Annotated in this window: 43 protein-coding genes and 3 pseudogenes; 16 read left to right on the top strand and 30 right to left on the bottom strand. The window is 30.5% G+C overall.

Features of this window, described 5'->3' with window-relative positions:
• From ELQ11_RS10340 to ELQ11_RS07945, 3 genes and pseudogenes are all read right to left on the bottom strand, one after another.
• A pseudogene (locus tag ELQ11_RS10340) lies at nucleotides 1–115 on the bottom strand (flagellar biosynthesis protein FlgG); the annotation flags it as partial.
• Nucleotides 116–213: 98 nt separating this feature from the next.
• On the bottom strand, nucleotides 214–1,233 hold the full coding sequence (flgS, locus tag ELQ11_RS07940) for a fla regulon two-component system sensor histidine kinase FlgS (RefSeq protein ID WP_134225235.1): 1,020 nt from the start codon (nucleotides 1,231–1,233) through the stop codon (nucleotides 214–216).
• A 3-nt stretch (nucleotides 1,234–1,236) separates the two neighbouring features.
• Nucleotides 1,237–2,115 (bottom strand): DUF234 domain-containing protein, encoded by an 879-nt coding sequence (locus tag ELQ11_RS07945; protein ID WP_079860914.1) that lies wholly within the window; start codon nucleotides 2,113–2,115, stop codon nucleotides 1,237–1,239.
• Nucleotides 2,116–2,150: 35 nt separating this feature from the next.
• On the opposite strand from ELQ11_RS07945, the gene ELQ11_RS07950 reads away from it, so the two are divergent.
• Entirely contained in the window at nucleotides 2,151–3,425 is a 1,275-nt protein-coding gene (locus ELQ11_RS07950) for an aminotransferase class V-fold PLP-dependent enzyme (protein ID WP_079745973.1), read from the top strand.
• Here the strand turns inward: ELQ11_RS07950 and purU are convergent.
• The 14 genes from purU to ELQ11_RS08020 all read right to left on the bottom strand — a co-directional run bounded on the left by purU (nucleotide 3,422) and on the right by ELQ11_RS08020 (nucleotide 16,102).
• Entirely contained in the window at nucleotides 3,422–4,246 is an 825-nt protein-coding gene (gene purU / locus ELQ11_RS07955; protein WP_002866915.1) for a formyltetrahydrofolate deformylase, read from the bottom strand. The genes ELQ11_RS07950 and purU overlap by 4 nt on opposite strands.
• A complete protein-coding gene (locus ELQ11_RS07960) occupies nucleotides 4,243–5,361 on the bottom strand; it encodes a CCA tRNA nucleotidyltransferase (RefSeq protein ID WP_134225236.1) in 1,119 nt (372 codons plus the stop codon). Before ELQ11_RS07960 ends, purU begins: the two co-directional genes overlap by 4 nt.
• Nucleotides 5,330–5,821, bottom strand: a complete 492-nt coding sequence (locus ELQ11_RS07965; RefSeq protein ID WP_134225237.1) for a 2-oxoglutarate:acceptor oxidoreductase — start codon at nucleotides 5,819–5,821, stop codon at nucleotides 5,330–5,332. Before ELQ11_RS07965 ends, ELQ11_RS07960 begins: the two co-directional genes overlap by 32 nt.
• Nucleotides 5,818–6,066: a tetratricopeptide repeat protein gene (locus tag ELQ11_RS07970; protein WP_002859818.1), complete on the bottom strand. Its 249-nt coding sequence runs from the start codon at nucleotides 6,064–6,066 to the stop codon at nucleotides 5,818–5,820. The genes ELQ11_RS07965 and ELQ11_RS07970 overlap by 4 nt, the downstream gene beginning before the upstream one ends.
• Nucleotides 6,067–6,144: 78 nt before the next feature.
• Nucleotides 6,145–6,318, bottom strand: coding sequence for a Sec-independent protein translocase subunit TatA2 (tatA2, locus tag ELQ11_RS07975; protein WP_002876097.1), 174 nt, complete (start codon nucleotides 6,316–6,318; stop codon nucleotides 6,145–6,147).
• A 12-nt stretch (nucleotides 6,319–6,330) separates the two neighbouring features.
• Nucleotides 6,331–6,669, bottom strand: a complete 339-nt coding sequence (locus ELQ11_RS07980; RefSeq protein WP_002867967.1) for a chaperone NapD — start codon at nucleotides 6,667–6,669, stop codon at nucleotides 6,331–6,333.
• Nucleotides 6,662–7,576, bottom strand: coding sequence for a WD40 repeat domain-containing protein (locus ELQ11_RS07985; RefSeq protein ID WP_052859197.1), 915 nt, complete (start codon nucleotides 7,574–7,576; stop codon nucleotides 6,662–6,664). The genes ELQ11_RS07980 and ELQ11_RS07985 overlap by 8 nt, the downstream gene beginning before the upstream one ends.
• A gap of 4 nt (nucleotides 7,577–7,580) precedes the next feature.
• Complete coding sequence (locus tag ELQ11_RS07990; RefSeq protein WP_010891887.1) at nucleotides 7,581–8,105, bottom strand: nitrate reductase cytochrome c-type subunit; 525 nt, start codon at nucleotides 8,103–8,105, stop codon at nucleotides 7,581–7,583.
• The gene (gene napH / locus ELQ11_RS07995) at nucleotides 8,102–8,884 is read right to left on the bottom strand and encodes a quinol dehydrogenase ferredoxin subunit NapH (protein WP_072223483.1); all 783 of its coding nucleotides are present in this window, start codon (nucleotides 8,882–8,884) and stop codon (nucleotides 8,102–8,104) included. Before napH ends, ELQ11_RS07990 begins: the two co-directional genes overlap by 4 nt.
• Nucleotides 8,881–9,621, bottom strand: coding sequence for a ferredoxin-type protein NapG (gene napG, locus ELQ11_RS08000; RefSeq protein WP_126219647.1), 741 nt, complete (start codon nucleotides 9,619–9,621; stop codon nucleotides 8,881–8,883). The genes napH and napG overlap by 4 nt, the downstream gene beginning before the upstream one ends.
• 17 nt (nucleotides 9,622–9,638) lie before the next feature.
• The gene (gene napA, locus ELQ11_RS08005) at nucleotides 9,639–12,413 is read right to left on the bottom strand and encodes a periplasmic nitrate reductase subunit alpha (RefSeq protein WP_002881717.1); all 2,775 of its coding nucleotides are present in this window, start codon (nucleotides 12,411–12,413) and stop codon (nucleotides 9,639–9,641) included.
• A gap of 245 nt (nucleotides 12,414–12,658) precedes the next feature.
• Nucleotides 12,659–13,186 carry a thiol peroxidase gene (tpx, locus tag ELQ11_RS08010; protein ID WP_052950164.1) on the bottom strand — a complete coding sequence of 176 codons (528 nt, stop codon included), beginning with the start codon at nucleotides 13,184–13,186 and terminating at the stop codon, nucleotides 12,659–12,661.
• A 97-nt stretch (nucleotides 13,187–13,283) separates the two neighbouring features.
• Complete coding sequence (gene peb2 / locus ELQ11_RS08015; protein ID WP_134225238.1) at nucleotides 13,284–14,024, bottom strand: AcfC family adhesin PEB2; 741 nt, start codon at nucleotides 14,022–14,024, stop codon at nucleotides 13,284–13,286.
• Nucleotides 14,025–14,071: 47 nt separating this feature from the next.
• Nucleotides 14,072–16,102 carry an ATP-dependent helicase gene (locus ELQ11_RS08020; RefSeq protein WP_070243381.1) on the bottom strand — a complete coding sequence of 677 codons (2,031 nt, stop codon included), beginning with the start codon at nucleotides 16,100–16,102 and terminating at the stop codon, nucleotides 14,072–14,074.
• Nucleotides 16,103–16,230: 128 nt separating this feature from the next.
• On the opposite strand from ELQ11_RS08020, the gene ELQ11_RS08025 reads away from it, so the two are divergent.
• The 15 genes from ELQ11_RS08025 to ELQ11_RS08095 all read left to right on the top strand — a co-directional run bounded on the left by ELQ11_RS08025 (nucleotide 16,231) and on the right by ELQ11_RS08095 (nucleotide 31,804).
• Nucleotides 16,231–17,250 carry a hypothetical protein gene (locus tag ELQ11_RS08025; RefSeq protein WP_052859186.1) on the top strand — a complete coding sequence of 340 codons (1,020 nt, stop codon included), beginning with the start codon at nucleotides 16,231–16,233 and terminating at the stop codon, nucleotides 17,248–17,250.
• Between the two features lie 22 nt (nucleotides 17,251–17,272).
• Complete coding sequence (locus ELQ11_RS08030) at nucleotides 17,273–19,885, top strand: valine--tRNA ligase (protein ID WP_126222643.1); 2,613 nt, start codon at nucleotides 17,273–17,275, stop codon at nucleotides 19,883–19,885.
• A gap of 4 nt (nucleotides 19,886–19,889) precedes the next feature.
• Entirely contained in the window at nucleotides 19,890–20,900 is a 1,011-nt protein-coding gene (locus ELQ11_RS08035; RefSeq protein ID WP_002872109.1) for a methionine ABC transporter ATP-binding protein, read from the top strand.
• The gene (locus tag ELQ11_RS08040; RefSeq protein WP_052834600.1) at nucleotides 20,897–21,808 is read left to right on the top strand and encodes a methionine ABC transporter permease; all 912 of its coding nucleotides are present in this window, start codon (nucleotides 20,897–20,899) and stop codon (nucleotides 21,806–21,808) included. Before ELQ11_RS08035 ends, ELQ11_RS08040 begins: the two co-directional genes overlap by 4 nt.
• A gap of 191 nt (nucleotides 21,809–21,999) precedes the next feature.
• A complete protein-coding gene (locus ELQ11_RS08045) occupies nucleotides 22,000–22,773 on the top strand; it encodes a MetQ/NlpA family ABC transporter substrate-binding protein (protein ID WP_002872575.1) in 774 nt (257 codons plus the stop codon).
• Between the two features lie 47 nt (nucleotides 22,774–22,820).
• Entirely contained in the window at nucleotides 22,821–23,591 is a 771-nt protein-coding gene (locus tag ELQ11_RS08050; protein ID WP_002857015.1) for a MetQ/NlpA family ABC transporter substrate-binding protein, read from the top strand.
• A 9-nt stretch (nucleotides 23,592–23,600) separates the two neighbouring features.
• Nucleotides 23,601–24,377, top strand: coding sequence for a MetQ/NlpA family ABC transporter substrate-binding protein (locus ELQ11_RS08055; RefSeq protein ID WP_052950160.1), 777 nt, complete (start codon nucleotides 23,601–23,603; stop codon nucleotides 24,375–24,377).
• An 83-nt stretch (nucleotides 24,378–24,460) separates the two neighbouring features.
• Nucleotides 24,461–25,123 (top strand): flagellar basal body P-ring formation chaperone FlgA, encoded by a 663-nt coding sequence (gene flgA, locus ELQ11_RS08060; protein ID WP_002852578.1) that lies wholly within the window; start codon nucleotides 24,461–24,463, stop codon nucleotides 25,121–25,123.
• A complete protein-coding gene (locus ELQ11_RS08065; protein ID WP_002871446.1) occupies nucleotides 25,120–25,683 on the top strand; it encodes a UbiX family flavin prenyltransferase in 564 nt (187 codons plus the stop codon). The genes flgA and ELQ11_RS08065 overlap by 4 nt, the downstream gene beginning before the upstream one ends.
• Nucleotides 25,684–25,722: 39 nt before the next feature.
• Entirely contained in the window at nucleotides 25,723–26,199 is a 477-nt protein-coding gene (gene coaD, locus ELQ11_RS08070; RefSeq protein WP_002852633.1) for a pantetheine-phosphate adenylyltransferase, read from the top strand.
• Nucleotides 26,190–26,768, top strand: coding sequence for a dTMP kinase (gene tmk, locus ELQ11_RS08075; RefSeq protein ID WP_044779439.1), 579 nt, complete (start codon nucleotides 26,190–26,192; stop codon nucleotides 26,766–26,768). The genes coaD and tmk overlap by 10 nt, the downstream gene beginning before the upstream one ends.
• Nucleotides 26,765–27,991, top strand: a complete 1,227-nt coding sequence (hisS, locus tag ELQ11_RS08080; RefSeq protein ID WP_002871444.1) for a histidine--tRNA ligase — start codon at nucleotides 26,765–26,767, stop codon at nucleotides 27,989–27,991. Before tmk ends, hisS begins: the two co-directional genes overlap by 4 nt.
• Entirely contained in the window at nucleotides 27,988–29,823 is a 1,836-nt protein-coding gene (gene speA / locus ELQ11_RS08085; protein WP_074487182.1) for a biosynthetic arginine decarboxylase, read from the top strand. The genes hisS and speA overlap by 4 nt, the downstream gene beginning before the upstream one ends.
• Nucleotides 29,824–30,462: a serine O-acetyltransferase gene (gene cysE, locus ELQ11_RS08090; protein ID WP_002871442.1), complete on the top strand. Its 639-nt coding sequence runs from the start codon at nucleotides 29,824–29,826 to the stop codon at nucleotides 30,460–30,462.
• A 172-nt stretch (nucleotides 30,463–30,634) separates the two neighbouring features.
• Nucleotides 30,635–31,804 carry a pyridoxal phosphate-dependent aminotransferase gene (locus ELQ11_RS08095; RefSeq protein ID WP_126230349.1) on the top strand — a complete coding sequence of 390 codons (1,170 nt, stop codon included), beginning with the start codon at nucleotides 30,635–30,637 and terminating at the stop codon, nucleotides 31,802–31,804.
• Nucleotides 31,805–31,863: 59 nt separating this feature from the next.
• On the opposite strand, the gene ELQ11_RS08100 is transcribed toward ELQ11_RS08095, so the two are convergent.
• The 13 genes and pseudogenes from ELQ11_RS08100 to ELQ11_RS08150 all read right to left on the bottom strand — a co-directional run bounded on the left by ELQ11_RS08100 (nucleotide 31,864) and on the right by ELQ11_RS08150 (nucleotide 45,909).
• Nucleotides 31,864–32,205, bottom strand: a complete 342-nt coding sequence (locus ELQ11_RS08100; RefSeq protein ID WP_002871440.1) for a cupin domain-containing protein — start codon at nucleotides 32,203–32,205, stop codon at nucleotides 31,864–31,866.
• A gap of 69 nt (nucleotides 32,206–32,274) precedes the next feature.
• Nucleotides 32,275–33,300, bottom strand: coding sequence for an MBL fold metallo-hydrolase (locus ELQ11_RS08105; RefSeq protein ID WP_126230347.1), 1,026 nt, complete (start codon nucleotides 33,298–33,300; stop codon nucleotides 32,275–32,277).
• A gap of 34 nt (nucleotides 33,301–33,334) precedes the next feature.
• Nucleotides 33,335–35,976: pseudogene (locus ELQ11_RS08110) on the bottom strand (DEAD/DEAH box helicase family protein).
• Nucleotides 35,977–36,243: a hypothetical protein gene (locus ELQ11_RS10345; RefSeq protein WP_243833542.1), complete on the bottom strand. Its 267-nt coding sequence runs from the start codon at nucleotides 36,241–36,243 to the stop codon at nucleotides 35,977–35,979.
• Nucleotides 36,244–36,257: 14 nt separating this feature from the next.
• Nucleotides 36,258–37,280 (bottom strand): DUF4917 family protein, encoded by a 1,023-nt coding sequence (locus tag ELQ11_RS08115; RefSeq protein WP_002880636.1) that lies wholly within the window; start codon nucleotides 37,278–37,280, stop codon nucleotides 36,258–36,260.
• 15 nt (nucleotides 37,281–37,295) lie between these two features.
• Complete coding sequence (locus tag ELQ11_RS08120) at nucleotides 37,296–37,961, bottom strand: DUF4145 domain-containing protein (protein ID WP_070261313.1); 666 nt, start codon at nucleotides 37,959–37,961, stop codon at nucleotides 37,296–37,298.
• A gap of 27 nt (nucleotides 37,962–37,988) precedes the next feature.
• Nucleotides 37,989–38,855: a restriction endonuclease subunit S gene (locus tag ELQ11_RS08125; protein ID WP_243833543.1), complete on the bottom strand. Its 867-nt coding sequence runs from the start codon at nucleotides 38,853–38,855 to the stop codon at nucleotides 37,989–37,991.
• Entirely contained in the window at nucleotides 38,852–39,271 is a 420-nt protein-coding gene (locus ELQ11_RS10350; RefSeq protein WP_243833544.1) for a hypothetical protein, read from the bottom strand. Before ELQ11_RS10350 ends, ELQ11_RS08125 begins: the two co-directional genes overlap by 4 nt.
• Nucleotides 39,268–41,176: pseudogene (locus ELQ11_RS08130) on the bottom strand (class I SAM-dependent DNA methyltransferase). Before ELQ11_RS08130 ends, ELQ11_RS10350 begins: the two are co-directional and overlap by 4 nt.
• Before the next feature lie 130 nt (nucleotides 41,177–41,306).
• Nucleotides 41,307–43,178, bottom strand: a complete 1,872-nt coding sequence (gene dnaK / locus ELQ11_RS08135; RefSeq protein WP_002871433.1) for a molecular chaperone DnaK — start codon at nucleotides 43,176–43,178, stop codon at nucleotides 41,307–41,309.
• 22 nt (nucleotides 43,179–43,200) lie between these two features.
• The gene (gene grpE, locus ELQ11_RS08140) at nucleotides 43,201–43,731 is read right to left on the bottom strand and encodes a nucleotide exchange factor GrpE (protein ID WP_002790452.1); all 531 of its coding nucleotides are present in this window, start codon (nucleotides 43,729–43,731) and stop codon (nucleotides 43,201–43,203) included.
• Nucleotides 43,728–44,519 carry an HrcA family transcriptional regulator gene (locus ELQ11_RS08145; protein ID WP_002880628.1) on the bottom strand — a complete coding sequence of 264 codons (792 nt, stop codon included), beginning with the start codon at nucleotides 44,517–44,519 and terminating at the stop codon, nucleotides 43,728–43,730. The genes grpE and ELQ11_RS08145 overlap by 4 nt, the downstream gene beginning before the upstream one ends.
• Nucleotides 44,520–44,727: 208 nt before the next feature.
• On the bottom strand, nucleotides 44,728–45,909 hold the full coding sequence (locus tag ELQ11_RS08150) for a hypothetical protein (protein WP_002871431.1): 1,182 nt from the start codon (nucleotides 45,907–45,909) through the stop codon (nucleotides 44,728–44,730).
• Nucleotides 45,910–46,082 lie beyond the last annotated feature (173 nt).

Genomic DNA, 46,082 nt, shown 5'->3' on the forward strand with positions numbered 1-46,082 from the left:
TTAAAAAAGCATTAGCAAAACTTATTTTAGAATTTTCTTTACTTTCTTTATTAGCTTTTGCTTGTGAAAGTATAGAACCATAGTTTGAGTTATCATTGATGCTAAAGATACTCATATTAATTCCTTAATTTAGATTTTTCTGCCTTCAACCTAAATATATTAAAATAATATAAGCAAGATCTGTTCCGTTTTGGGGTGAAAAGAAAATATTTATCACACCAAAGGTAAGGTAAAATAAAAATTCTTAGGATCGCTTTGAAAACTTAACTCTCCCTTATGAGCGTTTATAATTTCTTTAGAAAGAGACAAGCCAAGCCCATTGCCTTTAAGTTTTGTTGTTTTAAAAGCTTCAAAAACCAATTTCTCATCTTTTATTTCACAACCATTATCATACACTCTGATGCATATTTTTTCATTATCACAACTTGCTAAAATTTTAATCATAGGCTTTTCACATTCGCTTTCTTCTATCGCATCAATAGCATTATAAATCAAATTTTGCAAAACCAAACCAAGAAGAGCTTTATCAGCACAAATCTGCTTATCCAAAAAAGATATTTCAAAGTCTATTTGAGAAGTGAAATTATAAGAATTAATGGCGCTTTCACACTCTTCTTTTAACTCTAAAAGATTAAAATTTAAAGCATTGATGTGCACACCCTTAGTAAAAAGTAAAGTTGAATTTACGATACGCTCTACTCTGGCAATAGCCTTTTGGATTTCAAGAACTATATGCTTATTTTTAAGCTCACTACGAGCAAAAAGGGTTGAAGCAAGTAAAGATATAGATCCAATAGGATTTCTTATCTCATGTGCCAAATGAGCCGCTACACTACCCATGCTTGCAAGCCTTTCATTGCGTTTTTCATCGCTAATATCTGTAGCTGAAACTATAGTTTTTTCATTATGTGCTATGATTTTTACCGCATAAAACCTACCTTCAAATTCAAGCTCATCGCGAATTTTTTCAAGACTAATGATACTAAGTAATTTTGGATTTTTCAAGGCTTCTTGATTTTGTAAAATAATATTTTTTTCTTTATCTAAAATCCAAAGCGCACTAGGCAATACCTCTATAATCTCATCAACCATTGCACGTAAGGAATTATAGTTTTCATTTAAAGTTTTGTATTCATTTTCTATTACATAAGTTTGTTCTATAAGACTTTCTAAGCCTTTTTGTAGGGTTTCTTTTTCATTTGAGTCTAAACTTTTTAAAATACTTTCATTCATTTATCATTCCTCTAATAAAATCTTAAAATCATTCAAATCAAATAAAAGCAAATTCTGTTCGCATATTTTATCAAATTCCTTGCTAAAACCATTTTTTGAGATTATAATGTAATAATTTGGAGCCAAATTTAAAGACTTTGCTTTTGATTTTAAAAGATTTAAAATATTTTTACAAATTTTTTTATTTTTAAATTTAACCTCTCCGACAAAACACAAATTTTCATCTTGATAATAAAGATCAAGTTCTAAATTCTTATCCCAGTAACTTTGCACTCCATTGATATTGAATTTTTTCTCAAGCAATTCTCTAGAAAGTTGTTCAAAACAAAAACTTTGATAAAGTTCAAATTTTTCTTTAATGCATTCTAAAACTTCTTTATAACGATTTTGCAAAATAAGCTTTTCATTGGGCTTTAAAAAATAAAAAAAGAAACGAGTAAAATGGTTGCTAAATATAATCTTATCTTGGACAACATAAGATCTTAGTTCTTTTTTGATTTTTTGTCTTTTATCTTTTATTTTTTTAGCTTCCTTACTATACTCAAGTTTTATTATACCTGTTTCTAAAAGATATTTAAGTGTAGATAAAGCTTTAAAATGCTGAATTTTTCTATTGATAGAAAAACGCTTGCGATTGTTTTTAGCTAGTAAAGTAAGAGCGTAAGAACTTGTTTCATCCAAGGCAAAATAACTTTTAATTTTTAGATAATCATCAAGCAAAATTCGCTCTATATTTGCAAATACATCATCTTCAAAATTTAAAATGTTTAATTTTTCAAAACCTTCAAACACACTATAAAAATCAAAAAGCTTGCTTAAAGACAAATTCTTATGCAAATCTACAAAGTTCTTAAATTTTATATTTTTCCTTTTATAAAGCATTTTTATAGTATAATTTTAGCAAATTTTTATAAGGATTGTATTTGCAAATTTCAGATTTAAAAAAAGAATTGATCTTAAAAAAAGGTATTTTGCATTTTGACTTCACAGCAAGTGCTTTAGCTCTAAAATGTGTAGAAAAAGAAATTTCAAAAATTCTCCCAACCTATGCAAATACACATTCTGATAGCTCTTTGAATTCTTTTAAAACTCAACAAACTTACGAACAAGCAAGAAAAGATATAAAAAAAAGTTTATCATTAGATGAAAATTTTGCCCTTATAGCTTGCGGAACAGGATCAAGCAGTGCTATTAAAAAATTTCAAGAATTGATCGGCATTTACATTCCCCCTCTTGTAAAAGAAAGATATTTTACGCAAATTGATAAAAATACTTTACCTTTAGTTATCGTAGGGCCTTATGAGCATCATTCTAATGAACTTTCATTTCGAGAAGGCTTGTGCGAATGTATTAGAATTCCCTTGGATAAAAATGGGGAAATTGATTTTGATTTTCTAGAAAAAACTTTACAAAAAAACAAAAAAAGAAAAATAATCGCTAGCTTTTCTTTAGCTTCAAATGTTACTGGGATACTAAGTGATTACAAACGCATTTCTGAAATGGTTCGTAAATTTAAAGGGATAGTTGCTTTTGATGCATCTAGTTTCATTCCCTATAAAAACATATCTTGTCAATACTATGATGCGTTGTTTATAAGTTCTCATAAATTAATCGGTGGTATTGGTGGTTCTGGACTTTTAGCCATCAAAAAAGATCTTTGCGGAAACAAGCCTAGCTTTGCAGCAGGTGGAACTGTGGGCTATGTTTCTCGCACTTCACAATGCTACCTTTGTAATGAAGAAGCTTTAGAAGAAGGAGGAACACCTGGAATTTTACAACTCATTCGTGCTAGCTTAGCTTTTAAAATCAAAGATTCTATAGGGGTTAAAAATATAGAAAAAAAAGAAGAAATTTTAAAAGATTATTTTTTTGAAAAACTAAAAACTATACCTAATTTAATTTTATACGCAAAGAATTTAAAAACCCGATTACCTATTTTTGCTTTCAATATCAAAGGAATTTCTCCTTTTGATATCGCTTACGAACTTAGTAAAAAATACCACATAGAAACACGCGCTGGATGTGCTTGTGCTGGGCCTTATGGTCATGATTTGCTAGGCTTAAAAGACAATCAAAAACTTAAAACAAAACCAGGTTGGTTAAGAATAAGCTTGCATTATACGCATGAAAAAGAGGATATTGATTATTTTTTTAATGCTTTAAATAAAACTATAGTAAAATTATCGCATTAAAATATTATAGTTTTATTATTATGTATAAAAATTCTATCTTCAAAAGCCAAATCAAGTGCTTTTGAAAGAACATCTTTTTCTATATTTCTACCTGCTTGCTGCATATCTTGCCAAGTAAATTCATGGTTTACAGGTAAAACAGCTTGAGTGATAATAGGACCTTCATCAAGATTATTATTTACAAAATGTGCCGTAGCTCCAATTATTTTAACCCCTCTTTCAAAGGCTTGTTTATAAGGATTTGCTCCTATAAATGCAGGTAAGAAAGAATGGTGAATATTTATAATCTTACCTTCAAAATGCCTAACAAAATCAGGAGATAAAATTCTCATATATTTTGCCAAAACCAAATAATCAAATTTATATTGTTCAAGACATTTTAAAATCTGATTTTCTTGCTCTTTTCGATCTAAATTTTCAGCACTGATAAAATGATAAGGAATTTCAAATTTCTCAACTAAATCCTTTAAAGAGTTGTGATTTGAAATCACAGCTTTGATATTTGCTTCAAGTTCGTTACTATAATGCTTTATTAGCAAATCTCCCAAACAATGACTTTCTTTAGTAGCAAAAACAACAATATCTTTTTTTCTCTTCTCGCAAAGCTCTATCAAGGCTTCTTGTCCAAGCATAGCCTCAAGCGTTCCTATAAAAGCTTCTTTATCAAATTCACCTTCTAAAAGAGCACGAAAAAAAAACATTCCTTCGCCTACAAATTCATCGTTTTTTACTATATTGATATGATATTTAAAAATAACATCAGAAATTCTATAGATTAAACCTTTTTGATCTTTGGTACAAATTTTTAATACAGAAATCATTTAGCTAAACCTTTTATATATTCTTTTAATTCATTCTCTCTTGCTTCTTGAAGCTTTAAACCAAGAATTTTACCACAAAATCCAGCATTTATGAAATCTTTTGCTAAAATTTTACTTTCAAACTTATTCTCATAAAGCCCTAATCTTTTAGCTTGTTCAATACGCTTTTTACTCCAAAGTCCAAGCCATTCCTTCAAAGGCATTTCAAAAGCAATTTTTGCTAGTTCAAAATCACTTATATCATCAAGATAAAAAGCTTGATTTGCGTATTTTAGGTATTCTTTTTTAAGTTTAGTTCTTTTAAAAAATATATCTTTTTCTAAATTAAAAAAATTCAAATACAAATACAAGAATAAAGCATCACTTTTTACAAATTCTCTACTTTGTCTGAGTAAATTTTGAAATTCCAAACTCTTAAAAACACTCTCAAAGCCAAAAATCTGTTTCTCTAAGCCAAGTTCTTGTAAATATCTATAGCCGACATCAAGTCTAGGGCTTTTAAAGAATTTATAAAGCTCTGCATTGATCCTATCTTTGCTAAGATCAGTTATATCCATACTTTGCATCAATTTCAAGCTTTCGCTAGTTATCTTAAAGTTAAACCTTGAAGCAAATACTACCGCTCTTAATACTCTTAAACTATCCTCTTGAAAGCTTTGTTTATCAATATGCCTTAAAAAGCCTACTCCTAGATCTTTTAATCCTCCGTAAAAATCTAAAAACTCATCGTTAAAAAGATTAATCATCATAGAATTTATGGTAAAATCGCGTCTTTTGGCGCCAAGTTTTTCATCATTGCAAATTTGAACTTTAAAACCTTTATGTCCATAGCTTATTTTGTTTTCGGTTCTAGCAAGAGCTAAATCATAATTTTTAAACTTATACACAAAAAAACTTTTCCCAAAGCCTTGTGCGCCCAATTTTTGCATAATCTTTTCAAAATCTTTAGGTTTTATATCATAAAGCTCTATATCATAGTCACAAATTTTTAAGCCTAAAAACAAATCCCTAACGCTGCCTCCAACCAAATACGCTCGTTTAGTATAAGGCTTTAAAAACTCAGCAATAAACTGTAAATCGGGATTATTTTTTAAGCTTATCTTCGATATTTGCAAGCAAAAACTCTAAAAAATTTATGGTCAAGTTTAATCTATTTTCAAGATCATCTTTTTTTATACTATTTAAACCTTCAAAAAGAACTAAAATTCTCTCTCTAAGATGTTTTAAAAAAATATCCTCATTAAGCGTTTGAACCTCTGTCATAACACTGGGATTTAAAATTTCACTTTGTAAAAAAGGCTCTTCTTTTTTAAACTCTTTATTTTCCTGAGTAGAAATTTCAATATTATTTTGTATTTTTTGCTCTTCTTCAAATTTTGCCATAGAAATTTTATCTTCTAAGTCTTGCGGAGTATCAAGTTCTTCGCATACAAACTCCATAGGTGGTAATTCATCTTTTATTTCAGTTTTTCTGCTTAATTCTTGTTCTTTTAAAATTTCATTTTGTCTTCTTTGCTCTTCCATCATAGAGCTAACTTCGCTAATGGTTTTTTTAGCTAAATCTTCCAAATTCATATTTTTATCAACCACCTTTTAAATTCATTAATTTCTTCATCGCTTTTCATATTAATAAAAAAATCCAACATTTGAGTGTTTAAATCTTTATGCTTGGATCTAAAACCACTAAGACGACGAACCGCATCGATAGCGTTTTGGTTATCTGGATCTTCTTTTAAGATATTTTTATAAATTTCTAAAGCTTCGTCTTTTAACCCTTGAGCCTCATAGATAGAAGCTTCAGTGACTGTATTTTTCATCACTGTTTCCTAAAATTTTTCTTTAATTCTAGCAAAAAGCTTTTTAATTTATCTTTAAGAAAATAATATGATTTTTAATGTCTATTTTGTTTTAAACAATTTTTCTATATATTCTTTTTTTTCTTTCTCTAAGCTAGAATTTAATTCTTTTTGTTCTTTTTTAACTTGCACTTTTAAATCTTGATTTTTAAAATACACATAATCAATTCCAAAAATAACACCAATTACAATAAGCAATGGGATTAAAAATACCATATACTTTACACTTTAAGAAAATTGATTAAATACACTACCATAGTAGCGAATATTCTCAGCATTTTCATTTTTTTCTATTGTTTCTATTGCACCACTATTGATTGCTTTTTGGATATCATCATTTAAATCTTGATAAGAAAAAACCATATTAATACTGATAATATTTGGCAATTTCTCAAGCATTTTATAAGAGTTTAATTCATCTTCTAAATTTTCACTTTCAATCACAACTATAATCTTTTCATTTTCACAAAGTTCTACAGAACAAAAAGGAATTTCAGATATAGCCTTTTTTAAATCATTTATATATTCTTCTTTTGCTAAAATCAAAACACTAGAAAGATTATTCATCAATACTCCTAAACATTATACTATCACCAAAGCCTGAAACGATAAAATCTTTATTGTTTAAAAAAATAATAAACTCACTCATCAAATTTTCATTATTAAAAGTTTTAACAGGCTTAAAATCACTTGTGCTAAAAACTTCACTAACTCCAGCTTCATTATCGCTATAAACAGCCAATTCTCCATTAGGACTTAAAGCGCAAGTATATATCAAAAAATCTTTTTGCAAAAAATTTTGCTCTTCATTTTTTACAACTCCTATACGCCTATCCGTTCCACAACTTAAAATAACATTATTTTTAAAATCTACTTGATAGATATTATCTTTATGCATTTTATCATAGTTTTTTAACATCTTCCAATTTTTCAAATCAAAAAGCTCCACTTCACCACTCTCAAAACCTGCAACCAGCATACTCTTATCTTCATTTAAAACTGCATCATTAAGACTAGAATGAGAAAAATTAAATTTTTTTATATTTTTTAAACTTTTATCAATCAATTCTATTTCAGAACCAATAGAAATCAAAAGATAAGTGTTTTCATTGATAAAAAATGCTTTTATTATGCTATTTTCTTCGAGCTTTTTGATTTGTAAATTTTCCTTATAAAAACTTAAATTTTTAGCACCAAAATCACCCTCGCTAAGTATTAAAAGTGTATGTTTAAAAATATCAATGTTGTAAATTTTAGCAAAATCATCACCATAATAATTTTTAATCTTTGGCAAAGATAAAAGTTCTTTTAAACTTTTATCTTTAATGTTATATTGTAAAATTTCACCTTTATCAGTGCCTATATATAAGTTTTGCTTATCTAGTTTTAAAGCTGTTATATTGGCATTTAATTTCAGCTCATAAGCATAAGATAAAACACAAAAAAGACTCAAAATAAAAAGAAATTTTTTCATTTATTTACTTTACACCCTCATTAATCACATCAATTAAATTTGAACGACTTTTTAATTGTTCATTTTTAAATTCAGGTTTAAAGCTATTTCCCACTAAAGGTTTTGCATCGCTTTGTGGAACATGACACTGAGTACAATTAAAACGACTATCGCTAATCATATCTCCTGTGGTTTTGTTGTGTCTAAAATCATAATAATGACTAGCAGGAAGTGGAGTTGCACCAGCATCTGCTGCTATAGCCTTATCATGGCAGCTTAAGCACATATTGTTATCTTTAGTTATAGGTAACAAATCTTCAATAGCATGCGGAATTAATGGTGGTGCATTTTCATAAGAACGCTCAAAACGAGTAGATTCCCCAGGCTGTAAAGTTGTGAAATTTGCCTCCACTAAATTTACTTTATTTTCATTTTCTAAACTTGCTTTTCTAAGTCCAATTTGTTCTGAACTTACCCCACTATTCATTGCGCAAGCGGCAAAAAATACCACTGCAGCACTTCCTAATAAAACCAATTTCTTCTTCATTATTTATTCCTTAAATCAAAAATATTAAAATTCAAAGCATCATCATTGCAAACTTCTATACATCTTGCACACCTTATACACTCTCCTGATTTCACGCTAGCACTTTCTTTTCCAACCATCCACAAAACCTGTTTTTCAGGACAAATACGGATACATTCATAACATTTAGTGCATTTATCACTATCATGCTTTATTTTAAGCAAAGCAAAACGAGAAATAAAAGCATAAAAAGCTCCTAGTGGACAAAAATGTGAACAAATTGCTCTAGGGCTTAAAAAAGTATCGATACAAAAAAGTATAAAGGCTACAAAAATCCAAGAACTTGTAGCAAAAATAATCCCTCTATGTATCATTCCTATATAAGAAAAACTTTCAAACACAGGCAATGAAAATACAAAAGAAAGGATTAAAATCAAGACTAATACAAAATAGCGTAAATTTTTAGGCAAAATTAAAAATTTATTATTAAGGGTTAATTTATTTCGCACAAAAGCAGCAAAATCTGTGATTAAATTAACAGGACAAACCCAAGAGCAAAAAACCCTTCCTAAAAGCAAACCATAGATAAAAAATATAATCAAAGCTCCTATTAAAGCCATTAAATCTATACTCCAGCTTGCTAAAATAATTTGCAAAACCGCAAAAGGATCGCTTAAAGGTATGGTATTAAAAAGTCTAGAAGAACTTAAATTTCCCTGTAAGATAAAATCTGTAGCTTTAAAACTAAAAAGTGCTAAAATTCCAAGCTGAACGATGCGTCTAGCAATTAAATACTTCATCACAGTTCTCCATCATTTAAATAATTGGTTGCTTTTTTAGCATTAAAATGTTTTGAAGTATCTGCATTTTTTATACGACCTTCATCTTTTTCATCCCAGCCTTTTACATAATGAGATCCTGCTTTTCCCAATACATACTCCCTTGGTAAAACACGAATGGCCGGTTTTTCAGTAATACAAGCAAGTTCACAAAGCCCACAACCTACACACACTTCATGATCCACACTAGGTAGTAAAAAAGCATGTTTGGCGGTGCGTTCATTGCGTTTAAGCTCAAGTTTTAAAGCCCTATCTATCAAAGGACAAGCTCTATAACAAGCATCGCATTGAATTCCCCAGTGTGCCACACAAGAAGCACTATCAACAATAGCAATACCCATTTTCAAGGATTCTATACCCTGCTCTAAATGCTTTTTATCTAAAGCATCAGTTGGACATTCTCTAATGCAAGGAATATCCTTGCAAAGATAACAAGGAATTTCTCTTGCCTTAAAAAAAGGCGTACCATTTTTTGGACTATCTAACAAGCTAGCAAGCTTTAAAGTATCATAAGGACAGGCTTTTACACAAAGCCCGCAACGAATACATTTGCATAAAAATCTAGCTTCATTTTCAGCCCCAGGAGGACGCAAGGCATAATTATCATCAGCTTTTAAAGCCAAATTAGCCAAAAATCCACCCCCTGTACATAAACATGCAGCCTTAAAGGCACTAACGAAAAATTCTCTTCTACCTTTCATTTAATCAAAACCCTAAATTAAGCCTTATAAATTTTTACAGCACATTTTTTAAAGTCAGTTTGTTTTGAAAGCGGACAAGTCGCATCCAAAGTAACTTTATTGATATATACATTCTCATCAAACCATGGCACATACACAAGTCCTACAGGCGGTTTGTTTCTTCCACGCATATCTACTCTTGCTTTTACTTTACCACGACGAGATTCCACCCAAACTAAATCACCTTGATTTAAGCCCAATTTCTCTCCATCTTTCTCACTCATATAGCAAAGCGCTTCAGGGACAGCACGGTAAAGCTCAGGCACACGCATAGTCATAGTTCCACTATGCCAATGCTCTAAAACCCTTCCTGTTGCAAGCCAGAATGGATACTCTTTACTTGGTCTTTCAGGTGCTTTCATAAATGGCCTAAAGAAAATTTTAGCCTTATTTTTAATACTGTGCTCTTTTTCATCTTTAGGAGCTATTAAATCCCCATTTGTAAGCATTTTGTTAAAATCACCATAAAAAGCAAAATCTGAATTTGGAGCCGCTTTTTTAGCATAATAATCAAATTTAGTATTAAATCTCCATTGTGTTTCCTTGCCATTAACCACAGGCCATCTTAAACCCCTTACTTTATGATAGGTATCAAAATCCGCTAAATCATGGCCGTGTCCTAAGCCAAATTTACGATATTCTTCCCAAAGGTATTTTTGAACGAAAAAGCCATAGCCTGTAAATTCTTTTCCATCACTGCCTTGAATTTTTCTCTCATCGCCTTTAACATCAGTATTATCAAAGCCTTTTGCGATAGCATCGTTTGGATTAAAGCTTTTTGCTTCTTTATTGGCAAATAGCACATCAAAAAGTGTATCATCTTCACTATAACCCATAGCTTTTGCCTCTTCTAAAACACTTGGTAAGGTAAGTTTATTATCCACTTTTTGCTCTTTCCAAACTTCTTTAAGCTTAAAGCGTTTTGCAAATTCTAAAATTTGCCAAGTATCACTCATGGCAGCACCTACAGGTAAGACTTGTTGTTTCCAATGTTGAGTTCTTCTTTCAGCATTACCATAAGCACCCCATTTTTCATAAATCATAGCACTTGGTAAAATAAGATCAGCTACTTTTGCTGAAATTCCAGGATAACAATCACTTACAACAATAAAATTATCCATTTCTCTTGCTGCTGCGATCCAGTGATTTGCATTTGCAGTGTTTTGCCATGGATTATTCACTTGCACCCATGCAAATTTAATTTTTCCATCTTCTAAATCTCTCATGATATTAAGATAAGGAGAACCTGGTTTTGGGTTGATAGTCTTTGCAGGAACTTTCCAAATTTTTTCAGAAATTTCTCTGTGTTTTGGATTTGCCACAACCATATCCGCAGGTAAACGATGTGAGAAAGTCCCTACTTCCCTAGCCGTTCCGCAAGCACTTGGCTGTCCTGTTAAAGAAAAGGCTCCACTACCTGGTTTAGCTTGCTTTCCTAGTAAAAAATGCACCATATAAGCTTGTTCATTTACCCAAGAACCTCTTGTATGTTGATTAAAGCCCATAGTCCAAAAACTTACGACTTTGCGATTTTTCTCTATGTAAAGATTAGCTAATTCTTGAAGTTTTTTCTTAAAATCTTCCAAAGACTCATTATCATCACCTTTGGCTACCTTTGCAGTGTATTCTAAAGTATAAGGGGCTAAACCTTTTTTAAATTCTTCAAAAGAAATTTCCCAGTTTTTATCAGCCACACCTTGATGTTTCATTTCAAATTTATCACCCGCTTTAACGCCAAGATAAGATAAAGAAGTAGCCTCTTCATCGTCTAAAGTGATTACATTTTCTTTTTCAACTGTATCTTTTTCACTTTCTTTAAATTTTGGATGATTTGGATTATTTCTCATACCATAACCAATATCAGCATAACCAGTTGCAAATACGCAGTGATCTTTGATAAATTTCGTATCCATAGCCTCTGGATGATTATAAACAATCTCTCTTGCTATGTAGTTCCAAATAGCCAAATCTGTATTTGGTTTAAAAATAATTTCAATATCAGCAATATTTGAAGTACGGTTAGAAAAAGTGCTTAGATTAACAACTTTGACCTTATCAAGATTACTTAGTTTTCTATCACTTACTCTTGACCAAAGGATTGGGTGCATTTCAGCCATATTAGCTCCCCAAGTGATGATAGTATCTGTAAGTTCTATATCATCATAACAGCCTGATGGCTCATCTACACCAAAAGTTTGCATAAAACCAACCACTGCAGAGGCCATACAATGTCTTGCATTTGGATCAATATTATTTGTTCTAAAACCCGCTTTTGCAAGTTTTAAAGCAGCATAACCTTCTTGGATAGTGTATTGCCCACTACCAAAAATCCCTATACCTGTAACGCCGAGTTCATTGTAGGCTTTTTTAAATTGTTTTTCCATTTCATCAAAGGCTCTTTGCCAAGAAACTTGTTGAAATTTGCCTTTTTTATCAAATTCGCCTTTTTCATTCATGCGAAGTAAAGGCATAACAAGACGATCTTCACCATACATGATCTTAGCATTAAAATAACCTTTGATACAATTAAGTCCGCGATTTACAGGTGCTGCAGGATCACCTTTTGTTGCTACGATTTTGCCATCTTTTCTGGCTATCATAATTCCACAGCCAGTTCCACAAAATCTACAAACAGCCTTATCCCATTTCCAATCTTCTTCTTGCGCGCCAAGCATAGAGCTTGGAACACTAAGTCCTGCAACACTAGCAGCACTTGCAATAGCGGTATTTTTAATAAAATCCCTTCTATTCATCCTTATTCCTCCAAAATAAAAAAATCATCTTATTATAAAAAATGGAGTATAAAAATCTCTTGAAATTTTAATAAAAATAATAATTTTAAAGCTCTATTTTATAGGAGTTTTATTGTCCTTTTTTATTATTCTTACACAAAATAAATATTAAAAATAATCAACTTAACAATTAAAATATAATCAACTTAAAATAATAAAAAAATGAAGATGTAAAAATTAAGCCCTAAGAATGGGCTTAATCAAAATTAATGGCAACCACAACCACCGCAGCAGTTAGAACCACCAAAAAATGCATCAAGTTTTGCAATATCTGGCATTTCTGTGATTTCATTTACAAGTTCTTTATATGCCACTTTACCCTCTTTAATCACAAATACGGCACGAGCTAAAAGCCCTTCTAAAGCACCTTCATTTATCAAAACACCATATTTTTCACCAAATTCTTTTGCCACAAAATCACTTGCAACACTTAAATTTTCAATACCTTCTGTACTGCAAAATCTTCCCATAGCAAAAGGTAAATCCATACTTACTACAATCACTTCAGCACCATTGTAACTGGCTACTTTTTTATTAAATTCTCTAGCCTCTGTAGCACAAACTGGTGTATCTAAGCTTGGAACACTTAAAATGATTTGAGTTTTACCCGCTGCACCGATTTCAATCACGCTTAAATCTTTAGCTTTAAGATTTACCTTAGGAGCATCTGCTCCAACTTCTACTGAATTTCCTTTAAGTTTTACAGGATTTCCTTTAAAATTTACTGTACTCATTTAATTTCCTTTTTTGATATTTTAAACATTATTACAATTAATGTTTTAGGAGTGATTATATCCTATAAACATTAATTATTTTTAATTTCACTGAAAATTATTTTACTTCTTTCCAAGTATATTTTTTCCACACTTTTTGAGCTTCCTTACTCTTAATAAAATCTACAAATTCTAAAGCTTTTTTATTTTCTAAACCTTTTTTTGTAGGAGCTATTTCAGCTGCACGATAAATCACTGCATTTTTATCTTTGATAAATAAAGCTTTATCATCGCCTAAAGCCTTTGCCCAATGAGACCAAATGATTAAAGCATCAATATTTGGATTGTTATTCCACTCATCTACAGCAACTTTGGAATTTTTAGCATAAATTTTTATATTTTTACGTAATTTTACCAAATTTTCTCTTTTTGCACTTTTTAAAGCCATATCTTCATAAAGTCCAACTTGTCCTGCACCATCAACCACCATAACATTTACGCCATCTTTTAAAATGTCTTCAAAATTTTTAATATTTTTTGGATTATTTGGACGCACGATAATACCTGATGAACGCACATTTAAAACGCTTAAATTTTCCAAACTTAAACTTGGAATTTTTTTAGCAAAATCATCCATCATTGAAGTATTGCCTGAAAAAATCAAATCTGCATTTTCTTTTGCTTTATCTATCCAAGCTGGAGTTGGACCTGCGGTTACAATCACCTTTTCTTTTGTTTTTTCCTCAAATTTTAAAGCAAGCTCTTTTAGCACAGAAGCAGGACCACCTGGACCATAAACTAAAATTTCAGCATTTAAAAAACTTGCTGCTACTAAACTTAAAATTAATATTTTTTTCATAAAATAAATCTTTCTTTATAATATAACTTACTTGAAAGAAAAATCTATCAATCTATAGTTAACTCTCCCTTGCAAAGCCCTGCTTCTATAAGAAAACGAGAAGGAGTAAAAGAAGTTTTTTTGTTTTTATCATATTTAGCATAGCTTAAATAAAGTATATTTTTTGCCCTAGTTACCGCAACATAAAAAAGTCTTCTTTCTTCTTCTAAGCTTCCACCCATTCCCATAAGCTTTTGATTAGGAAAGCGACCTTGCGCAAGATCAATCACAAAAACAAGATCAAATTCCAAGCCCTTACTTGCATGCACGCTAAGCAAATTAACTCCTTTGCCACTACTCATTTCGCTTGCACCTAAAGTTAGAAAATTATAATACTTGTAAATATCGCTATAATTTTTTGTAAGCTCTTTTAAAACATTGAATTTTGTTTCTATTTTTTCTAAATTTTCACTCTTTCTTAATAAATCCACCTGCCCTGCTTTATTTGTCGCTCTTTTGGTTGCAAGTTCTTCGCAAATTTCTCTATAAAAAGAATTTTCACAAATTAAATTGACTAAAGTCAAAGAATGTTTTATTTCCATAGCTTTTTTTAAAAAAAGATAGATTTTTTCCAAATTTCTAGCGCACAAATCATTGATTTTTGAAAGTCTTAAAATAGGATGTGCATCAAATTCACTCTCAAATTTAAAACGAGTTTCGCTGGCTAATTCTTCCAAATCTGCAAAAAGCCCAAGTTGATAATTTCTTTTTTGATGATTTTGCAAATTTACATTTTTATCAGGATCTAAAAAACCTTTTATTAAATTTCCATGCCCTAATTTTAAAAGTGCGTCAAAAATTTCTTTTGCTAAAACTCCACCCACACCTTTGGTATATTGAACCAAATGAATAAAAGCCATGATATCTTTAGGATTTACCACAAGCGCAAGCATGGAGCTAAAAGCTTTAACTTCCAAACTTTCAAAAAAACTTCCACTTCCCTTTCTCACACTTGCAATGCCCTGCTCCCTTAATGCTACTTCAACCCCATCAGCACTTGAGTTGTTGCGAAAAATCACGGCAATTTCTTCCAAACTTACTCCGCTTGTAAGTATCATTTTGGCTATATTTTGATACTGATCAAATAATTCTTCAAAAGTAAGCAAAGATGGGGCTTTAAACTCATCATTTCTTGTAACAATAAGTTCTTTTGGATATAATCTTTCGTTATTTAAAATCACTTTATTAGCCAAAGCTAAAATACTTCTTGATGAACGGTAGTTTTTATTTAAAGAAAAAATTTTTGCATCTTTAAAACGATCTTTAAACCCACCTATGATATTAATATCCGCTCCATTAAAAGCATAAATACTTTGATCATAATCCCCTACGCAAAACAAACTTTTACTATGAAAAGCCTCTATTAAGGAACTTTGCAAAGTGTTTGTGTCTTGATATTCATCTACTAAAATTTCATCAAATTCATATTTTTCTTCTTTTAAAAGCTCTTTTAGATTGATAAGTAAGTCATTAAAATCTACATAATTAAAACGCTTTTTTTCATTATCATATTCTTTTAAAATATCTTCATAAATTTCAGCATAAATACTTTGATCTTCGTAGTTTTGGCAAAACCAAGTATAAAAATCTTGATTGTGTGCTTTGTTTTGAAACAAAGAATAAAGATCATATAAATAACTTGATTGATAAGGTTTTATATCACTTAAATGCCTAAAAGTTCTTTTTTCATAGACACTTTTAAGTAGAGTTTTTAACTCGCTTGCTTGCTTTAAAATTATATTTTTATCCGCATTTCTAAGTAAGGTATAAGCCGTACTATGAAAAGTTCCTGCAAGTATTTTACTGGTAATATTTTTATCAAAAAATTTCCCTAAACGCCCTATCATTTCTTTACTGGCTTTATTTGTGAAAGTCAAAAGCATAATTTTTTGAGGTGTCACTCCCTTGCTTAAAAGATAAGAAATTCTTGCAACAATAGTAGAAGTTTTTCCCGTCCCTGCACTTGCAATAACAAGATTGTGTCCAAAATCAGCAGTAGCAGCAAGATATTGTTCATTATTTAATTTTGAAAGTGGCATTATTTTCCTTATAAAAGTTAAAATTATAAAAAAAAATTACTTAAAAATATAAAAATTTAAAATTACTTTATATTAGATTATAGTACAATGCTAAAATTATTTAACTTTCTGTTTTTAAGGGATAGCAAATGAATTTGAAAATTTTTTCTATTATTGTTGGCATATTAATTGCTGTTATTGTGATATTAGGTGGAACCTATTATTATCTTTTCGAATATTCAAAACCAAAGAATTACACCTTAAACACCAACACTTACACCGAGCAAAAATCGTATACCAATAACTACGATAATTCCTATTCGCCCTCGATCCAAACCAACAATAGTTCATCAGATATAAATATTAATAACAATACCATCCAAAAGCAAGAAACAAACCCATTAGATGAAAATCAAAGCTTAAGTAACAATACATTTAATACACCAATAAGTGAAAACAATCAAAGCTTAAATAATGACACCAACATAAGCAATAATATCAATACAAATGAAAATAAACAAATTTTAGATACAGATAAAGAAAAATTAAAACAAGAAAATAAACAAGCCAAAATAGAAGCTCTTAAAAAAGAAATCAGCAAACAACAAAAGATCTTAGAAAGAGAGAGAGCCGTAAAAAAAGAACTTCAATCAAACAAGTCAAACAAAAATAAATATCTAAATACCGCTAGAGAGTATCTAAGCATAGGAAAAAACAGTCGTTTAGAACCTGAACTTAGTACAGAAAATATGAAAGTTTATATTTTAGATGGAAAATTTTTAAGCCAATATAGAATCAATCTGTTAAAAGATATGCTAAGCGTTATACAAGATAATGCAAAAGATTATTATCTAAGTATTTTTGTTAAAATGCTACCAAAAGGGGAAATGAAATTAACTATCTATAACAAAGAAATTATCTTTTCAGATATGAAAAAAGCTTATAAATATATTAGCTTAGATAGATTAAGCCCATATTTAAACAATCCAAAAGAATTAAATGAACATGTAGCACGTGAAGAAATTTTAGAAAGACTTAAACTTCAAATTAAAAAAGATGGCAAAGGAAGTGATTTTTCTAAACATATCAAAAGTTTGAAAACTGGACTTAATACAGCACAATATTTCTTCCCGTTTTGTGAAATTATAGAAATTAGCTCTATTAAATAAGCTAAAACAATAAAGGCAAATAATGTATGATAAAAATTTAGAAAAAGAGTATTATCAAATTTGCGAAGAACGCGGATATTTTGAGATCGATGGCAATAAAACCATACAAGAAAAAGATAAAAATTTCTGCATTATGATGCCTCCTCCTAATGTCACTGGAGTTTTACACATAGGACATGCTTTAACCTTTACTCTACAAGACATTATGACGCGTTACAAAAGAATGGATGGCTATAAGGTTCTTTATCAACCAGGGCTTGATCACGCAGGTATTGCTACTCAAAATGTTGTAGAAAAACAACTCCTTGCTCAAGGCATTAAAAAAGAAGAACTAGGTAGAGAAAAATTTATAGAAAAAGTCTGGGAGTGGAAAGAGCAAAGCGGTGGAAAAATTTTAGACCAAATGAGAACACTAGGCATCACTCCTGCATGGAGTCGCTTGCGTTTTACTATGGATGAAGGTTTGGTTAATGCCGTAAAAAAAGCCTTTGTAGAACTTTATGATAAAAGACTTATTGTACGTGGAAACTATATGATCAATTGGTGTACTCACGATGGCGCTTTAAGTGATATAGAAGTTGAATACAAAGAAAATAAAGGAAAACTTTATCATATTAAATACTTTTTAAAAGATAGCGATGAATTTTTAGTAGTAGCCACAACGCGTCCTGAAACTTTTTTTGGCGATACTGCAGTTATGGTGCATCCTGATGATGAACGCTATACTAAATTTGTGGGCAAAGAAGTGATTTTGCCTATAAGCAAAAAAGCCATTAAAATTATAGCTGATGAACATGTAGAAAAAGAATTTGGAACAGGAGTTGTAAAAGTTACTCCCGCTCATGACATGAATGATTATGAAGTAGGACTTAGACATAATTTAGATTTTATAAGTGTTTTTGATGAAAAAGGAATTTTAAACGAGCATTGTTTAGAGTTTCAAGGTTTAGAACGCTTAGAAGCAAGAGAAAGAATCGTAGCTAAACTTGAAAGTCTTGGTTTTATAGAAAAAATAGAAGAGCATAACAATCAAATAGGATATTGTTATCGTTGTAACAATATAGTTGAACCTTATATCTCCAAACAATGGTTTGTAAAAAAAGAAATCGCCCAAGAAAGTATAGAAAAAGTTGCGCTTGGAGAAAGTAAATTTTACCCAAATCACTGGATAAATAGCTTTAATGCCTGGATGAAAGATTTAAGAGATTGGTGTATTTCAAGACAACTTTGGTGGGGACATCAAATTCCTGTGTATTATTGCGAATGCTCTCATGAATGGGCAAGCCAACATACGCCTAAAACTTGTCCGAAATGCCAAAGTCAAAATTTCAAACAAGATGAAGATGTGCTTGATACTTGGTTTTCTTCGGGGCTTTGGGCTATGAGTACTCTAGGCTGGGGAAATGAAAACTGGGGTAAAGATAAAATTTGGTCTGAAAAGGATTTAAAAGATTTTTATCCCAATTCTTTACTCATTACAGGTTTTGATATTTTATTTTTCTGGGTAGCTAGAATGATGTTTCAAAGCACTAATGCCTTACATAAACTTCCTTTTAAAGATATTTATTTACACGCTCTTGTGAAAGACGAGCAAGGTAGAAAAATGAGCAAAAGCCTTGGAAATGTTATCGACCCAAATGAAAGCATTAAAGAATATAGTGCTGATATTTTACGCTTTACTTTAGCGCTTCTTGCTATACAAGGACGCGATATTAAACTTAGTAATGATAAACTTTTACAAGTTAGAAATTTTACAAATAAAATTTATAATGCTACAAATTATCTGCTTTTAAATGAAAGTAAATTTGAAGATTTGGAAAATATCACACTTCATTCAGAATTAGCAAAATATATCTATGCCAAATTTCAAACTTGTGTTAAAGATGTAAGAGAAAATTTAGACAATTATCGCTTTAATGATGCAGCCAATACTCTATATAAATTCTTTTGGGATGATTTTTGCGATTGGGGTATAGAGCTTAGCAAAGCAGAAAAATCGAGTGTTAAAGAACTTGGTAGTATTTTCAAAGAAGCTTTAAAGCTCTTAAATCCTTTTATGCCTTTTATCAGTGAATATTTATATCATAAACTAAGCGATACAGAACTTAAAACAAGCCCTTCTATTATGATAAGCAAATATCCAAAATTTAAAGAACAAGATAAAAATATAGAAAAAATCTTTTCTTTACTTATAGAAAGCATAGTTGGTATCCGCCGTGCTAAAAGTTTAATCGATCTTGGAAATTCTAAAATAGAAAAAGCTTATATCAAATTTAACGATAGAAAAATCAAAAATGAAATCAAAGCTTATATGAATTTTATCATGATGCTCGCAAAGTGCGAGCAAATAGAATTTAGTGAAGAAAAATTACCAAAGGCAATATGTGATGTTAGCGAGAATTTAGAAATTTTCATTACGCTTGAAAATGTTGATTTAAGTGGTATTTTAACAAGACTTGAAAATCAAAAAAATAGGCTTGAAAAAGAAAGCTTCAAGCTTAACTCCATGCTTTCAAATGAAAAATTCATCGCTAACGCACCTAAAGAGGTGGTTGAGCAAAATAAAGAAGCTCTAGAAAATTTAAAAATTCAACTTGAAAAAATATCAGTTGAACTTCAAAATCTAAGAGGTTGAAAATTTGATAAAAATAAAAAATTTAAAAAAATATTATGGCAAAGAACTCGTGATAAACGATGTTTCTTTGGAGATTAAAAAGGGTGAAATTTACGCCATAGTAGGTCATAGTGGAGCTGGAAAATCCACTCTTTTAAGATGTATTAATGGACTTGAGAATTATCAAGAAGGAAGCTTAAAAGTCTTTGATCAAGAAATTAAAGATTTAAGTCAAAAAAAATCAAAAGAGCTGAGAGTGCTTAGAAAAGATATAGGGATGATTTTTCAAAATTTTGCCCTAATGGAGCGCAAAAATGTATTTGAAAATGTTGCTATGCCTTTAAGAACACACTATACTCAGTGTAAATTTCATGCCAAGCTTTTTAATAAAGAATACATGAGCGAAAAAGAAATTGCCCAAAAAGTCAATTCTTTGCTTGAAATCGTAGGACTTGATCATAAAAACAAATCCTACCCAAGAGAACTAAGTGGGGGGCAAAAACAACGCGTTGCTATTGCTAGAGCCTTAGCTTTAAACCCAAAAATTTTACTTAGCGATGAAGCTACTTCGGCTCTTGATCCAAACACTACAAAAAATATTTTAGAGCTTATATCTAAAATCAATACTGAATTTGGGATTACTGTTGTTTTAGTAACTCATGAAATGGATGTGGTAAAAGACATAGCTCAAAAAGCTTTATTGCTTGAACATGGACAAATCATAGGAAGCGGAGCAATTGATGAGCTTTTTTTAAGACCTAATGACAAAATGAAAGAATTTTTAGGAGAAAGTGATTTCTTACCTGAACACGGACTTAATATCAAACTTTACTTTCCAAAAGAAGTTGCCCAAAATAGCGTCATCACTCATATGGCAAGAACTCTAAATATAGACTTTAACATAGTTTGGGGCAAAATAGAAAAACTGAATGGAAAAGCCTTAGGAAATTTAGTTATAAATATAAATGAAAAGGATAAAGACAAGGTTCTTGATTACATAGAAAAAAGTGGAGTATTATGGGAGGTGGCATCATGAATGAAGAAAACATCTCTATCATCAGTGCTTTTTTTAGTAGAATTTCTCAATTTTTTAATGAATTTTCTTGGCAGGATATTAAAGAAGTGAGTTTAAGTTCTATTACAAGTTTCAGTGAAAATTATGAAAACATTTTAAAACCTGCGCTTAATGAAACAATTTATATGAGTTTAATGGCTGTACTATTCGGATTTTTACTGGCTATCATTCCTGGAATTTTACTTGCTATTTGGGATAAAAACGGAATTAAAGAAAATAAAATCGCTTATAGTATTTTAGATTTTATTACAAATATACTGCGTGCCTTTCCATTTTTAATTCTTATAGTTGTTCTTTTACCGCTTTCTAAAATCATAGTAGGCACAAGCATAGGCACAAATGCTGCCATAGTTCCTTTAGCTATCGGAATAGCTCCTTATTTGGCAAAGATGCTTGAAAGCGCTTTTAAAGAAATAGACAAAGGAATCATAGAAGCAGCAAAAAGTTATGGTGCTAGCAATATTCAAATTATATTCAAGGTTATCTTTAGTGAAGCTCTTCCTGCTATAATTAGCGGAATTACCCTAACTTTGATCTTTACCATTGGTTTTTCTGCTCTTGCTGGAACTGTCGGTGGTGGAGGTTTGGGAGATGTCGCTATTCGCTATGGTTATGAAAGATTTAACAAAGAAGTTATGATTCAAACTGTAGTTATTTTACTTATATTAGTTCAGTTAGTTCAAATTCTAGGTAATTTATTTTATACTTGGGCTAAAAATAGTAAAACTACATATATCATTGCCACTCTATTGATTTTACTTGGAATTAGCATAGTTATCAATATAAACAATGATGAAAATTTCTTTTGGCAAGTAATTGTTTTTATCTTATTTTTGGGAAGTTTGCTTTATAAAGGTTTCAAAAAATAAGGAGATTATATCTCCTTTTAAGATAAATATAAGTTTTTTTAAGTAAAATTTAAACAAAAAATTAAAGGAATTAAAATGATGTATCAGATGCGCTAATCTGACTATCAACAAGTTTTTATATGCTTCTTCCTGATAGTCAGAGTGAATTTATTAAGATTAAAGCAAGCACAAAATGACTAAAAAGGAAAAAAATGAAAATCAAATCTTTATTTATAGCAAGTATTTTAACATTAAGTCTTAATGCAAATGCATTAGAAACCATCACAGTTGCAGCAACTCCCGTCCCTCATGCTGAAATCCTAGAGCAAGTAAAACCTGATTTAGAAAAACAAGGCTATAAACTTGAAATCAAAGAATTTACGGATTATGTTTTACCTAATCTAGCTGTTGATAATGGAGAAGCCGATGCAAATTTTTTCCAACATACTCCTTATTTGGAAGAATTTAATAAAAACAAAGGCACCAAACTTATCAAAGTAGCTGCCATACACATAGAACCTATGGCTGTTTACTCCAAGAAATATAAAAGTCTAGATGATATTAAAGAAGGGGTTAAAATCGCCATTCCAAATGATCCAACCAATGAAAGTAGAGCTTTAGATATTATTGCAAAAAAAGGTTTGGTAAAATTTAAAGATAAGGCTTTAAAAACACCTCTTGATATTATAGACAATCCTAAAAAAATTAAATTTGTAGAATTAAAGCCCGCACAACTTCCAAGAGCTTTAGATGATGTTGATTTTGCTGTAATTAATTCCAACTACGCTCTCTCTGCAAATCTAAATCCTGCAAAAGATAGCGTATTTATCGAAGATAAAGAAAGCCCGTATGCAAACATTCTTGTTGTAAGAGTAGGACATGAAAACGATCCAAAAATCAAAGCCTTAATCCAAGCTCTACAAAGTGATAAAATCAAACAATTTATCATAGAAAAATACAACGGATCTGTTTTACCTGCTTTTTAATTTTGTCCCTTACCTAGGGACTTTTTTTTAAATACAAAGGAGTTTTTATGAATTTATTTAAAATTATTATACTCGCTTGCATTCTAAATTTATCTAGCCTGTTTGCACAAAACATTACTATAGGAGCCACTCCAAATCCTTTTGGTAGCTTACTAGAACTAATGAAAGATGATTTTAAAAACAAAGGGTATGAGCTTAAAATAGTAGAATTTTCAGACTATATTTTGCCCAATCGTGCATTAGAGGAAAAAGAACTTGATGCAAATTTATATCAACACAAACCTTTTTTAGAAGAATACAACCTAAAAAAAGGTTCAAATTTAATTGCAACAACGCCTGTACTTATAGCTCCAGTAGGAGTTTATAGTAAAAAAATCAAAAATTTAGAAAATCTTAAAGAAGGCGCTAGAGTTGCTATACCTAATGATGCCACCAATGAAAGCAGAGCTTTAGAGCTTTTAGAGAAAGCAAAATTAATAGAGCTTAACAAAAATACTCTAAAAACCCCATTGGACATAAACAAAAATCCAAAAAAACTTAAATTTATAGAACTTAAAGCCGCACAACTTCCAAGAGCTTTAGATGATGTTGATATTGCTATAATTAATTCTAATTTCGCACTTGGAGCCGGTCTGAATCCAAGTAAAGATACTATTTTTAGGGAAGATAAAAATAGCCCTTATGTAAATTATGTTGTGGTACGCTCAGAAGATAAAAATAGCGAAAAAACCAAAGTAATTGATGAAATTTTAAGAAGCGATAAATTTAAAGCCATCATTAATGAACATTATAAAGATATATTAATCCCAGCTTTTTAGGAGTATAGCATGAATATTAAAAAAATATTTTTAAGTGTTTTATTTACAATTAGCCTTAGTTTTGGAGCAGATAAAACCATAATCATAGGTGCAACACCAACGCCTTATGCTGAAATTTTAAATTTCTCCAAACCCTTATTTCAAGAAAAAGGTTGGAAGTTAATAGTTAAGGAATTTAATGACTATAATATACCTAATATCGCTTTAAATGAGAAAGATTTAGATGCAAATTTATATCAGCATAAACCTTTTTTAGATGATTTTAATACCCACAAAGGAACAAATTTAAGTTCTTTAGGTGCTATTGTTTTAGTTCCTATGGCTATATATTCTAACTCCATAAAAGATATAAAAGACATTCCTAATGGTGCTAAAATCGCTATACCTAATGATGCTACCAATGAAAGCAGAGCCCTTGATTTACTAGCTAAAGCAAATTTAATAGAATTTAAAAGTCAAAACACCCTTAAAACCCCTATTGACATAAGTAAAAATCCAAAAAAACTTAAATTTATAGAGCTTAAAGCCGCGCAACTTCCAAGAGCCCTAAATGATACTGATTTGGCTGTTATTACCACAAACTATGCTCTTGGAGCAGGTTTAAACCCTTTAAAAGATGGTATTTTTATAGAAGATAAAGATAGTTTATATGCTATTGTTTTAGCTACAAGAAAAGGTGAAGAAACAAGTCAAAAAAGTCTTGTTATTAAAGAAATTTTAACAAGCGATAAAATTAAAAATTTTATCATAGAAAAATACAAAGGCTCTGTTATCCCTACTTTTTAACTCTATACAAAGCCTTCTAAAGGCTTTGTTAAACTTATAAAAGCTAAAATACTATTTATTGCATTATAATTCTTAGGATAAAAATGAAAATTATTTTTTTAACTTTTTTTATTGTGATAAATTATATCCAAGCAGCTAGTTTAGAAGAAATCAAAACAGCACTAGCTAAAGAATTTAGAAATAATTTTCCTAAAATTATAATTTCTCAAATTGATTTAAAAATAACATCATTGCCTAAAGATTTTGATCAATATGAATTTCTAAGAATCGCTAATGGGCGTTTTAATCAAGCGCAAGGCTTTTTAAGGGCTGAATTTAAAACTCCGCAAAATATACAAAAAAATGTATTTTTTAGATATTTCATTCAAGCAAATTTAGAAGTTTTAAAAAGCGAACGCGCTATAAAAAGAGGAGATAAACTTGGAGCTTTTGACTATAAAAGCGTATTGATTGATTTTGATAAAGTTCCTTTAAATGCCTTAACCTTAGATGATGTAGATAATCTTGTAGCTAAAAGCAATATTAACAAAAACGCCATTTTAAGAGCAAATATGTTTAAAACCACAGCTTTAATACGCCGAAATGATCCTATAATCGGAGTTTTAAGTGAAGCAAATGTTGATGTTTTAATCGAACTTGTGGCTTTGCAAAGTGCAAATATGGGCGAAAGGATTCGTGCAAAAAACAAAGAAGGTAAAGTTATGCAAGGCATCGTAGTGGGTAAAAATAGGATGATTATACAATGAAGGTTTTATTAGGAATTTCTGGTTCAAGCAGTGTCAATTTAGGCTTAAAATTATTAAAAAATTTAGAAAATCAATGCGAACTTTATTGTATTTTAACTCAAGGTGCAAAACTTAGTTTCAAAGCTGAAAATGAAGCAAATTTAGAAGAAATTTGTCAAGAAAATTTTAAATACACTCATTTTTTAGATGATAAAAATTTAAGTCTAAGTGTAGCAAGTGGATCTTTTGGAATAGAAAAAACTATCATTGCTCCTTGTTCGATTTCAAGTTTAGCAAAAATTCACGCTGGTTTTGCAGACACTCTTTTAATGCGTGCTGCAGCAGTGGCCTTAAAAGAAAGAAAAAAACTCATCTTAGGCGTACGTGAAATGCCTTTTTCTACTTTAAATTTAGAACATATGTTAAAACTTAGCCAAATGGGAGTTATTATCGCACCTCCTATTATCGCAAGTTATTCTAAAGCAAACAATCTAGAACAAATGGAAAATTTTATCGTAGGTAAATGGCTAGATCTTTTAGAAATAAAACACAATTTATATGAAAAATGGCAAAATTTTTAGTTTAAATTTGTTATATTTTTAAAAAAAATTGGAGCAAAAATGACTTGTTTATATCCTGGGACTTTTGATCCTATTACCAACGGGCATTTAGATGTTATAAAACGGGCTTTAAAAATTTTTGATGAAGTCATCGTTGCCATAGCAAAAAGTGAACATAAAAAACCTTGCTATGATTTAGAAAAACGCAAAGAACTAGCCCTGCTTGCAACACAAAATTTAAAAAATGTTAAAATCATTGCTTTTGATAATTTACTTGTAGATTTAGCCAAAGAATTAAAAGTTAATACTATAATCCGTGGACTTAGAGCAGTGAGTGATTTTGAATACGAATTGCAAATTGGCTATGCAAATCACGCACTTTGGGAAGATATGGAAACCATTTATCTTATGCCGAGTCTAAAACATGCTTTTATTTCAAGTTCTATTGTTCGCTCTATAGTAGCACATGGGGGCGATGTAAGTTCTCTTGTTCCAAAAGAAATTCTACCTTTTTTAAAGGATCAATCTTGTATGTAGTTTTTGAAGGTATTGACTGCGTAGGAAAAAGTACGCAAATTTCACTTTTAAAAGAAATTTACAAAGACGCCATTTTCACACTCGAACCTGGCGGAACAGAACTTGGAAAACATTTAAGAAAAATTTTACTTAATAAAACTCATCCTATTAGCAAAAGAGCTGAACTCTTGCTTTTTTTAGCTGATCGTGCTCAACATTTTGAAGAAATCTTAAAAACCAATCAAAACAAACTCATTATTAGCGATAGAAGTTTTATTTCAGGCATGGCTTATGCCAAAGATTTTGAAAACGATTTGCTTTTTGCTTTAAATAGTTTTGCTTTAGAAAATTTTTTTCCACAAAAAATTATCTTTTTAAAAGGAGATGCAAACCTTATTCAAGAACGCCTCAATCAAAAAGAACTAGATAGCATAGAAAAACGTGGCATTGAATATTTTCTAAGCGTGCAAGATAAACTCGAAAAAGTGCTTCATTTTTTAAAAGAAAAAATTTCTATAGAAATTTTAACACTTGACGCAAAAGAAAATAAAGAAAAATTACACCAACAAATAAAGGAATTTTTACAATGATTAACGCTTTAAAAGGAATGAAAGATTTATTAGATAAAGATGCATATTATTATGAAAAAGTGATTAAAACCTGTGAAGAAGTAGCTAAAAACTATGGCTTTACTTTTATCAATACACCGCATTTAGAACTTTGCACCCTTTTTAAAAGAAGCGTAGGAGAAAGTTCTGATATAGTAGGCAAAGAAATGTATGAATTTATCGATAAAGGCGAAAATCATGTTTGTATGCGTCCTGAAGGAACTGCTGGGGTGGTGCGTGCCTATATAGAAAAAAAACTCGATAAAAACACTAGTGTGAAAAGATGGTTTTATCATGGTTCCATGTTCCGCTATGAAAGACCCCAAAAGGGACGCTTAAGAGAATTTCATCAATTTGGCGTTGAAAGTTTTGGAAACGCAAGCGTTTATGAAGATGCAAGTATTATTTTAATGTTAGTAGAAATTTTTTCACGCTTAGATATTAAATTTAAACTACTGATTAACTCTTTAGGTTGTTTAGAATGTATGCCAAAATATCGTGAAAATTTAATACATTTTTTAGATAGCAAAGAAGGTTTTTGCGAGGATTGTTTGCGTAGAAAAAACTTAAATCCCATTCGTGTTTTAGACTGTAAAAATGAGCATTGCCAAAGCCTACTTAACGATGTTCCGCTTTTAAATCAAAATTTATGCTCATCTTGCCAAAAAGACTTTGAAATTTTACAAAACGTTTTAAAAGAAAATGGAGTGGATTTTGAAGTGGATCCTAAGCTTGTTAGAGGGCTTGATTACTACTCTAAAACGGCTTTTGAATTCATTAGCGATGAAATTGGTGCAAAAGCTGCTATTGCTGGGGGTGGAAGATATGATAGACTCATTGAATACCTTGATGGAAAAAGTGGTTTTGGCGTAGGTTTTGCCATGGGCATAGAAAGAATTATAGCTATTTTAGAACAAAAAGAAGAAAAAGTTCAAAGAGAAGGAATTTATCTTTGTGCTATGGATGAAATTTATATCCAAAAACTTTTGCATATCGCTACAAATTTAAGAAAAGAATATAAAGTGTTTTTAAGCTATGAGGCAAGAAAACTAGCTAAACATCTCGAAAACGCGGATAAAAATAATGCTGAAATTTTTCTTTGTATGGGAGAAAATGAAGCACAAAATGAAAGTTTGTTTTATAAAAATTTAGCAAAAAAAGAAGAAAAAATGATTAAAATTTCAGACTTAAAGAAGGTTTTATAATGGATTATGGTATTGATATTTGGGGAAATGAAAATTTTATTATCAAAAATGGTAAAGTTTGTATCAATCATGAGAAAAAACCTGCTATTATTGATATAGTTAAAGAATTAAGAGATGATGGATACAAGGGGCCTTTACTTTTAAGATTTCCTCATCTTATTCAAAAACAAATTGAAAATATTTACGGAAATTTCAATAAAGCAAGAAAGGAATTTGGCTATAAAGGAGGATTTAACGCTGTTTATCCTTTAAAGGTCAATCAATACCCTGGTTTTGTAAAAAATCTTGTAAAGCTTGGAAAAGACTATAACTACGGACTTGAAGCAGGTTCTAAGGCAGAGCTTTTACTCGCTATGGCTTATAATAACGAAGGCGCACCTATTACAGTAAATGGCTTTAAAGATAGAGAACTTATCAATATAGGCTTTATCGCAGCTGAAATGGGGCATAATATCACTTTAACCATAGAAGGACTTAATGAACTTGAAGCTATCATAGACATAGCCAAAGAACGCTTTAAACCTAAACCAAATATAGGCTTACGTGTGCGTTTGCATTCTGCTGGAGTTGGAATTTGGGCAAAAAGCGGTGGGATTAATTCTAAATTTGGACTTACATCCACTGAACTCATAGAAGCAGTAAATTTACTCAAAGAAAACAAACTTTTAGAACAATTTACCATGATTCACTTTCATCTAGGCTCACAAATTACCGAAATTCATCCTTTAAAAAAAGCCCTAAATGAAGCAGGAAATATCTATACAGAACTTAGAAAAATGGGGGCTAAAAATCTAAAAGCTATTAATCTTGGTGGTGGTTTGGCTGTAGAATACTCACAATTTAAAAATGAAAAAAGTAGAAATTACACCCTAAGAGAATACGCTAACGATGTAGTTTTTATCCTAAAAAATATAGCTGAACAAAAAAAAGATTTAGAACCTGATATTTTTATAGAAAGTGGACGTTTTGTAGCAGCTAATCACGCTGTTTTAATCGCTCCTGTATTGGAACTTTTTTCTCAAGAATATGCAGAAAACAAACTCATACTTAAAAAACAAAATCCAAAACTTATCGATGAACTTTATGATCTTTATAAAAGCATAAAACCTTCCAATGCATTAGAATACTTGCACGATAGCATAGATCATTTAGAGAGTATTTTAACTCTTTTTGATTTGGGCTATGTCGATTTGCAAGATCGATCCAATGCTGAAATTTTAACTCATTTGATCACAAAAAAAGCCATCTTGCTTTTAGGAGATAAGCAAAATCCTGCGGATTTACTTGCCATACAAGATGAAGTACAAGAAAGGTATTTGGTAAATTTTTCGCTCTTTCAAAGCATACCTGATTTTTGGGGCTTAGAACAGAATTTCCCCATCATGCCACTTGATCGCTTAGATGAAGAACCGACTCGAAGTGCAAGTATTTGGGATATAACCTGCGATAGTGATGGAGAAATTTCATACTCTAAAGATAAGCCTTTATTTTTACACGATGTAGATGTAGAAAAAGAAAATTATTTTCTAGGGTTTTTCCTTGTAGGGGCCTATCAAGAAGTACTTGGAATGAAACACAATCTTTTTACTCATCCTACTGAAGCTATTATAAGTATCAATGAAAAAGGCTATGAAGTTGAGGGGATTATAGAAGCACAATCCATACTTGATGCCTTAGAAGATTTAGACTATGATATACACGCTATCATGAATATACTTAATGAACGCATAAGTAATTCTAAGCTTGTCAATGACAAACAAAAAAAACATATTTTAGGGGAACTTTATCTCTTCTTAAATGATAATGGTTATTTAAAAAGTATAGGAGTTTAGATGAATTTTTGGGGTATTATAAAAGAAGATTTTTCTCAACCAAAGGCACAAGATCCAGCTTTTAATTCTTCTATAGAACTTTTTTTTAATTACCCTGGAGTATGGGCTGTGGTAAATTACCGTTTTGCACATTTTTTTTACATAAGAAATTTTAAACGCATTGCCAGAATGATTAGTGGAATTTCGCAATTTCTAACTGGAGTAGATTTACATCCTGGAGCAAAACTTGGAAGACGTATTTTTATAGATCATGCCAATGGGGTGGTTATAGGTCAAACAGCGATCATAGAAGATGATGTTTTAATTTATCAAGGCGTTACTTTAGGTGGAACAAGCCTTGAAAAAGGAATCAAACGCCATCCAACCATCAAAAAAGGAGTGATCATAGGCTCAGGTGCAAAAGTACTTGGCAATATCACCATAGGAGAAAATGCCAAAATAGGCTCAAATGCTGTAGTGGTTAAAGATGTAGGTGCAAATTTAACTGCCGTTGGAATTCCTGCTTATATTATCGAAGAGCGTAAAAATAAAAACATTAGAGCTATAGATGCAAATTGCGATGACAAACTAGAAAAGCTAGAAAAGAAAATTTTAGAACTTGAAAATCTTATATTAAAACAATTTAAATCGCAAAAATAATAATTTTTTATAATACATAAAATTATGCATATTATTATGCGTATTAATTTTTCTTAAAAAATTAATACAAATTTTCACATTTATTGAAATTTATAACTCATTTTTAAATTAAATTTATTACAAAAATGCAATTTTCTGCTAAAATTAAACAAAAATTATCAAGGATTGAAAAATGCTTACAAAAAGATCTCAAGTTTTAGAAGAATCTATCACTTTAGCTATCACCGCACTTGCCAATGAACTTAAAGCTAAAGGCGAGGATATCATTAGTTTTTCAGCAGGCGAACCTGATTTTGACACACCGCAAATCATCAAAAATGCCGCCATAAATGCTATTGAAAAAGGATGTGGAAAATACACTGCTGTTGCGGGAATTCCTGAAGTATTAAAAGCTATTCAAACCAAATTTAAAAAAGATAATAATCTTGATTATGAAACAAATGAAATTATCACCAATGTAGGCGCAAAACACTCTCTTTTTGAATGTATAGAATGTTTAGTAGAAAAAGATGATGAAGTCATTATCCCTAGTCCTTACTGGGTAAGCTATCCTGAAATGGTAAAATTTTCAGGCGGAAAACCTGTATTTATAGAAGGCTTGGAAGAAAATGGCTTTAAAATTACCGCTGAACAACTAAAAAAAGCTATCACAGCTAAAACCAAGGTTTTGATGCTAAATTCTCCTTCAAATCCTGTAGGATCGATTTATTCTAAAGAAGAATTAACTCAAATTGCTAAAGTTTTAGAAGGAACTCAAATTACTGTTTTAAGTGATGAAATGTATGAAAAACTTCGCTATGATAGTTTTGATTTTGTAGCTTTTGCAAGTGTAAGCGAAGATGCTTTAAAACGCACTGTGACTATTAACGGACTTAGCAAATGTGGAGCTATGCCAGGATGGCGTTTTGGCTATATGGCAAGCAAAAATAAAGCCCTAATTTCAGCTGTTAAAAGACTTCAAGGACAAAGCACTTCGAATATTTGCTCCATCACTCAACATGCAGCCATTCCTGCTTTAAATGGAGAATGTGATGAAGATATAGAAAAAATGCGTCAAGCCTTTGAAAAACGCCGTAACTTAGCCTTAGATATGCTTAAACAAATCCCAAATATCAGTGTTTATAAACCAGAAGGTGCTTTTTATCTTTTTGTAAATATACAAAAAATAGAAAAAGATTCTATGAAATTTTGCCAAAAATTGCTTGAACAAGAAAAAGTTGCCGTTGTTCCAGGTATAGGTTTTGGAATGGATGGATACTTCAGACTTTCTTATGCCACAAGCGATGAGCTTATCAAAAAAGGTTTAGAAAGAATAACAAATTTCATTAAAAACTATAAATAATTCTAGGTTAAAGCCTAGAATATTTAGGCAAATTAAAACCTTATAAAATCAAAATAAAATCAAGGCTTTTTAAGCACAGCATTTACCCTTTGAACACTATCTGATTTATTTAAACTCAATCTTATTATAGAATTTTCTAATCCACCTAAAGAATGTGCTACATTTGCCTCTAGGCTTATCATATCTAAAGCATTTAATTCAAATTTTTCCTTTTCCACTTCAAACCAAATTTTACCGCTTAAAACTTGAACATGTATAGCAAAAGGAGCTTTATGCTCTTTCATCACACTGTCTTTAGCTAATAAAATTTGAATTTCTTTACCTTTTTCATTGTCAATTAAAACATTGATTTTCACTTCTTTTGGGCTAAATTCCGCCCTATTCCATTGAATGATTTTCACAAAATCTCCTTTTTTAGTTTTATAAAACTATAACAAAAACCAAAATATAAATTATAAACTTGTGTTAATTTATCCTTCTTTCCACCAAAAATCCTGTTTAAATTTAGCTCCTACTTCATAAGCCTCACCCATTTTTGGTGTGATAAGGGGTAAATCTAAATTTTCATAAAGAAATTTTACCACCTCATTCCACGCATGAGTTCCTGCTAAAAATCTCCCCCAATGTATAGGCATGACAGCTTTTGCATTAAGATCTTTTGCTTCTTTTAAAATTTGCTCAGGAAAAGAGTGTGAATATGGCCAGGCGATATTAAATTGTCCGCTTTCAAGACAAGCTAAGTCAAAATCTCCAAAATACTCACCTATTTTTTTAAAATGTGTAAAATACCCTCCATCTGCGCTAAAAAACACTCTCTTATCTACACTTAAAAATTCCATCACAAAAGAAGCCCAAAGGGTTTTGTTTTTACCATCTCCCCTACTTGAACTGTGTTGTGCAGGTGTTGCAATGATTTTTAAATCACCAAATTCTATGCCACTCCACCAATCAAGCTCTATGATTTTTTTCTCACTCACCCCATAGCTTTTTAGATAATTTCCCACTTTTAAAGGTGTGATAAAAAATCGTGCTTTTTCTTTTAAAGCTTTTATACTCTTAGCATCTAAATGATCAAAATGCGAATGCGTGATAATCACAGCAAAAATTTCATTAAAATCATTTACATTATAAACAGGAGCATTTTTAAAAGCCTTGTTGATAAAAGAAATAGGCGAAGCATGAGTGTTAAAAATAGGATCAATCAAAATTTTATATTCTTTAAAATTTATAAAAAGCGAAGAATGCCCAAGCCAAGTAATATGTGGGGTGCTAAAATCACTCAAATCAGGCTTAAAAAAAGGTAATTTAAAAGAAGGAATGGCATTTTTTGGATAAAGATAATAATACCTCAAAATTTCTTTAAAAGACACTTTAGGAGTTATAAGACTTTGCTCATTTTCATTAAGAAAAATTTCATATTTTTTACCCTGCACTTTTTTAGCTTTTGATCGTTGTGCATTAGAAATATCAAAGGTTTTAAAAAAATCTACACTCACAAAAATTTATCCTTTTTTTTGACAACTTTATACTTTAAAAATCATTACAAACCATATTAAACATGGTATTTGCTATCTTGTCTTTAAATTCTATATTTTGATTAAATTGTTTAAAAAGTTCTAAATTTAACTCCAAGATATCTTGAATTTTATCTTTTAAAAGTGCATCGAACTCGATACGAGAATTTTGCATATCGGATTTGCTAAAAGTTTCACGTATTCTTTCATTTTTTGCTATATCATCTTTTATATCGTATAAGATTTTAGCGATTCTATCGCTTTCATTAAAGTCTATATTTGCGTATTTGTTATTAAAATCTTTGATGATGTTTAAAAGTTCTTCTAATTCAGCTTCAACACTTTTGCTCGAACCATCTGCAAATGAAGGCTTTAGCTCTCCATTTCCTTGCAAAATGATATCTTGTGTTTTATCAAGTTGTAAGCGATAACTATCAAAATCCACATTATCTAAAATTCCTTTAGCTAAATCCTCTGATTTAGGCAAGATAATCTTACTAGCAAGTTTTTTAAGTAATATATAGAGTTTTTCAAGCTCTATGTCTTCATAAGGCAATATTTGTGCAAGAAAAGAATACTCTTTAAGATAAGTTTTTGCTTTATTATAAAAATCCAATTTTTCATCATCACTTTTTTGATTAAATCTATCTAGCATTATGTCCAATTTTGCATGAATGATATTTTCTTTTTCTTTTCTTAAAATAGCATTTGCAAAATCATCTATTTCTTCTTGGGTATAAATTTCATACTCATTTAGATTTGCCTTTAAATCAAAAATTCTATTATCATCTGTGGCTTCACTTAAATAAGTTTGCTCATAAAACACACTAAAAGATTTTGCTATATCTTCATGAGTATTTACAAAATCTAGCACAAAAGTGTTTTCTTTGTTTTTGCAAGTTCGGTTTAGTCTTGATAGAGTTTGCACTGCACCTACTCCGCTTAATGTTTTATCCACATACATCGTATGTAATAATGCCTCATTAAATCCGGTTTGGTATTTTTCCGCAACGATTAAAAAACGATACTCATCTTTTTAAACTCATCTTTTAAAGCATTTTCTGAAAAACCATTTAAAACACTTTCGCTATAAATTTCACCTTCTAAATTTACTTCGCCTGAAAAAGCTACGATGGCTTTAAAATGTGGATAATTTTTTCTTAAATATTCCCTAAAAACAAGATAATACTTCACGGCATTTTCTCTTGAGCTTGTTACAATCATAGCTTTTGCTTTACCATTTATCTTTTTAAAGCTATTTTGAAAAAAGTGCTCGCACATGATTTGTGATTTTTGTTCGATTGTTTTTATATTGTTTTGGACATAGGCTTTTAGTTTTGCGTTTGCTCTTTTTTTGTCGTATTTTGGATTGTCATTTGTACAAGATATGATTTTATAGTAACTTTTATACGTTGTATAACCTTTTAGTACATCAAGTATAAATCCTTCTTCTATGGCTTGTTTCATCGAGTAAAGATGAAAAGGGATAAACCTTTGTTCTCCATTAACATCACAAGGCATACCAAACATTTCTAAGGTTTTTGGCTTAGGCGTAGCGGTAAATGCAAAATAAGAAGCATTACTTTGGAGTTTTTTATTTTTTATGATTTCTAAAATTTCATCATCTAAATTTTGACTTTCATCGCCGCTTTTATCCCTTATGGCTTCTGCCATTTTTTGAGCATTGCTTCCGCTTTGACTAGAGTGTGCTTCATCGATGATGATAGCAAAAGTTTTGCTTTTTAAGGTTTTGATCTCATCTAAAATGAAAGGAAATTTTTGTATGGTTGTGATGATGATTTTCTTACCTTCTTCTAAAGCGTTTTTAAGCTGTTTGCTTCCATGAGTGATGGCTTCTACTAAATTTTTTGTCTGTGAAAAGGATTTTACATTTTCTCTTATTTGGCTATCAAGCACTTTTCTATCAGTTACTACGATGAAAGAATCAAAGATATTTTTTTCAAGTCTATGCAAGCTTACGAGATTATGCGCAAGCCAAGATATAGAATTACTCTTGCCACTTCCTGCACTATGCTGGATCAAGTAGCGTTGCCCTGTGCTGTTTTCTTTCGCATGGGCGAGTAGCTTTTCTACTACATCAAATTGATGGTATCTAGGAAATATGATGATTTCTTCATTTTTCTTTTTTACAACTTGCACAAAATTAAAAAATAAATTTAGCAAAGTATCTTTTTTAAAGATTTTCTCCCACAAATAAGCTGTTTTTATACCATCACTTGGCGGATTACCTGCTCCATTTGCTAAGCCTATTTTGCCACTACCATTGTTTAAACCAAGGTTAAAAGGTAAAAATGTAGTCGCATCTTGATCTAGTTTCGTACTCATGTAACAAAGATCATGATCTAGCGCAAAATGCACTATCGTATAGTTAAATATAGCTTCTTTTGAGTTTCTATCTTTTTTATACTGATCTATAGCGTGAAAGACATTTTGCCCGGTGAAATGGTTTTTAAGCTCTATGGTGATAAGGGGCAAGCCATTTAAAAAGATCACCATATCAAGGGAGTTTTTATTTTGCGTGCTATAGCAAAGTTGGCGTATAATAGAAAGGGTGTTTTGCTCGTATTTTTTCACGCTTTCTTCGTTTGCACTAGTGTTTGGTTTTGAAAAGGCTAGGTAAATTTTAATGCCTTTGATTTAGCTTTGCAAGACTTTGACTATGCCTTTGGTTTTGATCTGTGAGAAAATACGATTAAAAAGTTCTTTTTTATAGTTTTGCCCACAACGCTTTTTAAGCTCTTCAAGCTCTACACTTTGCGTAGCTTGTAAGAAATTCTCAAAAAGCTCCACATCTAAACATAAATTTTTATCGTAATTTTCATTTGTTCTTTTGATATAGCCATTATTTTCTAATAAATATGATTCTATGAAATTTTCTAAATCTTTTTCTTTGTAGTTAGTCATTGTTAATCCTTTTTTTACCAAATTCTTACAGTTCTATAATTATAAAAGAAAATTTGTTTTTTGTTTTTTTCTAAATTATTATTTTTTTCAATAAAACTATTTAAGTCTTTTTGACCTTTTTCCAAACTTGATACGCCAAAATATATATTTGTAACTTTACTTTTTAATATGGCATCTTGTATGTGCTCATCGTTCGATTTTAACATTGTTCCAAAAACAATTAAATTTCCTCCTATAGAAGATAAACTTTTGTAACAATGATTTAAATATGCATTGTGGATAATTTTTGTTTTTTTCTGTTCCGATGTGCCCTCCGATACAAAAACTGGATATCTATTACTATTAAGTTCTTCTGTAATTTGTTCTTTTAAGGGTCTGCCTGTTCTTGAGTATGTTTTTTTAATTATTTCATCTCCACTATCAAAAATATGCAAAGCTCCGTGTAGATAAAAACAAGTATTTTTACGAGAATTGTTATCAAATACTACATCATTTCCATTATCACTATTATGAAAACCATCAATAAATTCTGTTTTATCTTGTATAATTTTATCATTTATTTTTTCTCTTAATTTTTCAGTCACCCAATATAACAATAAATCATAATTTAGAGAATATATCTTGTCATAACTTTTTATAAATTCTATAGTTGAATCAAATTTATTATCAGGAATTTCTGTTATTTTTTCTGGATGATTATTTGTAACAATATCAACTAAAAATTGTTTTAATTTTTTAGAATCTTCTAATAATTGCTCACATAAACTTTCATTTTGAGTATAAATTTTTAAAATTTTAGAAGTATTTTCTAAGATTTTAACAACTTCTTCAAAATCACTAGTATTGTTATTTTTAAATATTTGATGAATATTTGAATTTTCTTTTATAATATCTTTATCAATAGCACTTTGCAGCAAGCTTGTAAATGAAAAACGATTTTTATCATAAGCCATACTAAAACCATTCCCCAAAAGAAGGCGTCTTCCTTCATCTGTTTGTTTTAAAACTTCATCGTATTCAAATAGTTTATTTTCCATATTTTTCCTTATGATTTATTGTTTTTCACCTATAGCACTTTTTAATTTATTTAATCTTTCTTCTCTTTCCTTTGGTTTTGTAATAATTTCTCCTACAATAAAATTAATCATTTCAAAAAGAGTGTTTGCAATTTCTGGATTATCATTAATATCTAATTCCGAAGGGTGAGAAGCCTTATTACCAATCAATCTAACAGAATTCATAGCTTTTTCAAGCATTTCTTTTTGATCTTGATAAAAATTTCCAATATTTATAATTTCTTCGATATCTTCATTAATATTTCTATTTTTTAATCCATTATATATTTGAATATTTTCTTTGAGATACTTCATTAATTCTTGCAACGCCAAACGCAATAAAGCACAAGCAGCCCTAGGAGAATCACTTAAAACCAAAGATGCTTCTTCATAAATTTCTTTAACATTTCCAGGCATATTTTCTTCAGGAGGAATGGCAACTTCCCTTGGAAAAAATATTTTTGGATTTTCATCTTTTAAATACCAAATAACACTCCTTTCACAATGATAACAAGTAGATTCAGAAAAAGAATATCCTTCTACTTGTTTTATCCTATTATTATACCCATTATAAAAACCATCCCACTCCATACGCGAATATACTCCACAATAAGGACAATTAAATGCCTCTCCTTCAAAATATGGCTTAGTGTATTTATTCATAATTTAACCTCCAAATTTATAGTTATTTTAACTTTTTCCTATCCTACCACAAACGGTTTGGTTTATGAGTGTGGTTTTGTATTCTTTTATGAGTTTTATTTGTTTTTTGGTTTTTTCTATTATAGCATCTATTTTAGAAATTTCAGAATCTAGAAATTTTGCGATTTGCTCTTGTTCTTTTAGGGGTGGGATAACAACGGATAATCTACCTAACAACTCTTGACTAAGAGAAGCTCTAGTTACTAAACCATTTTCTTTTGCAAAAAAGGATTGATTAAAGCTTCTTCTAAAATAAAACTTTGCAAAATTATTATCTAAAACTTTTTTATCAGCTCTAAAGCGTATCAAGAAACCTGCAAATACTACATTTTCAATAGTTTTTAAACATACCGAACTTATACCTATTTCATCAATAGTTTCAGAAGTTCTAGTAAAAAAGATATCACCTTGTTTTACAGAATATATTTTTCTATCAATTTCTGTAGAATTCACAAGCCCTTTAATATTATAAGGGATACAAATATTATTATAAATATCTCCATAACTAACAAAAGGATATCCTGCTCCAAATGCTTCAGAATTGATACTTATTCCATTTTGAAAGCTTCCTAAATATTTTAATTTCACAATCTTCCAATGCTTTGAAATCTCTCCCAAATGTTCTATACCACTATCTTTGAAATTTATATTTTTATCAAGTCCTTTTGTGATAGTTTCATTTATAAAGGCTTGTTTTTGCTCTTTTAAAAGGCTAATGAGTTTTTCTTTTTTCTCTATGAAATTTGCTATCTGCTCGCATTTTTCATCTAAAAAATTTGCAATTTGCTCTTGCTCTTTTAAGGGCGGAAGTGGAATTTTAATATTTTGAAAATCTTCATATCTTAAATTATTCATATCCGAACAAAGTCCGTAAGAATATTTTTCATCATATTTTTTGATTTTAATAAATAATAACTAAAACTAATATTTATTTGTTTATTTGGAATAGCTACAACATAAGCAGGACTTACTATACCTTTTTCAAGCATATTTATACCAACAGCACCTTGCCACATTCTCATTTTATTGTAAGCTATTGCACCTATAGGAACTATTTTGTAACTTGATTTATCATCATTAGAAGTATCTTTTTTGTTTGTTATATCATTTTGATAAACCACACCATTTGCTATAGTTACAGATAACAATGGATAGTTATTATCATTACATCTTACATTAAATTCATTAAAACAATATCTAATAGGAACTATCTCCCAATGCTCCGGAATTTCCCCAAGCCACTCTATGCCACTATCTTTGAAATTTTTCATTGTACAATCTCTCTTAAAAGATCTTGCACTTCTTTTTCTAGCTTTTCTAATTCGTTATTTATCTCTTCTAGCTTTCTTGGTGGTGTGTAGGTATAAAAGTATTTATTAAAAAGTATTTCATAGCCCACACTTGCACTCTCCCACGCTATCCAAGAGTTTGCTACATAAGGCTTTACTTCTGTGTCATAGTAGTTTTGTATGTCTGTTTTGAGTGGAATTTTTTCAGTATTGTTGGTTTTGTCAGAATCTAGCAAGAGATTTTCTTCGCTCTTTTTGAGTTTTATACCAAGATAAGAGAAAAAGTCTGCCCTATCTTTAAAATCTTTGGGGTTAGATTCTAGCTCTTGTAATTTTTCTAAAATTTTGTCTTTGTCTTTGAATTTTGCAAATTTTTCATCATCTTTTAGAAATTCTATGCTTTTTGGTTTTTCTATGATGATTTTAGTATAGCCAAAGTCTTCATTATCCAAAATCTTGCAATCTTTATTGCTTGCATTTTCTAAAAATAATTTAGTGATTTTTTTATATGTTCTTTAGTCATTTCATTTTGTTTAGAGCCTAAAGACTTTTTCATTTTTGAAAAATATTCTTCATTTGTAGCGTTTATAAGCTGGACTTTGTCTTTTTTGTGTTCTGACTTTTTGTTGGTGATGATCCATATAAAAGTGGGAATGCCGGTGTTATAAAACATATTAGTAGGTAGGGCGACTATAGCTTCAAGATAGTCGTTTTCTATGATATGCTTTCTTATAGCTACCATACCGCTATCTGAGTTAAAAAGTGAGCTTCCATTATGCACGCTTGCGATACGAGAACCCAAAGGGGTATCTGTTTTCATCTTGCTAAGCGTATTGAGCAAAAACATCATTTGCCCATCGCTTTTGCTTGTGATACCTACGCTAAATCTTGAGTCATTGCAAGTTGAATTTGAGCCTTTCTTTTCTACGCCTAGAATTTTTTGATCATTTTCCCAAGACTTACCATAAGGTGGATTGCTAAGCATGAAATCAAATTGTAAGTTTTGTTGATCATTGCTTAAGGTAGAACCAAATTTTATATGATCTGGATCTTCGCCTTTTATCAGCATATCTGCTTTACATATAGCATAAGTTTCAGGGTTGATTTCTTGTCCGTAAAGATAAATATTTGCCTTTGACTGTATAAGTCCTTCAGGATCTGTGATAAATTCTTTTGATTCTGTTAGCATACCACCACTTCCACAAGCATTATCATAAATAAGCCATGTTCCTTGTTTGATCTGATCTTTTACAGGCAAAAATACAAGATGAGTCATAAGCTCTATAATCTCTCTTGGGGTAAAGTGCTCTCCGGCTTCTTCATTATTTTCTTCGTTAAATTTACGGATAAGCTCTTCAAAAACATACCCCATGCCAAGATTACTCAAGCCTTTATGGATAACATTACCTTTTTCATCTAAAATATCTTCTATACCGAAATTTACCTTAGGCGAGCAAAATCTTTCTATCACTCCAAAAAGTATGTTTGATTCTTCTAAGGTGTCAAGTTGGTTTTTGAATTTGAATTTTGAGATGATATCTTTGATATTTTCACTAAAACAATCCAAATAATTTTCAAAATTTATTCTTATGTTTTTTGGATCGTTTAGAAGGGTTTGTAGATTAAATCGAGAATAATTAAAAAAGCCTAGATTATTCCCTTGTTTTCCACCTAGCAAAGATTCTAAATTTTCAAATTCATCTTTATAGGTATTGTAGGTTTTAGAACTTTATCTTTTGTAGGCTCTAAAACCGCATCAATTCTTCTTATGATTGTCATGGGTAAGATAACATCGCGGTATTTACCCTTCATATAAACATCACGAAGCAAATCATCTGCCACACTCCATATGAAGTTGATAATGGGTTGGAATTGGCTTTGTTCCATGATGCGTTCCTTATGTTTTTATTAATAATATATTATATAAAATCACTACTAAAAAATTTTTAAAAATTAAATAAGATAAAATAGAATTGAGTTCAAGCCTTTTAACAAGGCTTGAATGAAGATTTTAGGATTACTCAACTTCAGCGTCGATTACATCGTCATCTTTTTTCTTTTTATCGTTCGCTGCATTTGGCTCATCTTTTTTATACATGTTTTCAGCTAATTTATGAGAAACTTCGCTTAAAGCTTTCATTTTGCTTTCAATCTCTTCTTTGCTTGCATTTTGATTTTTCAAAGTCTCGCGCAAATCATCAAGAGCTTTTTGGATGTTTTCTTTATCAGCAGTGGCAACTTTTTCACCCAACTCACTTAAAGATTTTTCTACTTGATGTGCCAAGCTATCAGCTGCATTTCTAGCATCTACAGCTTCTTTGCGTTTTTTATCTTCTTCTTTGTGAAGTTCAGCATCTTTTACCATGTTGTTAATTTCTTCTTCGCTAAGTCCGCTTGAACCTGTGATTTTGATCTCTTGAGCCTTACCTGTTGCTTTATCTTTTGCGCTAACAGTTAAAATACCATTTGCATCAATATCAAAAGTAACTTCGATTTGTGGCATACCGCGTGGTGCTGGTGGAATTCCTTCAAGATTGAAATTTCCTAAAGATTTATTATCACGACTAAATTCTCTTTCCCCTTGTAAAACATTGATAGTTACAGCACTTTGATTATCCTCAGCGGTTGAGAAAACTTGCTCTTTTTTAGTTGGGATAGTTGTACCTTTTTCGATAATCTTAGTCATTACCCCGCCTAGAGTTTCTATACCCAAAGAGAGCGGAGTAACATCAAGTAAAAGCACATCTTTAACATCGCCTTTTATAACCGCACCTTGAATCGCCGCACCAATAGCCACAACTTCATCAGGATTTACAGACTTGTTAAGATCTTTATTAAAGGCTTTTTTCACTTCTTCTTGCACTAAAGGAACACGAGTAGAGCCTCCTACCATAACGATTTCTTTGATCTCATCTTTTTTAAGACCTGCGTCACTTACTACTTCATTGATTTTAGTGATGGTTTCAGCCACTAAAGAATCAATCATACCTTCAAATTTAGCTCTAGTGAGTTTTTTAACCAAATGTTTTGGCCCACTTGCATCTGCTGTGATAAATGGTAAATTAATTTCAGTTTCATTAGCTGAACTTAATTCTTTTTTAGCGTTTTCTGCTGCTTCTTTCAAGCGTTGTAAAGCCATAACATCATTTTTAAGATCTATGCCTGTTTCATCTTTAAATTCATTAGCTAGAAAATCAATAAGTTTATTATCAAAATCATCGCCTCCTAAGAAAGCATTACCACCTGTTGCTAAAACTTCTACCACATTATCTCCAGTTTCAAGCACAGTAACGTCAAAAGTTCCCCCACCTAGATCATAAACCACGATTTTTTCACTATCTTTTTTATCAAGTCCATAAGCTAGAGCTGCTGAAGTAGGCTCATTGATAATTCTTAATACATTAAGTCCTGCTATCGTTCCTGCTTCTTTTGTCGCTTTTCTTTGCGCATCGTTAAAATATGCAGGCACGGTAATAACCGCATCTACAACACTCTCGCCCAAGAAAGCTTCAGCATCTTCTTTTAGTTTCATTAAAACTTTTGCTGAAATTTCTTGCGGAGTATAAATTTTACCTGCGATCTCAATCGCACAAGCGCCATTTCTTTCAGTGATATGATAAGGAAGTCTGTTTTTAGCTTCTTTAGCCGCGTCTTCATTGATCATCAAACCCATAATTCTTTTAATAGAATAAATAGTTTTTTCAGGGTTAGTCACCGCTTGGCGTTTTGCACTATCTCCTACTAAAACCTCGCCTTTATCTGTAAAAGCTACCACAGAAGGAGTTGTATTTTTACCTTCTTTGTTTGGGATTACTTTACTCTCACCGCGTTCATACACAGCAACACAAGAATTGGTTGTTCCTAAATCTATACCTATAACTTTACTCATTTTTTATCCTTTTTATTAAAATTTATTTTGCTACACTAACTTTAGTTGGGCGGATTACGCGATCGGCTATTTTATAGCCTTTTTGAAGCACGGTAACCACTTCACCACTTTGATGATTTTCACTATCTACATGAAACATTGCCTCATGTAAATTTGGATCGAACTCTTTTTCTTCTTTGATAAGAGCCACTCCATGCTTTTCAAGTTTTTTAAGAAACAAATCTAAAGTATTTTGCACTCCTTCTTTGATTTTTAAGCTAATTTCATCATGGCATTCGACATTGATAGCTGCTTCTAAAGCATCTAAAACATCAAGCAAATCCTTTGCAAAACTTTCATTTGCATAAGCCATAGCGCTTAGCTTTTCTTTTTCCATTCTTTTTTTAATATTTTCAAATTCAGCGTTTGCACGCATATATTTGTCTTTTAATTCATCATAGTCTTTTTGCAATTTGTTTTGCTCAACATCTTCGATATTTTGCAAATTCTCATCTTGCAAATGTTCAGAATTTTCTGCGTTTTCGTTTTCAAATTCTTGCTTTTGCTCGCTCACGCCGCCTCCTTTATGTATTGTAATATTTTTTTATAATCCGTATAAACACTACCTGCTAAGATAATATTTACATCTTCGCCCAAAAACTGCGCATCCACCTTAAGCCCCATAAAACCTTCTTTAAATAAAGGTTCAAATTCAAGACTTTCTTTAAAATAACGATGAACTCCACAATCTAAGAGCTTAACAAATTCATCATTTTGATAAATTTGATAAGCTCTTTCTTCATTACTTCTATAGCAAATCAAATTTTGTCTTAAGCTAGCTATTTTTTCTACAAGATCCATAAAATGAACTCTCAAAGCTATTCTTTCTATACTAAAAAGATCTAATCCTATAAGACTTTGTAAAAAATTCCATGCTTCTTTTTCATATTTTAAAACGAGCTCTTCTTCTTTAAAATCAAGCACTATAAACTTAGCATTTAGATCAAGCACTTCTTTAAGTACTAAGCTTCTACCACCATAAACAAGACAATAAATTTCAAATTCTTTGCTCAACTCTTTTAAAAAATTCTCACTTTTGATATTGATATCTTGATCTTGTTCTTTTTTCCAAAAACTTTGCCAATAATTTTGCATTGTCAAAATAGTAGGAATTCTACCACTACTTATATGAAGCTGAGTGATCAACCCCTCGTCGCTAAGCCTTTTAAGATAAACGCGTATAGTTGAAGCAGGAATACAAAGATTTAAATTCAATTCATTTGAACCAATAGGAGCATTATCTAAAAGATAAGTTTGGATGATGGAATCTAAAATCAAATCCTTTTTATCTCGGCTTTTCATAGCTCTTTCCTTAAATTTTTAGCACTCTATTTTTTGATTGCTAGAAGTATTATACAACATTGAGTGTTATTTTGTCAAGTATAAATATAAAAAAATATACTTAATTTTATTTAGTCTATATGACTAAACTTTTATTAGTTACTTTTTTATAAGAATACAATATATCAAAATAAAAATAACAATACACTTTATAAGATAATTATAAAAACTAAGCCCAAATTTTAATCAAATCAGATATTTTTCCATAACTTGTAGAATTTGTATCAAAATAAGTTTGCTTCATTTCGTTGACAATTTCACCAAGATTGTCATAATTAAGTTTAGTTGCATCTTCAGGTTTTAAACCTAGCATTTTTGCACTTCTTTGTTTGAATAAATCCACAAAACCTTCATAGAAAATTTTAAATTTATCCGGATTAAAAACAAGTTTTTTACCCCCAGTTTCTTTATCTTCAACTTCATCAAAAATTTTATCAGATAATTGCATTTTAAGTAAAGATTTTTCATCTTCACTTAAATCATCATATTTTACACCTTTACCTAATTTATCCAAGATATCTTTAATTTCTATTGTATTAGTTTGATTAAATTTAGTTAAAGTTAACATACCTACGCTTTCAGTCCATCCAGAATTTGGAGCTTTGGTTTTTACTGCTTGCATGCCAGTTTCGCTAAAACTAAGCTCTCCATTAAAATCTCCATCTTGTCTTATCATTTTATCAAGCTCTAAACCTATAGTTCTACCAGCATAATCTGTATCTTTAGTATCATCTGGACGCATTTCTCTAAAATCTTTTTCAAAACCAAATAGAGTATCCACGCTACCATTTAATTGTGTATAAGATTGCACAAAAAGTCCTAAATTTGTTTCCTGTGCTACAAAACCACTTTTCGTATCTTCAAGTTCATAATCTTCTAAATATCCATCATTATTTCTATCGCTAGCCACATAAGCTCTAGTATATGCTATATCAGCATACCATCCAGCCACGAAATTTTCAGCTTTTCCACTTAATATATATGATCCATCAAGTCTTTTAGTCATATCTTCTTTGTCAAATTCAATCCCCATTTTATTGATGGCTGTTGAACTTAAAGCACTACGAACGAGTTTATTTGTAATAGGATCTCTAAAATATATAGTAGTCATACCTCTTTCAGCTTTTTTCACTTTATCACTTACCTTTTGATTAAAAACTTTTTCATCTTCTAATCTTTGAAGCATAGTTTGAGCTACATCTGTTTTTTGATCTTGAAATGAAGAGGAATTTTCGTCTTTTTCATTAAGAATCTTTGGTTTTAAATTCAACTTAAAAGATTTATATACACTAGCTTGCTGAGAAGATTTAGATATGGGTTGAAAATGATTAAGAAATTTTATAAAATCCATTTTGATGCCTTCAAATTTTCGACATCTTTTCAAAAATATTGCTAATATATTTTACGTAATTTTAACTTAGAAAATTTTAAATTTTTATCCTCTATTACCTTCCAAACTCCTAAAAACACCCTATTCTCTTAAAAACCCTAAACAGCAACAAACTCTTTTTTAAACACAATTCT

This window comes from Campylobacter sp. US50a, assembly GCF_004379015.1.
Lineage (GTDB): Bacteria > Campylobacterota > Campylobacteria > Campylobacterales > Campylobacteraceae > Campylobacter_D > Campylobacter_D jejuni.

Coding starts and splice junctions, on each gene's coding strand:
- ELQ11_RS08040 (WP_052834600.1), top strand. CDS start 20,897: ATGAATGAAGAAAACATCTCTATCATCAGTGCTTTTTTTAGTAGAATT.
- napG (WP_126219647.1), bottom strand. CDS start 9,621: ATGAAAGGTAGAAGAGAATTTTTCGTTAGTGCCTTTAAGGCTGCATGT.
- ELQ11_RS07965 (WP_134225237.1), bottom strand. CDS start 5,821: ATGAATTTGGAAGATTTAGCTAAAAAAACCATTAGCGAAGTTAGCTCT.
- ELQ11_RS08125 (WP_243833543.1), bottom strand. CDS start 38,855: ATGAATAATTTAAGATATGAAGATTTTCAAAATATTAAAATTCCACTT.
- coaD (WP_002852633.1), top strand. CDS start 25,723: ATGACTTGTTTATATCCTGGGACTTTTGATCCTATTACCAACGGGCAT.
- ELQ11_RS07945 (WP_079860914.1), bottom strand. CDS start 2,115: ATGCTTTATAAAAGGAAAAATATAAAATTTAAGAACTTTGTAGATTTG.
- ELQ11_RS08020 (WP_070243381.1), bottom strand. CDS start 16,102: ATGCCACTTTCAAAATTAAATAATGAACAATATCTTGCTGCTACTGCT.
- ELQ11_RS08065 (WP_002871446.1), top strand. CDS start 25,120: ATGAAGGTTTTATTAGGAATTTCTGGTTCAAGCAGTGTCAATTTAGGC.
- ELQ11_RS08120 (WP_070261313.1), bottom strand. CDS start 37,961: ATGAATAAATACACTAAGCCATATTTTGAAGGAGAGGCATTTAATTGT.
- ELQ11_RS08055 (WP_052950160.1), top strand. CDS start 23,601: ATGAATATTAAAAAAATATTTTTAAGTGTTTTATTTACAATTAGCCTT.
- flgA (WP_002852578.1), top strand. CDS start 24,461: ATGAAAATTATTTTTTTAACTTTTTTTATTGTGATAAATTATATCCAA.
- hisS (WP_002871444.1), top strand. CDS start 26,765: ATGATTAACGCTTTAAAAGGAATGAAAGATTTATTAGATAAAGATGCA.
- ELQ11_RS08030 (WP_126222643.1), top strand. CDS start 17,273: ATGTATGATAAAAATTTAGAAAAAGAGTATTATCAAATTTGCGAAGAA.
- tatA2 (WP_002876097.1), bottom strand. CDS start 6,318: ATGGTATTTTTAATCCCATTGCTTATTGTAATTGGTGTTATTTTTGGA.
- ELQ11_RS08115 (WP_002880636.1), bottom strand. CDS start 37,280: ATGGAAAATAAACTATTTGAATACGATGAAGTTTTAAAACAAACAGAT.
- cysE (WP_002871442.1), top strand. CDS start 29,824: ATGAATTTTTGGGGTATTATAAAAGAAGATTTTTCTCAACCAAAGGCA.
- ELQ11_RS08025 (WP_052859186.1), top strand. CDS start 16,231: ATGAATTTGAAAATTTTTTCTATTATTGTTGGCATATTAATTGCTGTT.
- ELQ11_RS08145 (WP_002880628.1), bottom strand. CDS start 44,519: ATGAAAAGCCGAGATAAAAAGGATTTGATTTTAGATTCCATCATCCAA.
- tpx (WP_052950164.1), bottom strand. CDS start 13,186: ATGAGTACAGTAAATTTTAAAGGAAATCCTGTAAAACTTAAAGGAAAT.
- napA (WP_002881717.1), bottom strand. CDS start 12,413: ATGAATAGAAGGGATTTTATTAAAAATACCGCTATTGCAAGTGCTGCT.
- ELQ11_RS08150 (WP_002871431.1), bottom strand. CDS start 45,909: ATGGATTTTATAAAATTTCTTAATCATTTTCAACCCATATCTAAATCT.
- dnaK (WP_002871433.1), bottom strand. CDS start 43,178: ATGAGTAAAGTTATAGGTATAGATTTAGGAACAACCAATTCTTGTGTT.
- ELQ11_RS07980 (WP_002867967.1), bottom strand. CDS start 6,669: ATGAATAATCTTTCTAGTGTTTTGATTTTAGCAAAAGAAGAATATATA.
- ELQ11_RS10345 (WP_243833542.1), bottom strand. CDS start 36,243: ATGACTAACTACAAAGAAAAAGATTTAGAAAATTTCATAGAATCATAT.
- ELQ11_RS07985 (WP_052859197.1), bottom strand. CDS start 7,576: ATGAAAAAATTTCTTTTTATTTTGAGTCTTTTTTGTGTTTTATCTTAT.
- ELQ11_RS08050 (WP_002857015.1), top strand. CDS start 22,821: ATGAATTTATTTAAAATTATTATACTCGCTTGCATTCTAAATTTATCT.
- ELQ11_RS10350 (WP_243833544.1), bottom strand. CDS start 39,271: ATGAAAAATTTCAAAGATAGTGGCATAGAGTGGCTTGGGGAAATTCCG.
- peb2 (WP_134225238.1), bottom strand. CDS start 14,024: ATGAAAAAAATATTAATTTTAAGTTTAGTAGCAGCAAGTTTTTTAAAT.
- ELQ11_RS08095 (WP_126230349.1), top strand. CDS start 30,635: ATGCTTACAAAAAGATCTCAAGTTTTAGAAGAATCTATCACTTTAGCT.
- purU (WP_002866915.1), bottom strand. CDS start 4,246: ATGATTTCTGTATTAAAAATTTGTACCAAAGATCAAAAAGGTTTAATC.
- ELQ11_RS08045 (WP_002872575.1), top strand. CDS start 22,000: ATGAAAATCAAATCTTTATTTATAGCAAGTATTTTAACATTAAGTCTT.
- flgS (WP_134225235.1), bottom strand. CDS start 1,233: ATGAATGAAAGTATTTTAAAAAGTTTAGACTCAAATGAAAAAGAAACC.